Here is a 57671-nt window from a genome sequence, read left to right on the forward strand (position 1 = left end):
GAACCAAGCGCGTAACTTACGCCACATTTTTGTGATCTTTACAGCATAAGGCGCAACCAGCGGGTTCTTGGTGATCATGTGACCCTCGTCCGTGATCATCACGATGTCACGACCCGTGTACTGGTCGCGTTCGGCAATATTGTTGACCGTGTTCATCAGCGTTATGTAGCTGATCGCCATTTGTGCTTCGTATCCCTCACGTGCAAAAGTGGCTAGGTCAACAATGGTGACATCAGCTTCAGGCCAACTGGATCCTGCACGGTTGAACATTTCTCCATCAAAACCTTGAGTGAAAAGGCGCATTGCAGAGGCCATGTCTCTGTATCGGGTACGCAAATCACCTTCTTCGGCATCAGCTCTACGCTCAAACGCCGCAATCACATCCTCTGTCAGAACAGGCCTTTGTTCTTTCGTGCACCTTTGGGCCGCTTCTAAAATACATGCTCGAATCGTGCTTTCATCTGCTCGGTTCAAGCGTTCTATTTCACGTAGCTCTCCACCGGTGATCATCAGTTTAGCCGTGATGGCCAGCTCGCCTAAGATGTCGCGTTCTTCATCGGTTTCTTCCGGCTCTTCGTTTACATCAATGTTTTTCTGATGTTCAGGCTCACAGAGCAGTCGTGCATCAGCAAATGGTGCCAGCGTCACTGGAGAGCCAGGCTTGAGTGAAACTTTGTTCACTGAGAGGCCCATCAGTTTGAAAAAATCTGCTAGTAGCCCAAATGAGTTACCGGCTTCAACGACAAATAACCGGGGACGATACACAGCCATCAACTGAGCCATGAGAGAGACCAGCGACGCCGACTTACCTGAGCCTGTTGGCCCGAAAATAAGCGCATGTGCATTCATCGAACGGTCAAGTCGACTGAGCGGGTCAAATGTTACTGGCGCACCACCTCGGTTAAAAAAAGTGATGCCAGGGTTGCCGGTTCCTGTGGTGCGTCCCCAGAACGGGGCTAAATTGGTGAAGTGCTGTGCAAACATGAGCTTGCTGTACCACAGTTTTTTATCTAACTGTGGCTTGAAAACCATGGGTAACCAGCGGATGTATGAATTACAGGGTGCAATTTCATCTGCAGGCTCTACTGGTTGTAGCCCCGCCCCCAATAATTTGTTTAGCAGTAACACCGAATTGTCTTCTAGCTCTTTTTCAGAGTCAGCTCGCATATAAAATGCAATAGAGCCTTGGTACAGCCGGTGTTTGCTGCCCATCATGTCTTTAGCTGAGTTGATGTCATCCTGGACTTGCTCAGACTCTAGGTTCTCACCAATGGCTTTTTTTGCGAGTCGATTTAGTCGATCTTCCAATATGTCTTGTGGAGTTAACAGCATGGTGAGCGACATCATTGTGTGCTCAGGGAGCTGGTCAAACAGAGCGTTATAGCCATCACCGGTTGCGATTTCTCCTGCAACCTGCCCAATAATGGGTGGCTTGCGGATACGGTCTACCACCATTACACGATGGGGGAGGCCGTCGAAGTACCAGTACCCCTTTTCGTGATCACTGATAGGCTCGCTATTAAATAGTTGTTCGGCAAAATCGTGATCGAACGGCAGTTCAAGTAAGCCTGTATCAGCGCTTTCGTCAGCTGTTTGTTTGTATGGGGCAGCTTTATAAAAGTCAGCTGGGTGCTCAAAGCCTTTGGGTTTTGGGTTGAAAAATGGCATGAGCCAGTTATAAAAACCTTCACCATCCAGACGCTTGGACGGCACGCCTGCACCGGCCAATGCGCCTGTAAGCCGCTCACAAACCTGCTCTAGCTGAGCAGTAGGTTCAACAACGAAGGAAGAATTGCTCTCACGCTCTGGAATCCAGCGGTACAGGCATAGATAAACTTGTCGACTTTTTCCACGCCACGGTAGTTTTGTAACGCGTTCATCAAGGAACAGCCCACCTGGTTTTGAAATAGCTACCAGATGATGCTCCATAAGCTCCAGATAATGATCTGTGAAATGTGTGCCGTGGGCTTTATCACTGTCTTCCTTGCGGGCATCACGAGATTTAATGTATTGCTCCAAGTTGCCCATATATTCAGCTGTTGAGTCAACGTCCTGGCAGAATAGTTGAATCACCCAGGGACTGTCTTCAACCTCTTTAAATGAATCCTGCAGAGCATCTTCAATCATGTCTCGGACAGATTGAAGCCAGTCAGGCATTCGACCTTCGGTTCCTATTGGGCGTAATTCAAAAACAGCACCAACACTGCGGCCATCTTCTAGCAAAAAGCACTTATGATCAGACAGGTACTCCACCCAAGGAAGGTATTGGGGAAAGCCTGGGTGCTTGTCGTCATACAGCTTTTGCTCGTCAGCAATAGTTGCTCTAGTAGGCTCACCAGAAAGCTTAATATCGGCGGTTGTATTGCGCTTAAACAGAGTTAGCATCAATAGTCCTCCAGTCGCTCGCCAGGCATGGCGTACTGCACTTTGTTGTATAGTGGGAAAACAGTTGAATAACCGGGTACTGGAGCACCTTCAGAGCCAGCTAGGTGCGGATAGACGTACATAACGAGATCTGGGTTAGGCAGTCGTTTGAATTGGCTATAAATTTCATTAGCAGCCGTTCGAGTGTAGGCTTGTTGATTGGTGATATGAGAATCATCAATCGAGCGTCGCAAAACGCTACGTGCATCCATTAGGTCTTGCTGCATGCCACCACCACCGGCGTTACGCCAAATGTCATGCATTGTCGTTTCGCCGTGCGGAAAGGTTTTTTCTTTGTTTGTGCTGCACCCCGACACTAGGACGGCAGCGGCAATTAAACTAATCAAGCCAAATGATTTCATCGTGTTCTTCATTGTGTTTAACCTTGCGTCCAAAATTTTCGTAATCGAGAGTGATTTCACGGTCAATATGTACAGCGACCTCTTGGTGGGGAGGCACATAAACAGCAGCAAATGCCTGGCCGTACATTTTTCCTACCCAATCCTGAATATCGCCGACACCTCTTTGCAAAATCGCATTGAATGCCTGATCGTTGTCAGTGATTGTGGTGCCACCGGCAGAAACCTGTACGTTGTTACCATCACTGGAGAAGATGCGGGCGATTGCAGCACCTGCTGCTGTGATCAGGCTGTTATTGGTGATGTATTCCTTGGCATTGGACTTGCGGTCCCCTGCAATGCACGGAATACCAAAGGGGTCACTGATGTAGCCAATACCACCTGTAATGCTGTTACGGTTCTGGCTACCTGATGAACTGCGGTTACGCTGTATTTTTTCAGGCTCCGGAAGGGTGCGGATGGTGCCGTCTTCAAAAATAAAGGTGATGGTTTCTACCTGACCGCGAACACAGGAAAGAGTCCAGTCACCTTGAGCTGTGCCTGACATCACAGCACCGCTAATTTCTGGTAACTCAATACCGTTGGCAGCTAAGTTATCCTTGCCCAGCAGAACCTTGAAGGGGTAGGGGTCATTCACCGTACCGTCAACGGGTACACGGCCAATAAGTGCAGTCATGCTGATCGAGCCAAGCAAAGTTGAGTTTTCAGCAATTGTGAAGACTGGATCCACGTTATCGTTACGGTTCTTGGCCTCTTTACTGTCGTCAGGAGAGCCTAGTGAGCTCTTTGCAGCTTGCTGCTGTTTGTCCAGGACTGAACCATCGAGAGGGTTCTTGAAAGAAGATGGAAAAGCGAAAGGACTGTCCTTGACTCCACCTCGGGTATCAGTTTCAAGTCCATCACTCGGATCTATCCAAATAATCTCAGCTGCGTTCTTGCTTTCTTCCTGTTCCAGTCCTAGACCAATTGGAAAATCGGACATGCTTCCGTTGGAAACTTTGTTTTCAAGCTCAGACATCATCTGCATCATTTGGCTTGTGAGTTGCTGGGCTTCTGCTTTAACAGCATCGCTTTCACTGTTGGCACGAGCGAGAGTCTGCTCCATGCGCTTTTCCCATTCACGGCTGCGTTCTTCAAGATCACGATTGGTATCAGATAATTGATCATTTTTATCGTTAGCTGATTTGATTTGAGTACGCATGTGGCGTAACTCACCGACCAGGGTACGCAGGGTATCCGCAGGAGTGTCGCCCTCAATGCCAAGTTCACGCGCTTCTTCTTGAGTGAGCATCAACTCTGCTGCAGCGCGCTGTGAGTCTGAAGGTTGGCGGGGTTGAGCAAATATGATGATCAAAACGCCTATGATCAGGGCGGGCACCACAAACTTGAATAAAACATTACTTTTCATGGCTTAGCTCCTGGGTAGATTCAGGTGCCATCAAAGCCAGAGGTAAGAATTTTTCTAACCCCCCATGGCGGGTGATCATATAGGCAATAGTCGTGTCTTCAGGGGTGCCAAGTGAGCCTAGCCAAGCGTGCTGAAAAGCCACTGAATACAGATTGGCTTGCACGTCTCTAGGATCCAGTTCAACTTTACCTGCGCGTTGATGCTGGATACGCACCGCTGTAAGGGTGTAACTGCCCAGTTTAAAAGCCGCGACTGCTTCCGCTTTGATGGGTAGCATGGGTAAAACAGGTAAGTTTCCTGAAACTTTGACAGGCACTTGCCTGAGTCCCGCAACGGGTTCAACTGTGCGCATTGGCGCATATAGCATTTGTGCTGCATAGCGAGTAAGCGCAACAGGTGCGGGAATGCTTAATGCTTTATTTTGTACTTTAGCGAGCTGCTCCTTTGATTCAGTGCTGCGCTGATATTGAACATCCCCATCGTATAGAATCCGCATTGGCTCAAGAGGCTTATCCGTTGCCGGTACTGTGCCAATATCCAGCAGGATTAGCTCACCTGTTTCAACATCCTGAACCTGCAGTCGTGATGGTTCAATTTCGTCAGTTGCTAGTAGATACAGGGCTCCTGATGCTGACTGGACGCGTAACTGGCCAGTAAGCTGGCTAGACACACCCACTCGGACATTTTTATCAAGAAAAATAACCCGTTCTTGGTCTTTAACCAACGGTACAGGGATTGGCAGACGTTCCCATTGGATCAGCTCAATAGCAAAGGCTGGTGCGCAGCTCAGTAGCAGCCCTACAGCCATAATTCGTTTTAAACTAGACTTCATAGAGCACCTTCACCTTCAATTTCCAGTCGTTGAATTTGACCTGCAAAACAATCCAGAGCGAGGCCGTAAGGGTTCTGCTTTGGATCAACGTCATGGCGCAGAACCCGAAGCGGGTAGCGTGATGCGCTACGTTTTACGGGCTCGTTCAAAAAATACTCATCAGCGTTAAGATCCAAATTTACAATCCATGAGTTTCTTGAGTCCTGGATGACTCGGTATTCAGGGTTATCAATAAATCCACGTCCTATTAGTTCGTATATTCCACGAACTCTGTTCCGCAACTCGCCGGCTGTTCGACGCTTTTTAACGTCATCCTGTAATTCGGCGCGACAGGAATCCGTTAACAGATGCCTCATTCGCTCAATATTTTTTTCATAATCAATATTGCCGTCATTGGGCCAGCGATTAAGTTGTTGATACACATATAGTCCAAAGCCATAGACGCTTTCAGGCGGAACATCCCACCACAAGCGAGTTGAGCCCGAGCGTAAGTCGGGTGGAACATGCACTGTCAAATTGTCAGGAGCTGTTTTCCAGCCATAGAAAAAAGCACCGGCAACAATTGCAATCCCCACAATGGCTCCTCGCAATGTATTGATATGAGCTTTTTGCTGATCAATCGTATTTTTAAACCGGCTCACAGTTATCTCTCCAAACTGGAATTGTTTGATTTACGTTGAATATGTTTCTCATCTCGTCGAATTGACCAAGGTCCAGAACGTAAAATTAACTCTGCTCCTTGCCCCATCGGGAATCCTTTTTTGGCCATCTGGTACTGGACTACACGGTAGATCCATGTGTTTGGCTTGCCGCGTTTAAGTCGGCGAATCATTCCACCTCCGAACACAATCGCAATGCCGGGTCCAATGAGTAAAATTGAAGCGAGTAGCGCAGTAGTCTCACCGGTCAAAGCCATTAGAAATAATCCTAAGGGTAGGCCCATAGCTGCTCCTGTTCCCCCTACAAGAAACAGTTCATCCGAGGTCATACCTCTAAAGACAGTTGGATCTCGGTCAAGGCGGCCCGGCAGAAATAGCACAGTGCCGTCCGGGGCTTTTTCAAGTGATGACATACTTCGCTCCTTGCTTCATATTTGATCTAGTAAAGGGTTAATTATTGGGCGTTGATACCAGTCAGGGCGCTAATGCCGCCCATTTTTCCGAGCATCCAGAAAACAACAACGAGCATGATTGCACCGACCAGTGCTACCGCACCGAAATCTGTCCAAGTTTTCTTGCCTTTCTGCACTTCGCTAAATACCGCGATGGCATAGTAGGCAACACCCAGAAAGCCTAATGCTGCCACCACCAATCCTGCGAAGTTGAAACCCTGACCAGCAGTCCCTTTTGCATCCTTCAAAAATTCTTTCGCGTCAACGCCACCAAAGCTTCCTCCATTGGCAAAGACAGGCGCTGTAGCGATGCTGCAGAACAACATGAGTAATGTATTGCCTGCAGTGGCTTTAACTTTCTGTAATATTTTTAGCATTTGATTTTTCTCCAATTTATGTAAGTTTTATGTTGCAAATCTTGCAAAAAATGCAATTAGGATCATGATTAAAAGAGTCGCTCGTATATAAACCCCCCCTGCATCGCCGAAAGTAATCCTCCTCTTTACCCAGGCTTGATAAGTGTTGATTAATAGCCAGGCAGCCCATAACAACGCGAGCGCCATTAAAAATAGGGAGAACAGTTCGTAGAACATTGCTGACCCGGCTCCACCGGCGGCAGTTGTGAATGCCGCTTGTTGCTCTGCTGTGAGGCTCATTTCGAGCTCTCTGAGGCAGTAGTGTTGAGTTCACGCCTGTCACGAGTGTATGAACTCGCCAGCTCTCCGTGCAGTTCCCGAGGCTGGGCGCGGTTGGGCGTCATGTAATGTTCAATGCCAAGCTGGATTTTTTTGAGATCACGCTCCAGGCTTTCATAGTCGAACCAGAAGCGCTCAGTTTCTGTAGGTGTGATTTTTTCGTGTGCAGCAACAGTGATCCGCTGTGCATTTTTTACTTGCTTCAGAATGAGAGAAAGTTGCTCACGCTCAAAAACCTCACTGGCTATTGCTTGTGTGGACAACAGGCCGCTAAGGACCAATGTGAATGTGATTTTTTTAAATCGTGAAAAATGAAAACAAGTATCCATATCAGTCGCTCCGCACGTGTGCTGTTATGGATACCTACTTTATGCGGTTCAAAAAAAAAGAATGCAAAAACCCGATACTCGTGGCAGCGGATTAAATTGCAGTCAAAATTGGCTCTGCTTGTGTGGTTCTTAGAGATACTTCTTGAACGTGGCAATTGTTACGACGATGGCCACGCCAAGCGAAATCGCACAAGGAATTAGGATTAACTGAGGATGTATGGAAATCGGGGCGGCTAGATAAAGCACCCAAGGAGCAAAGATTAACGGAACGATCATCATTTTTGCTCGGTGATAAATGAAGCTGCTTTCACGCCCAGCTCCAAACTTACGGATATCTCTTCGCATTAGTCCATCTACTGACGCCGTCATAATGCTGAGAATAAACAGAGGAATTGAAAGCACTAGAATCGACAATCGAATCATAAAGGTCATGATGACAAACATCGTTGCTAAGATGTAGTCCTCAGCAATAAGGTAAGCAGTGGCCACGTAAGCAGCTGTACCGTTATTTGCTGCCATGGCCGGTGCGTTTCGAGACAGATCGGCTAAGCCAGTTTTGACAAACAACCAATCAAATATGGTGTCAAGAATAACGCCAATGGTTGCACCTGGGGAACTTAGAATTAGTGACTGTTTGAAACCATCATCCAGCCAGCTTAGTTCTGTATCAAGCATGTCTTTGCTATGTTTCCAGCCCTCATCTGGCCACCATAGGGCGATACCAACGTATTCAATAAGCAAAGATATCACGAGAGAAATAAGTAGCAGTCCGATCACTTTCCACATCATTCTCCAGGCTTTACCGACGAAGGTTTTCGGTTCTTGGGGCTGCTGTTGGGTTTTTTGTTCAGCCATCAGTAATCACCATCATCCATGTCAACATGGTCATCAGTGTCATCATCACTATCATAGTCGTAATGATCATCAGTACTTTCGAAATCAGTACCATCCCTAGATAGAGTGTGAAATGCATCGCCTAATGACTCGAAGCCAGTGAGGCCGTTTAGGCCAGCCAATGATGTGGCTGTGGTTGCACTGCTGCTGCTCCACCATGCTCCTGCATTTTCGTTATAATCTTTTCGCATCTGCATTGCTAATTCCTGCAGGTTGTCCGGCAGATTTTCGTCTGGATCAGGTTTTGGTAGCGGCATACGCACTTTCCAAAGCTGGCCACCCTCCTGCAGTGAGAACATCTGACCTTTAGGTAGCTTTACGATATGGGCTGGCTCTAACAGTGGCATGCTGGTGGCACTGACCCTGTCTTGTGAGCTTGAAGTGAAGTCTGTGGCACTGTCTGGGTCTGAAGAATCGGTTGCACCTGATACCAAGGTGTTGGTCAGCACGTTCACTTTCTGTAGCTGTTTAGTTAGCAGTTCGGCGGTTTTGGTCTCACGCACACGTAGCATCTGCAGCGTGTTGAAGTTACCGACTACTTGACCAGCCTTGGCCGCATTACCAATTCGTGCCTCGATGTCACTGATGGTCTGAGTGTAAGCGGTCACCTGCATACCGGCACCACCGCCTTTATTGATTAGAGGGATAAACTCATCACCCATGAGTTCGTTAAATTCATCTGCATGCAAGTTGATCGGAATCTTGTCTTGGCCAGATCCACCAGGTACACCTTCGTCAATACCGTGCTTGTAAATGTGCCCAGCAACTGACACAAGGTCAGCAAACATTGAGTTACCAACGGCTGATGCAACCGTTGAGTCCGACATTGCATCCAACCCCACATAAACCACACCCCGTTTACGGATGATTTGCATCCAGTCAAAAATTGGGCGTGGATCTGTCATATCGAGATAGTCGGGAGCCAGAAGCTCTGCTGTTTTACCTGTTGTCAGTTTTTCAAGAAGCGGTAAAAGCGAGGCTACAATTTTGTCAAAATATGTCCGGTCATACCGTACCGCTGAACGCAGTCCATCCATCACCGGATCGTAAAAGCCTGTTTGCGCAATGTACTGCTCAACTGCTACTACTCGCTTATCACGACCTTGCATATTTCTGGGGATGTTTTTGTCGTTCAGTTTGTTTTCTATTTCTACAATAATTTCCCAGGCATTTTTATGACCTGCTCGTTCAAAAGCGATATGGGCGTATTCAATGAATAGCTCATCAATGTTTACAACGTGTCGTGCAATTTGAATGTAGTCGGGCCGGTGTCCGAGTTCGTTTAGTGCTTTTGCAATAATGTTTACAAACCGCCACGCAAACTCGCGGAATGCCGCTGAGTTGCCCTCTCCAGACAGTTGACCTGAAACCCGTCCAGCGACTTCTGAAATACGCCCAAAGCGACCAATGGCGTTGTATCGAGCCGAAATTTCTGGATAGCCCAAGTGAAACACATAAAATTCTTTTTGGCGGCCTGCACGCTTGCATTCCATGTACATCCGTTTCAAAAGGTCTGCATCACCCTTGGGGTCAAACATAATTGTTACGTCACCCCGGTGGATGTCCTGTGTCACGTAAACCTCTGCAAGCCGAGTTTTTCCTACTCGTGTTGTACCAACGACAAGCGTGTGTCCAACTCGCTCAGAAAGAGGTGTGTAGGCATCTTTTTCGTTTGGTTCAACTCCGTGAATGAATGCCGAACCACCCACGGGTGGCAATGGACGGACAGGATTCCAAGGTGAATCAAGCTGCGTCAGTTTCGGGATAAATGACAGGATTGATGTCGTTCCTTCGAGTTTCTTCTCTAGAGATCGGGCTGTACGAAATAGCTTTGAAGGCTCAACAAAGTGTGCTGCCTGTGGGTCTTGGGCATCCATGAGTCGTTGGGTATGAATGCGGGTCCATTCAAATCCTTTACCCATAAATAAAAATTTATTACTGACAGGTATTTGACTGCTGGTCATTTCATAGACTGGCAGACGTTTTAAGTTGCGGCGATACCGGAGGACATCCATACCTTGCTTAAAGCGTATGGCTCCGATCAGGCCGTAACAACCCCCAGCTGCCCAACCCATACTAGGAGCAAGCGCAACGGCCCACGGCGAATGGACACACAATGCCGCCGCCCCGAAGCAGGTCCATGCAGTATAAAACTCAACGGCAGGACGTAGTTTTGACTCAAGGATATGTTTGGCCATGCTTTTGCTCCCTATTGCTCAATGCTGGTTTTAGTGATGAGCACCGGATAGTGTTTCACGCCAATATGTTTCGCTAAATCATCGCCAGGTATTGGTTGCAGCATCAGGTCTGGAGCTATCGTCTGCAGTTCGGCCATTGCTGCAGCGGTGGGTACATTCACAACAAGTCCTAGAGCATTAAGCTGTTTCAAAATGCTGGAGCGCTCTGAAAGCCATTGCGCAGAGAGCTTGTCGTAACCGATCATGAAAACAGGTTGCACTAGCCCGCTAGCACTAAGAGTTCTGGACTGGACTGCACCTGGCGTAAGTTGGCTGGTTACTGGAAATGCCGAAAACTGTCCTGGCTTTTGTAGGCGTATATCAGGAAGCGGTTTCACAGTTTTCTCACCTGAATCAACGCTTAAAGAATCGTAGTAACGCAGCGCGGAAACACCGCCTCGTTGTATCACCAGAGGTTCTAGGCGTTCTGGAGTCTCTGGCGTGTTCGCTGTCGCAATTGTCGTCGAGGTGGCTGCAATACAGCTGGCTAGCAATAAAAATAAGCGCTTCATTTCAGAGTCTCATGTGAGTGTTTTGGGTTTATGGCTGCTAGGCGGTGCTGTACTGAGTTTTGATAACGTGCAGCGATTGGACCGCCTGCTGGGTAGTGATACAGACCCGTGGCTGTCGCCCAGCTCCCTGAGTTGCTGTAATGGGTTCGCAGAAGTTTTGCAGCGACGTTGAGGTTTGCGTATGGATCTAGCCCGTCGCACGGAGTTCTAAATGCGTTTGGATTCCATCCGACATTGATCTGAGCAATACCCACGTCAATGTTTTTGGCATTGTGGGCCTTTAGTGCAATGTGCAGCGCTGTACATGCAGTCTGACGACTGTTGTAGTAATAGCTTTTCCCTGCCACATTTAATGTCCAAGGCCACGGACGATAACGACCTGATTTTTGTCGACGATTGGATTCTTGCGTAGCTACAGCATAAAGCACAGTAGGTGGAACTTGGTGTGCTGCAGCAATCAGCTGATATGCGCTGGGTATTGGTTCAGCACAGACTTGCTGTGTAACAACGCAGGCAAGACCGACAGCTAAATATCTATTTTTTGCCATGCCTGACCGACTCTTTTGAAAGCAAGTGGAAGCTGTTCAGGCTTGACGGCAGCTTGACCAGTAACCAGTTTCAGCTCATTCTTATTATGATTAAGCGTCACCAGGCGACGCTGCACTTGTTGCGGCTCAATACCGATGCTTGCAGCCCATTCTCGTATTGCATCATCACTTGGAGCGTCGATCACGTACACGTCGACTCGTTTCTGACTACCAGCAAATTTGCTGACAACGGCACTACACAGTGTACAATCTAGGCTTACAAACAGTGTAACGGGGATCTCTTGCAGCCCACCTGAAGGCAGTTGGTGCTTGAGAAAATCAGGCGATGGTTGAGCCTCACCAATCAAAACATTGCCAGGGAACTGCTCCTTAAACGCTTGGTTATAGGCTCGTTGGTATGCCAATTCACCCTCTACGCGATTAAATTCAGCAATAACTTGTAGCCTTGCATAACGCATACGTTCGACATCAGTTTTCGCTTCAACACCCAAAACAGTTAAAGGGTCTAGGCCTGGACTCCAGTATCCGCGCGGTCCCTCCATAAGGGTTTCATAACGCTTCCATTCATCTGCTTCAAGCCCCCAAGAGAGTGCCTTCTGGGCAGCGCTAAAACTCTGCTCAGTGTTAGATGTGTTACTACTTGCTGTCGTCTCCACCACATTGGTTTTATCAACTGTGGTTGATTGGGCTGAATGTAGGTTTGCTGAAAATATCACCCCGAGGGCAAGAACCAGTCGTTTCATTTTTCTGCCTCATCAACTTGGGTGTTTGAGGGACGTTTGTGAGTGATGAGTCGGGCTTGCGTGTAATCAGGGCGGACTTTAAAGCACACGCCTCGACGAGCCTCATCGACTTCAACCTGATAAGCAGGGCCAGCTAGTACTTGCAAGGCATTGCGTAGTGTTATAGGACCAATATTTTGGTGGGCTTTTGGCAACGGGAGTTTGTACAGAGTATCAATTGCGTTACCTGGTGTAGCTGTACACAGGCTATAACCTGAACCTGCTGTTATCTGATTTAGAGCTGTCTTTACGTTGGTATGCGGATTAGTGGTCTGGAACTGAATAATTTGAGCCAAAAGATCGCGCTGTTCAGCGGATGGCCGGGTGCTCACAATGCGGTAACGGCCTTCTCGGATAACGGGTTCGGGCTCACTAAATGCGCCTTTGGGGTAAATATCTGGAGTGAGTTGCTCTGGGTTTTTGGCTCCCCCTGGGATATAGGTAACAGTTGATTGCGGTTGATTACTGGCACAGCCGACAATAGTTAAGGCCACTCCGGTAAAGAAAATTATTTTGAGGTTCATGCTAAGCACTCCGAATGATGGGAGTTTGCATGATGTCGTGTGAGTTCAAATAAATCAGAAACAACCTGATATCCGAGTAAGCGGATTAAGTTTTTCGGATAAAAAGCCGCGCATTTTGTAAATGTGCGGCTTTTTTCACTGGTGGAGTGCGGTTTTTAGGTAGGCTTCCGCGAATGGCTTGTTTTCTGAGTTATCGAAATTCAGAGCAATAATGTAGCTGGGCTCTTCCCCTGGAATATGCAGTATGGACACGCTAATTAAATCGATTTTACTGAACAGCGTCATACGAACAAATATTCTATATTTATGATTCAGGCACGTAAATTAAACGCCCGTCATCCATTTTATACGTAACTCCAGCTTTGGCTCCTTGTCCCTGGCCAATTTCACCTGTCGACTCATACTGAGTAATTTCTTTACCCTCTTTAACAGTGATGCGCATATCAGCTTCTCCAGGGTTTTCAACCACCACAACATTCCCTTGCTTCAATGGATTCAGAGGGTTGGTGACGATAACGATCATTAAAATGCCAATAATAACTAAAAAAAGATCGACTAAGTTCACCACTGAGACAATCGGATCTTCGGCATCATCGAGCTCTAAAAAGCGCATGCTGACTCCTGTGACAAGCATTCAAATTGGCGTAACTCTTGCAACAACCATCGTCGGCGGATGGTTAAAATAAAGAAGCTTATACTGGCACTCAATAAGGCTAAAATTACTGCACTAAAGGCCACCACAAGGTTTTCACCCACGCCATCAATGTTGCTTTCAGTGAGCGCCAACATTGCAGGGCCCATGGGGATCATGGTCGCAATTAAACCCAGCATCGGGGTACTGCGCGTGGTAATACGCAGCCACTCCAATTGCTTTAAAATAAACAGTTCCAAGTCATCGCTACTTCCTCCATGTTCTGCCTGCCAAGAGAGTAAGACTGAAGTGTAACGTTTTCGCTGGCGTAGCCATGCTTCCCATAAAAAAGCGCCTAGTGCAAAGAGCGCGTAGGTTAAAGATAAAATAATTAACAGTAATACTGGGTATAAAAACACATGGGACAGTTGATACATGCTCTGTTCTAGGGCATTCATGATTTAGCACCTTGGCGTTGTTGGTTATTATAATGCTGGTACATGGCTCCTGCTGCGCAGACAGCGAGCAACAGCAGCCATATATAGCTCCATAAAGATGGGGTGGTAGGGTTTGATGGGGCAGGGATAGGTTCTAGTAGCTGTCCCGTAACGGTTTCGCCAGCTTGGCTGCTGCCTGGAGTGGTGGTGGGTGCAGTCAAACCAAATCCGAGCGCTAATTCATCGATAAAATCGCGAGTCAGTTGTGCGCCATTCGACTCTTCAGTGAGTTCTGTTAAGTCCTGCCAGCGCTCAACCAACTGTTGCTGAGTGAGTTCGTCGGCTGGCCAGTAGCCTTTACGAATCGCCTCAATTAAACGCTCGACGAGTTGGACTTGAGCACTGGGGTTATGCTGCTCAAACCATTCGTTAAGCTGTAAATCGCGCTTATCCATAACAAAGGTTTCATGCAGTTCTTGCCATTGATCCGCACGCACCATATTTTGATTCATAGCTTGCCAGCCCCACACATTGTTAATGGTATCGAGTATTTCTAATGTGCCTGCATAGCCTTCTGCTTGCATTGCGGCAATCCATTGCCGATTTAAAAAGTGGCTGCGTAACTCATCAGCTAAAAATCGTTCTGCCTTGGTTATTTTGGGTTGAGTTTTACGTAAGTCCGCAATATATAAATCGGGGGCTTGCCCATCTATAAATTCAATAGCGCGAGATAAGCCTCCTAGAAACTCAAAAGGATGATCGGTCGAGAGAACACCGTTGAGCTCGGATGAGCGTGACATAATTGCTAGCTCAGTACCCTTAAGCTGCTGGGAAAATAAGTTGCCTTGTGTTGCCGCTAAAGCAACGCCCCAGTGCTGAGTTCCATAGGCGTACTGCATGCGTGATAAAAACTGTTCAGCTAAAACGCTATCGTCTTCCCACTCGGTTGAGGCCATCGCTAGCTTAGAGACGCCTGTGCCGTAATCGCCGGGCTGATTGCTAAATAATCTGATCTGAGCCAGTTGTTTGGCTTGTTCCTTTTGCACACCGTTATCGAGCAATTGCTGCTCAATCAGTTTGCTGTGCTGTGCGATAGGGTTGTCATCTTCATCCAGTTGACTGAGGCGCTCAATGGCCCCAGCGAGTAGGTGCATAAAGCTATCAAATTGATCTCGATACACACTGGTGACTTGGACTACGGCATCAATGCGCGGGCGACCTAATTGCTGGCGTGGAATAATATCTAAAGCGATAAGACGGCCACCTTGATCCCAGCGTGGTTGCAGGCCTAAGGCATGTAAGATTTGGCTTTCTACCACACCTAAATGGCGTAAAGCCTCGGATGACCATAAGCTAAAGGCAATCTTCTTTGGAGTACTGCCAGAGTGCTGTTGTTGATGCTGTTTAAGCAGCTCCAGCAATGCTGTTCCCCCAGCCTTATATGCTGATTGTGTGGGGATTTTATCAGCTTCAAAAGCATAGATATTACGGCCACTGGGCACTTGTGGATTACGAACCGGATCGCCACCTGTTCCAGGCAAGACAAAACCGCCTGCTAAACCATTAAGTAAGGCTTGCAGCTCTTGTGGGTCTGAGAGATTTTCAAAGTTACTTGCACCGTCTTGCAGCAGTGTTAACAGGGCGGATGATGCATCTTGCGGTACGTTTTTATTTAAAATGTAGTCGGCTAATACTTGGTAGGGTCGCGACTCAGTGATCTGCTCAGCCTCAACTGCAAACACTTGCTGAGCATCAACCTCTAGAGTTGCATAGTAGGGCCCGCCAAGTTGTTGCATCACAGTGGTTAGGCGGTTTTGGACTGAGGCAGGCTCACCAAAGGTGTGCAATCCCAAAGGAATAGCCTCTTGCGCTAACAGCTGTAAGTGATCATGCAATTGGGCTAAGAAGGCTGCAAATTCAGTGGTTAATTGACTCGTTTGCCACTGCATGTCCTGATGTAGATTGAGCTCAGTGACTAACGCAATTATTTTATTCTGCGTTTGTTGCTGTGCTGCACCGAGCTCTAATTGTTGATATTCCTCAATCAGCTGGTTTAAGTCACGCAACTCGTCATAGAGTCCGCCGGGCGCAAAGGGCGGGGTTTGATGGCTGATAGTCACCGCACGACCGCGGCGTTTAGCTTGAATGGCCTCGCCAATATTATCCTGAATATAAGGGTAAAATACTGGGATATCGCCCACGGTTAAAAAGGGATAATCAGTCACTGAGAGCCCTCGATCTTTACCGGGCAACCATTCTTGTGTGCCATGTGTACCTAAGTGAATAATGGCATTTATAGACTGCTGATTTAGATAGCGGTATGCCGCGAGGTAGATATGATCAGGCGGGACTTTTGTATCATGATAGAACGCCTCTGGATCGCCGGCTCGCGATGGTTGCGGCAATAGAGTTAAATGCCCAAGATTAATCGCTGGAAATACAAACTGTAATTGACCATCAATCGAGTGCAGTGCCCAGTGCTTTTGTGCAGGCCCCCAGCGATTGACTAACGCACGCTGTTCGTCTTCGGGCAGCGTGGTTAAATATTGCTGGTAGTCTGCAAGTGGTAGGGTTTTCGCCAAACCTCGGTTGTACAAATCAGGCAAAGTTTCCGGGTGATAAACACCACTTAAAAGCTGTTGTGCAATGTCGATAAAATCCGTTTCACTCTGTGCTGTCACGGTATATCCGGCTTGGGTTAAAGCTTGCGTGATTTCTACTAGACTGCGGGGAACGTTTAAATGCGATGCGGCAATGTTTTTCTCACCCATGGGGTGGTTCCAAAATAGCAGTGCGATTTTTTTATCGCTGTTGGGCAACTGCTGTAACTTAATCAGCTGATTGGCCTTGTGCAGCACGCTGTCAATCTGCGCAGCCATTAAGGTCACACGCCCATCTTCCACTGCAGCAGTCACCATCGGGTCACTGAGACCCCAGCTTTCTGTCACGCTTAAAAAAGGCGCCACAGTACGAGCCGGTATACCTTGATCGGCTTGCAGCCATTGCTGCTCATTACCGTCACGGTAGGTTAGCGTTTGTAGCACAGGAATATTGAGCGCTGCGAATTCCTGCAAGCGCGCATTACCATTTTGCATATGCTGCATATTGATAAGTACGCGGGGTTTATGTTTAGCAAAAAAATCGGTTAAAACGGTCGCTTGTTCGCTATCAAACCAGAAGACAACCGGTAACAATCCCTGCGCTTCGCTGCGCTGAATCAATTCATCGATGGCAGAGGTTTGCATGTCGCTGATTTGCTGCTCGTTAATAGCAAAAGCCACCAGTGCACGGGGTGCTGTATACCGTTGCTCAGCCCAGGTAATGTAATCCTCTAACTCAGTAAAAAACTGCTCAGCTTGGGGATGATAAATGCCTTGCAGTGGTATTTTTTTTGATTCGGACAAGGTCAGTACCGGCTGATTTTTACTGTGTTTAACTAGGCTGGCAAACAGTTGCTGCATATTCTCTACACCGCCATAAGCATAGTAATCCAGCCAGAACTGAGCCAGCTCTTTAGGCAAACCATCGTATTGCGGACGCCCGCCACCCACTTGCATCCAAGGCTGCTGACGCTGCCAAGCCATATCCGCTAGATACTCGGTTACCCGCTCTGAATCATTGGGCCGTGGGGTATCTAGGATGACTAAATCACTGCTGTTAAGCTGCTGCAACACCTGATTTTTTTGTGTATGGCTGTCAGGGCGCAGCACCTCCAGCTGGACATCTTGAGCAGTTGCGATAGCCCGCAACTGCTCGAACTTATGCTCCAGCACAAAAGCACTGGCCACGATGGTGACCTTTGGCGTGGCATAGGCCAGACCGCTGAGTACAGATAATCCAATCACTAACCAATAACGCATTAGAAACCCACCTGTATGCTGAGATGATAGCTGCGTCCTGGCTCGGTATAATCGAACTGTTCATTGCTGTTGCTTAAACGCTTATTGGATAAATTACTAATACCTGCTTGTACGCTGGTATTTTTTGACAATTGATAGTTCATATCCCAATGCAGTAAATGGTAGGAAGGTAACTCATATTGTTGATCAAGACTGCCGGTGAGTTGGCTGCCGATATATTCATGACGTAACTGATTATTGAGTTGCTCGGTTAATTGCCATTGCAGGGTGTTATTCAGGAGATGCCGTGAGCGATCGCTTAAACGGTGTTTGCCTGTTCTATTCTTGGCATCCAAATAGGTATAGTTGCCATGCCATTGCCAATCAGAGTGAAAGGCCCAGTTCATCTCTAACTCCAGTCCGCGAATCCGTGCTTGATCAATATTTTCATAAGTGCGTTGCTCACGTCCGCGTTGGCCGCAATTAGCAGTACAGCGCGTGTGAATCAAATCATTGAGCTGGTTTTCAAAAAGGGTTGTGCCAAAGGTAAAAGCGTCTTGCTGGTATTCCACTCCCCACTCATAGGTAGTATTGGTCTCTGGCTGTAGATCGGGGTTCCCATAAATCGTAAAACGCCCACCTCCGCCGATACTGTTATAGGAGGCCGACAGTTGTTTTAATGACGGTGCTTTATAGCCACGGCCGGCTCCGATACGCATTTGCCAGTCAGGGTTAAATTGATACATAAGGTAAGCGCGCGGACTATGTTCCCAACCAAAAGCTTCATGCTGGTCAAGGCGGCTGCCCAACGTAAGCGACCAATCTTGTGCCAGCTGCCACTCATCTTGTAGAAATACAGCACGGTGAATGGCTTGATCCTGTCCATGGCTATTCACCGAGAGATCTTCTAATTCTTCTTTACGCCATTCGCTGCCCACGGTTAAGCGATGCTGATAAAAAGGATCAAAGGTGATTTGCCCATCAACGACGCTGCCGATGATTTTTTGCGGATCGTTGGATTTTTGTCCTGCGCTGCGATGGTTCTCGCGTTGCAATTGATTACGATAGCCGCGAACTTGAGTGTGCCCCCAGGACCAGTCTTTATCATGAGTTAAGGACATTTGTTGACGCTTTAAGACATCTGTCGATTCATATTCTGAAATGACTTTGCCTGCCGTTATTGTATTACGCCAGCGTTCTTCACGACCTTGGCTGTAGTCAAAAGTTAGGTCTTGCGTTGGGTCTAATTGCCAGCGTAGCGCCATGCCTAAATGATGATTGTCGTTGCCTTCTAAATCAGATAAACGCTTATCTTTGCTGAATGGTGTTTCTTGCTGACGCTGCACTTCTCCGGTTAAGGAGAGACTCAACCGGTCAGGAATGAGGGCGCCACTGATATATCCATTAACCTGATGCTGCTGCCCACCGTGTTGTTCTGGACTTTGCCCCGCTAAACGTACTGTGCCAGCCCAGTCTTCGCTGGGTGCTTTAGTGATGATATTGACAATCCCACCTAAAGCTTCTGAACCGTACAGAGACGACATAGGACCGCGCACCACTTCAATACGCTCAATGGTGGCTAGGGGAATCCAGTTTAAATCAAAGTCAGAGTGTGCAATTGCGCCGGCTGAAGGATTAATGCGCTTACCATTGATCAGCACAAGGGTATGTTCACTGGGCATACCGCGTAAGCTGATCCCTCGGCGCGACATTCCTATGCCGCTGAATTGAGCACTTTTGACGCCACGCAGTGCGTCTTTTAAATCCTGTATGGGACGTTTTTGCAATGCTTGTTGTGTAATGACACTGACGCTGGCAGGCGCATTACTCAAGTCTTGCTCAGTTGCTGTAGCACTAATTACAACGGTACCTAGATCGGTTGTAGTGTTCGCAAATGCCCAGCCCGCCTGACACACCAATACTCCGCACAGTCCGATTCTCTTGAAACAATTCATTATAAATATACTTATGTAATGTTATATTATTGCACTTTATACAGGTAAAACGTAACAAGGTAAAGTTATATTTAAAGCAGCATGGGTAATGCGTTGAGCGGTAGGGCGTAATATCTTTGTGTAATGTAGAGAGCAACGGCGAAAGCCTGAAAGCAACACCAAAGACGAACGAACGGGTCGCTCCAGTGGTTTATAGCCCTATTTGTAAATAAAAAACCCGCCTGACAAATGTCATAGCGGGTTCGTTTATTTTGGTTAGGCAACTGATTCTTCGATTGCTTCGGAAGAAGTCTCGGTTTCATCAGCTTGAGCTTGATATACAGTCTCACCGTCAATTTTAATGAAGCCAAGTCGTAATAAACGACCCTTTAAACTGACTCCAGTTTCACCCTTTTTTGCACCTGATTGATACATAAAGGTTTCGGGGTAAATATCCCCGATGGTGAAGCTGACGAAGATTTTTTTCTCTGCTTCATTTGCAGCTTGGCAACGACGAATCAGCTTTTCAGCTTCAGAGCCGCGCACAACGCAGTCAATATAGGTGTATTCAACATCATCGGAAGCTCCACGTAAAGCTGCAACGGTTACAGCCATGAATGGCTGGCCTTTGCGAATAGTAACTTCACGAATACGGTTGAGGTAACCAATTCCGCGAGTGTGAAGATCAAAGTATTTTGTTTCTTGAGTGTTAGTACTCATAGTGTTTCTCCAAAAAAGCAAAAGGCGGAGAAACACTTATCCTGACGGAAAGTGTTTCTCCGCCAAGGGTAGGTAGGTTAGACATGAACTCACATCGTGAGCGCCGCTTTGCATCATGTACACGGCTTTTGGCATGTGGCTAATCAACGATTAGCTAAACATGGTCAGCAATTTATCATGTGCTTTAAGTGCTTGCAACGCATCATAACCTGCGTTTTGCAGGCTATGATGGATGTGTAAATAAAGGATTTTACTGCTGCTCACGTCTGCAGAACATTCGGTGGATATCCTCAGGGGTAAGCCACTGCTCTTGCTCTTGCGGTTGGTCTAAGGCAGCATGAGAGAAATACGATAGTAGTTTTCTCAGGATTTTCATAGTGTTTCTCCAAGTTTGACAGAGAAACAGCATCCGAGCGGATGCTGTTTATCCGCTCGGGAGGGGGGGTTAGTTACGGCTTTGACGTAAAACGATCTGCAGCCGAGTTGGTTGATATGGAACAAGTTCTAACTTTTTGTCCTGACCTATACCAGCAATCAGTTTTTTTGCTTCTTCAAAAGGCCACCATCCAAAGTCTTTTGGGTGGTCGGTGTAGCCCATTTGGTCTTGTCTCCAATATTTCTGACATTCTCCAGAATAAATTGCGACATATTGAGTCATAATGTTCTCCGCATAGGATAGAGTGATTTAATTTTAGCCCTGCGCGGCATTTGGTTCCGTCCAATGAGAACAGTGTTCTGGTGCAAATCGTTGGCGGTAATCCGCAAGCACATCATCAAAGTCAGATCTCAAGGCTGAGTACGAATCTTCACTTCCGTAATATCCCCAGCATGACTCTGAATCGACTACATGCCAGCTGCCATGATTGCAACGGTTAAGCGTTGCTACAACGGTGCCGTACACATCGCCATTGACCCAGGCGTTGTAAAGAGTGAGCGCTGATTCAGCCAATTCCATAGCTGCTCTGCGCCGTGCAACAACACGGACATAACGCTGTTGTTCAGACTTAGTACCTAAAGCACTGAGTTTTAGCGTTTGACCCTGCTGCTCTAGCCAAGCAAAAGCCTCGCTCCATTGTTTGAAATAGGGTGACTTCGATTTGAGCCCTTTTTGATACTGACCCTCAATCAGAGCGAACCAAATCTTTTCCCCCACTTCATTGATTGTGAAATCAACAAACCCAAAGGTGTATACCTTTGCACGCCGGTCAATTTCTAGTCGCGCCTCAGAGTCTGGAATCCATACTCCAGCACCTGAAGACGTATCCCAGCGACATTGGTTACCACTACCGGCCAAAGACCAAGAGCAACCACCGTGCTCATAGCAATCGAGTACAACTGAATCAGGATCGCCAATTGACTTGTCACGGTCAGCTCTCAGCTCGCTCCATAGTTCGCGTAACACGCGTCCTGAGAACTCAAAATCATAAATAGCTGATTGAGAGTAGTAGGTGTACTTGTCGTGGTTTTCGCGCCAATAGCGTTGAGCTCGGCCACGATAGTAATCATCGCTGAACTCTTTACAGCCAGCTGTAGCCTGGCAATATACTTGAAACTCTTCAGCTTCTATTGCAGCTGCTACCCACCTACGCCTAAGCAATGGGTGGTCGCTAACAAGATCCGTATCAGCAGAACCGTATTGATCCAACCCAAGCACCGAGTTGAATTCTTGGGTTTGGTCACGAGCGGTATAGATGAAACCATAGCCGTCCATATCCTCAAGAGGGTTGGAGGAGTTATGGTCATCTGACAGGTAGCCAACAACAGTTGTGTTTTCATCAATCCATTTAACAAGCGGATCTTTAAAATCCATGATGCTACTTGGCTTTATGAAACCTAGAGGCTCGGACGAGCAGATTTCTTTGAAATCAAAAGATTGATTTTGCATAGTGTTTCTCCAAAAACAAAAAACGGAGAAACACAGCTCCTGACGGAGAGTGAATTCTCCGCCAAGGGTAGGTAGGTTAGACATGAACTCACAACGTGAGCGCCGATTTACATCATGTACACGGCTTGTGGCGTATTGCTGATCAACGATCGCAAAATACACAAAAATGATAGGTCAGCTAGTAATGATTGTCCAGTTATTAGGGGTTCTAAAAGTTTAAGATTATTGATTTTAGCCACTAAAAATACGTCGAAGCGAATTTTTAGTGATTATCATTATGAAATACTTAAATAGTGCGTATTTCTTGATTTAATGAATAAATCAGCATGATAACTGAATTATAAAGTCAAACGATATTGATCTGTTTATGAGACAAAAAATCCCGCTGAATGACTAGGCATTAAGACCTGTTCATTCAGCGGGATTTTTATTTTATTGACTGGTGTATGGTCTGGCTTGATTCAGATCATAGTGTATTTTTACTTGGTCGCGTGTTGGATTTAGGCTCCCCTTCAAAAGCTTTTTTTCCAGTATGAGACTTATAGCGACCTGTCTCAAAATCTTGACTGTTTCCAGCAAGTCGGCGCAGATCCCTGCACAAACGGTTGCCCTTTCACCTGGGCGAGGCAATGACTGTGATGATCAAGCAAATGTTCGCACTGTTCTGTTTGGCAAAACAGTCTGAACATTTGCTGGAGTCATACTAAAAAGTAAAAAATTAACGGCGTTAACGTGGTTAGAGAAACCCGGCATCACTACCCCTAGTGACGCGCTGATCTTCCCAGGTACTCAGCTTTTTTGGAGAAACACTCAAGCTATTAGCTAACAAGTGTTACCGCGTTGTAGCTGACAATGCGGCCAAACAGTTTACTCAGGCCATTATGCTGGATCGTGTTGCGCATTGGCAAGGCTGAAGGTTTCCACACTGTAGGCATTTTCTGCTTAAAAATAGGCGTTATTTGCGTGTTGTTTTTTTCTTTGGCTCAATATTCACAATGCCTTTGCAATCAGGGTATTTGCTGCAACCATAAAAGTCGCCGTTCTTTCCCTTTCTACGCCGTGTTGGGCTACTACATAGAGTACAAGCCGGTGTTTTTTCAGTAGTTATTTTGATGTTGAACGGTTGGTTTTGGTATTTCTCAACGATATTGCCAATCCATGTTGATTGCTTGCTGACAAAGTCATCTAGGGTGAGCTCGCCTGACTCAACCATATCTAAGGCCTGCTCCCAAATGGCTGTTGTTCCTGGGTTTGAAATCGCTGCAGGGACTGCAGCGAGTAGGTCGTGGGCCTCACTGGCTGCAATGAGGTGTCGTTTACCTTTTTGTGCAATGAGTTTTCGATCCAGCAGGCTTTTGATAATTCCCGCTCGGGTGGCATTTGTTCCGATACCGGTGGTTTCCCTTAGCTTTGCTTTCAGTCTTGGGTCTGTAACATAGCGACTGACCTGTTTCATTGCTTCAATAAGTGTGCCTTCAGTAAACAGCGCGGGAGCCTTCGTTTTTTTTGCGTCAATTCTACAATCAATCACTGGACAGGCATGGCCTTCAGTAAGTTGCGGTAATTCTTGCCCAGCATCATCGTCTTTGCTGGCCGAATCGCCATCTTGATCTTTATTTTCGTTATTCTTGAGTAAGGTGATCCGCCAGCCTGGAACCACGATTTTTTTACCCACAGCTTTCAATGTATATCGAGCAGCAGTAAATATGGCCTCGGTTTTATCGAACTCATGAGGTGGGAAAAATTGGGCTAGGTAGCGCATTTTAATAAGGTCATACACACCGCGCTCAGCTTGAGATAATTTACTCAATTCAGCGACTTCAGTAGTAGGGATAATGCCGTGGTGCGCTGTGACTTTAGCATCATTCCAAGCGGGCGATTTCAGCTCCGAATTACACTGGGTCATGAGCTGGCCAAGCTGAGAGTCTGATTGGAGCATTGCCCGAAGAATTGCAGGCGCTTCACTGTGCATATTTTCTGGCAGATATCCGGTATCAACCCGAGGGTAAGTGACGATTTTGTGTGTTTCGTACAGTGATTGAACCGTGTCTAGTGTAGCTTGTGCGCCCAAACCAAATTTGCTGGAGCATATCTTCTGCAGTTCGCCCAGTTCGTAAGGTAATGGTGGTTGCTCCTTCTTGCGCTCTGTTTTCAACTGCTGCACGGTCGCCTGCGCGGCATTTCTGATCTGTTGCTCAGCCGTTATTGCATCAGCTTGATTGATGCATCGGCCAGCCTCATCAGCCAGGTCTTCTGGGCATTGCCAGCGCGCTGCAAAAACAACACCACCAGACTCAGATTGCAGGATTACGTCTAGGTCCCAGAATGGAACAGGTACAAAATTCTTGACCTGGTTCTCCCTGTCTGCAACCAGTTTAAGCGTTGGCGTTTGTACTCTGCCGACTGATAGCACGCCTTGGTAGCCTGCACGCTGACCCAGCAATGTAAACAGTCGTGACAGATTCATTCCAATCAGCCAGTCCGCCCGTGACCGGCCCAGCGCTGAATAATATAAGGATTCAGTTTCGTGGCCTGGCTTGAGCTGGCTCAGTGCTTTTTGAATAGATGCATCGTTGAGAGCAGATAACCATAGACGTTTAATTGGACCTCGGTAATTGCATAGGTCCACCAGCTCCCGTGCGATCATTTCACCTTCGCGATCAGCGTCGGTGGCTATGATCAGTTCTGTGGCTTTTGATAAAAGACTTTTAACCACTTTGAACTGACTAGCAGTGGATTTTTTTACAATCATTTTCCATTCTTGTGGCACGATAGGCAGCGCTTGTAGAGACCATTTTTTCAATGCCTCATCGTAGGTTTCGGGTGGTGCCGTCTCAACTAAGTGGCCAATACACCAAGTAACGACGGAGCCTGCTCCTTCGTAATAGCCGTTACCACGCTTTGTTGCTCCAAGACTTTTGGCAATATCGCGGCCCTGGCTGGGCTTTTCACATAAAAATAATCTCATGAATGACTCACTGGAAAAACACTTTAAGCGAAGACTGGTCCATTGACATAGTTTTTGCATCGTCTTCATTTTTAGCAAAACGATTAAGCTCTACGGCTCGTAGGAAGCCTGCTGATCATAGACATGCCGGACTCTGCGGTTTAAACGCATGCTGATACCCTTGTTCTGGATTCTATAGCTGCAGTCAAATGCAGCGACTCTATTGCCGGCTAATTTAAGAGCGGCAATAGAAGCGGCTGTGGACTTGATATCATTCAGAACGGCATGTCATCGTCAAAACTTGGTTCGGTTTCCGTAGCGTGAGTGCCATCAGAAGAAGTGGCTTTATCCTGCGAGGTGTTTTGCATGTAGGATTCGTATTGACTTTGTGCGCGAGCATCAACACCATCACTGCCTTCACCACGAGGATCCAGCACAATTGCCTGACCGCTCAAATCAACGACGACTTCAGTTGTATAGCGTTTAATACCTTGATCGTCAGTCCACTCCCGAGTGCGGTTCTTGCCCTCGACATATATGCGACTCCCTTTTTTTGCATACTGCGCTATGATTTCAGCGATTTTTCCAAAGCATGTGACCCGATGCCACTCGGTCCGTTCTTGTCTTTTACCTGTGTTTTTATCTGTCCATGACTCACCCGTTGCTAGTGAGAAGTTTGTAATTGCTGTGCCACTTGTCGCCACATGGGTGGTTGGATCACCGCCCACATAGCCTATGAGTTGAACTTTATTAAGACTAAGAGCCATCTGAAAATCCTCTTTGCAATGTATGAGCACAAGAGCTTGCAGCAAGTAGAGATGCACTGTGAGTGTTAACCCGATACTGAATTAACCGGATTAATTATTGATAGGTTGGCTTTAGTCAATGTTGAGTTACTGCGGCGGAACGGAATATATTTTATACAAAACAGAAATTATTCCGCCGCGAACTGTAACCCGTCTTATTCACGAGCCTTGACCTAAACAAGCTGCCGAAAATGAGTCACTTTGAGAGCTCTCATGAATAAGACGGGTGTAAACCGTTTTTTATAGTGTGTGGGGTGTTACTCCCCCACATAACAGTATTTTTTGGTTTCCAGGGTGTCTCGGGGGTAGACAGTGCTTGCTGGTGTTTAGGTGTTAAGGGCCTTAACAGTTTTAAAAGACAAAGCCCGCTGTAAAGCGGACTTTGTGGATGGTTCAGGAAGTGAGCATAAGTCTTGCAGTTTCTGCCTCACTAATGTCAGTCTTGATAGCTAGTAGGCTATCAAAGGACAGTAGGTTCGGGGTCGCCGTGGGTCGGTTTGAAAGCGAGCCGAAGGCCAAGCGCTTGGGCGACTTTCACCCTGGTTGTAAGGCTCGGATTGCCATCGCCTGAAAGGGCCTTGTCCAGCCCTTGGCGACTCATCCCAACGTCGCGGGCAAGCTGGCTAAGGTTACGGGCGCGGGCTATGTCTCCGAGCGCCGCCGCGATCAGTGCGGAGTCGCCGTCCTCCATCACCGCATCGAGGTAGGCCGTAATGTCGTCCTCGGTCTTGAAATAGTCCGTTGTGTCGTAGCGGCTGAATTTGACTTCCATCGTGGTCACTCCTTCTACTGCGCTGCAATGGTCTTGGCTAGGGCAATATCCCGTTTCTGGATGCTCTTGTCGCCTCCACAAAGAAACAGCACCACTGAAGGGCCGCGCCGCATAAAATAGACACGATAGCCGGAACCGTAGTCGATCCTCAGCTTTCATTTTTAATGTAATAAGTGCGCACCTTCATTTCTACTTCATTGTGTCGTTATCCAAATAGTTCGCTGTGAGTGCCAATATCTACAAATATCACGCTGTCGCCTTTATCAGATAATCGGTACACCAATAAAAAATCACCGCCAATATGTAGTTCTCTAGTTCCCGCCCATTCGGCCCCTAAAAGGCTATGGTCGAGGTACTCTGGCGGAATTGGTTGTCCAGCATAAATGATCTGCATTACAGTGACGGCAAGGTTCATATCTCGCTGTCCAGCCCGCTTGTAACGCTCCCAAGACTTTTTAAATTCGCGAGTGTAGCCCACTTGTCGAGGCAAACTGGCTCGCTTACTGCTTGGTTTTTTGGTCACTATCCAGCTCCGACATCATGTCGTCCATGTTGCTAAACATGCCCTCTATTGCCTTTGCTTCTTGAAGCGCTATTTTCATTTTTGCGGATGGATGACGTTTGACCTCAAAAGGCAGCTTCTGCTCTTGAACGACTTGCTCCAAGAACAAGCGGATTGCACTGCTGACATTCAAACCGCAACCCTGCAAGACTTCTGCGGCTTCCTGCTTGAGATCAGCACTCACACGACTACGCACATCGGCATTCATAGTGGTTAACATAATAATACCTCCTCTTATCTGTACCCGCATTGTAGCTACATCGTAGCTACAGTCAATATTTGTACAGGCAATTGTTATCGCTTGGTATTTTCTTATTACATTTAGAAGTGGTGCTTTCACTGCGCACTTGAACACCTAAGAGCGACCGCCGAACGGTGGTGTGTTCGTTAAATAACCCTAAATAGGGTGATCATGCTGATTATAATGTAATTCTTCAAAGACGAATCTAGGGCAAGTGAGTAATGCGTGTCTTTCAGAAACTAAGAAACCCGCTGTTAAGCGGGTTTCTTCTAGGTTTAAAAGTGCTGTAACAACTTCTAAACCGGGTAGCAGTTGTCCTGAGTGTTTACAGTGTGAACAGTTACCATCCAAGCGTCTTATTTTAAAACGTGTCGTAGTGCTGATCACGTTCGCAAGTGGCGCATAGGGCTTGGCCTAGATCGACATCCTCACCACAGCGCTGACAGTTTCCTACATGCTCACCTAGATACTCGTTATCAAACTCGTTTTGATTATCATCCATTGTGCATTTCCAATTAGGTGTATTGGTGTTCTTCACCCGGTTCTAATTTATTGGGCGGAACGGAGTATATTTTCGACCCGACGGAATTTTTTCCGCCCGGAAACTTTGCCGCAGTTATAGTTTTTCAGTTTTGTCATGTTTTGCCTGAGCTAACACTTCCAAGGCTTCGTCCATTTTTTCCTGGCACTCTCGCGCCTGCTTCGCAATAAATGTTAAGCAGCTGATTTGCATATTGGTTTGTAACCGTAGTGCTTCAAACCAATAGAGTTCCTCCAATAAATCTTCTGGAGTTTGTTTATCTTGCATTGCTTTGGCCCAGACCCCGAACCCCATGCGTTGAGCCCGGCCACGGCTACGCCATCGCAAGTGATGTGCTCCAGAAGGTGATGCTTGGGTACCGGCTTGTATTGCGAGAAGAGAGAAAGGTGGTTTGGCCCACATCTCGACAATCTCATCAATCATTGCGGCAATCCCCTCACGTGCCTCGATCATTTGCTGCTCCAAAACCACATAGTCCCCTTTACCCTTAAAAGGCTTTAAAAGGCCTTTTAGGGAGGGTGCATGTTTGACCTTGTAGTAGGGGGCTTGTTCGACATAGTCGTAGGGGGATTGTTTGACTGTCATGCTTTTTCCTCGCGTTACGTTGCTTGTTGTTCTTCGCTTTTGGCCTGCTGCAGTGCTGTGTCGCTGCTAGCAACTTGCTCTTTGGGCTGTTCCTCAGGTTTTTCAGCTTCGTCATCGTATGCTGCAGCATTGTCGCGCTGAATGTTTGGAGCAAACTCACTGCGTCGGGTTCCTTGAAGGATATCGCTTGGCGGCGTACCCAGTCGCTCAATAGCTTCTCGTGCTCTTGCATTGTTGGCCGCCATGTCGTCTCGACTTACACCCGTATTTTTGTAGGTTAATGCGAGCCCGAAGAGGCTACGTAATTGGTGAGCACCTTGGTCCAAAAAGCCTTCCATATCTCGACGTGACATTAGGCCAACATGATTTGCTAATAGGATCTTACGAGCCAAGCTGTCGTATGCCTCAAGCAGGAACACAGCGCGAAAGCCCATGTGACTGTTGCAGAATACAGGTGTTATGAATGGCTCTTGGTTCAGGTTTTCTGTGATACTGATTTGTTCCGGCACGGCTGTGATAAGTTTTTCCAGCATGGCAGAGAGCTCATTCATTTCTTGCTGTGCTTGATCTAGCTTTTCTTCGATCTTGATCATCCACCAGTCCGCATATGGATTATCTCGCGCAGAGGTTAACCTGATCATGTTTGTGATAGCGAAATACTGCTGCATGCTTGGAACTGTGTAGCCGGGTTTACCGGTGGGTTGACCACCTTGCCAGACCCGAAGAGCATGATACGTGTGTAGTTTGAGTTCTATTTGGCTTCGTAGTGAACCAAGGTTCACTTTGTAGCGCTCAACGATTGCTTGCTGCTGGCTCATATATAGCTCCTATATGTAGTGTGTTTTGCATCAGCAGTGACTGATGATACGGAGCTGTTTTGTATTTTTAGGGAGTAACCCGAAACCGGCCCAAACGGATTAAGTGGGTCAAAATTAATGGCCATTAACATTGGGAGTAAACAGTGCTTTGTTAGTGTTCTAGGTGTTTTGGGGGTGAACAGTGGTTTACTGCTGTTTAGGTGTTCATGGGGTGAACAGTGGTTTACTGCTGTTTAGGTGTTCATGGGGTGAACAGTGGTTACTGCTATTTAGGTGTTCATGGGGTGAACAGTGGTTTACTGCTGTTTAGGTGTTCACGGGGTGAACAGTGGTTTACTGCTATTTAGGTGTTCACGGGTAAGCTATAAGTCGTACTTTTTATGGCCTATGAATATGATGTTTTCTGCATCATATTCTTTATTCAGCTTGAGCTCAGAGTCGCCCAAACTCTCCAGCTCAGTGACAAGGGTTATCATCCAAATTTCAAGAATCGCTTGGATTGTCTTTACAAACACTAAACTTATCGAGGGCACGGCCTACTGCCGCAAATGCTTGCGTGTAGCTTCTATAAACTTTCTTACTGGGGAAAATGCGATTCTCCAAGCTTATATAATCCAATATTCCTACGGAATAATAAGTCTCGCCGCCGTCTTTCGTTTCAAAAACGCTGAGTTTTTCCGCTGGATTATGACCTTTATATCGCCATAAGCTCCACATTTCATCAAAGTCCTGATCGCTGAAACTCATGTTTTCACGTGTTAATTTGCTCATTTTTGCTCTCCTAAGAATTGCTTGCAGTGTCTAGTGCGCGAGTGGATTTTGTACTGTCCAGCAGAGCGCGCACAGCCAAATAGCCGGCTTTGCCTTCTGGTGAAAGTTCATCAATGGGGACGCGCTTAAGATCCGCGATGCCTGTCGAAGTAGAGTGTGTTGTCTGGAGGTTGGTAGTGATATGACTGGTTTCTGAGGGTTCAGAAGCTGCTTGGTTTTGACCAGACCACAGCTTGAACTCACCTCGTTCGGCTTTGCGAACAAGACCGCGTAGGTAACCAAGTGGTTTTTTAATACCGCCTTGCTGACAGCGTGCAGCCAGTTCGTTGATCAGTTCTTGTTGCAGATCTGGCTCCTGATACTCCAGCATAGCCAAAGCTTGCCTTCGCTCGTCATCAGGAATGTGGTCATCAAGGTGTTCTGGCCACTGGATGCTTGAGTTGTGATTTTTACCTTCTGAGTCTCTGTACAGTACAGTACTAGTATATGTACTAAGTACAGTACTAGTACTGTAGTTCGGATTCCGAACTGCGTTGATTCTAGTGGCTTTGCGACCTAGTTCGGATTCCGAACTGAGGGTGGCATTATTCCGAACTAGGCTGTTTTTACTGAGTTCGGATTCCGAAATAGGCTCCGAACTAGGTTTTTTTGCTGAGTTCGGATTCCGAACTAGGGTGATTTTTCCGCGTTCGGAATCCGAACTGCGAGGCACTTTTTGTTGGATTGAGCTTGTGTTCTCAATTCTTTGTTGCAGAACATCAAGTCGTGTGGGGATAACAGTGCCTGCAGCTTCTGCAAGTTCTTCTGCTACGTTCTCAGCGACGATTCGCACTGACTTAATGTTGTGATGTAGGTTTTTAGTCACAAGCTCAGCGTAGCCAGTATCAATCATTTCTGCTTCCTGCACTGTCACTGGGTCTTCGTGTAGTATGTACATATTGCCGACTATCCGACCCGTACCGCTATCACGTCCCTGTGCTAATAAGCTGATCCAGCGTGTCATGCGTAGAATTGCAATGACTCTTGAAATCGTTTCCCGTGATGCTTGTTCTCCGTAGGGAGTTTGAGCCAAGTATGGTTGTAAGTCCTGGTACCTGGGTACTGAATACCCTTGCTTATCAAGCAACATTTTGAAAACGAGCCAGCCATTTCTTTCCAAAGGTGTGAGCCGGCTATCAAGTAGCAGGCGCTGAGGTACGATTTCTTGTTTCAGTCCGCTATAAACAAAACCTGCAGCTCCAGAGGAGGATGCTTGCCCTCCGGGAGTAGGTTGATTGAGCTGAGGAATCTCAGGCCATTTTTCGGAAACCGTCCCGTCAATAGTCTGTGAGAGTGTTAACCAGTTATCTTTGCTCATGCTAAGCATCCCCTCCTGACTGGCATTCGGCTATTTCCAGCCAGATTTGTCCCACCAAAATGTTTTGCTCTTCTGCAATGACTAACATGAGGTCCAGCTGATTCATTTCGTCCAGTTCAGCACCACTCATGATGTTTTGGATTGAAGCTGCAGGTTCACATCCATGGCTTTTTTCAAGCTGCTGTACTAACGTCACCCAGCGCTCCCAGACAGCGTGTCTCTGTTCATTGCTAAGAGCAGGCAGGCGTCCCGTTCTGGACTGAACTTGCAAGGTACGCCGTCGCTCAGCAACTTCTGTATGAGACAGGCCGAAAAAAATGTTCAGCATTGGTGTCGTAGCCCCAAGCTTGATTGCGCGATTGATTAATCGCTCCAGCTCTTCGTCACGATCAATTTTATCCAATACTAATTCAAGAGCTCTGGTGTCTACCGACGGTTTAATCCACATATACGGAGAGCTGACCACTTTATGTAACTTGGTCGGCGCAAGGCTTTGCAGTCTTAAAACAAGATCAGGCGTAAATCCTAATGATTTGCAACGCTGCATTTTCCCTTCACTGGCTTCTTGTAAGACCAGCGTGACGAGGGCTTGATTAAAAATGTAGCTTGGGACCGGAGCCACTGGTGTTATTTTGTCGTTGTTATTTGCCATCCCAACCGGTGCTCGGTTGGAAGAGGGCACAGGAGTGACCTTTGATAATGGAGTAAACTTACAGTCCCTATTCATGGTTCTGCTCCTCATCAAATTGCTCTACCAACTCTTTTTCCAAGTCAACCAGTACTCTTGCCAAGCGTATGATGCGGAAAAGCTTCACTAGCTCAGCATCTTCCAAGCGAGACAACCCAACATCTGCAGGGCCGTTCAAACCGACTGTAATGTCATAGCTGCCGATCAGGATTTGTGAGAATAGAGCGGATGAAAGCGGTATAGGTGCTTTCTCAGAAAAGCTGTCAGTTGTGCGTAGAATTGATAGCAGCATCAGCTGTACGCCTTGTGATATAGGCGTGCCATCAGTACCTAGTTTGCCAAAAATGCCAAACCCTAAACCTTCTTTTGTTGCTCCAAATCCTGTAACGCCAGTTGTCGAGCAGATATCTTTAACTAAAAGCCAGATATTGTGTCGCAGGCTCAGTGGGTCTTTTATGCGTGTCTCGATGTACCAGACATCTGAAACGCTTGAGGAGGGACCGCCTGCGGTAACAGGAATGGAGTTCAAAACCGATTCTTTAAAATCAGGCAATTGATCACCGTTGTGTATTGCTACCTGCTGTCTTGTTCTCAAAATCGTATCGCTTTCTTGAGAAGGGGTGACAATGTGTCCGTCAATAAATGCTTCAGGGTCTATGTCTTTGTCGGATTGAGACTTTGGCTCAGCTTCAGGAATAGACTGTGAAGATCTTGCAGCTTGAGTAGCTGGCTCCCGTGTGTGCGTTGCACTGCTTGCCACAGGGGTTTCCTCTTGAGTCGGACTGACTACTTGGGTTGCTGTGTCTTCTACGTCATGATGTTCGGTATCTGATTCAACAGGGCGGGGTGGGTTTTGAGCTATGCTGGCCAGTTGCTCAACTGAGAGCGGGTTTTTGTTAACAATGCCTTCTGATGCCACCGCCAAATCTAGCTCTAAGATATTGTAGCTTTGTCCCAGCATTGCGGACATTTGCCCAATAAGCTCATCTTGAATCACCTCATAGTTATAGGAGTCTACGCCAGTGTCGTGCGCTGCTAAGACCATCAGCCAGAACTCAAAGAAATCACTGCCACTGTCGTCGTATTTGTCCCAGACTTTAGTAAGGTTGTTTTTAAGCACAATTAGCTTGGCTACTTGAGCTCTACCAAGCCCCTGCATCAATGTATTGGGCAGTGCAGGTAAAATGCTATTGACGCACTCAAGCATATTGCTAAGCAAGCTGATAGCAACAGGGTACCCGTCTTGCCTCAGCCGATCAGACAGTTTGCGCAGGGAAAGCTGCTCACTACCATGCTCTTCGTACATGGTTTTGATTTGAGCGATACCCTGAGCTTTGTCGATAAAGCTTAGCTGTCCATGCAACTCATTTTCAGCGAGGTGTCCGGCCAGTGCGTTAATCTCTGACTGCCAAGGCTTAAACAAGCAGTGGATACGGAAGAACTGCTCATCTTTAGTTTCACGCCACAGTTCGTTTAAGATCTCCAGTCGGGTGTTACCACCGTTTCTTATGATGTAATGATCTTCACCAGGGCGACGTGTAATGAGCGGTGGCTGATCTAGTCCACGGGCTTTAATTGATGCCTTGATCTCGTCATATAGAGGGTTGCGTGTTTTACGCGGGTTATGTTCATACGAGCTTAGCTGATCTAGGGTGACCACCATGGGTGTGTCTTGTAGAGGATCAGTGAGGCGTTTGAGCGGAGCTGCATTCGATGAAAAACCTTTGGCTCCCATCTGCCTTTCAATCAACTCCCTAGTGACCTTGGTATTCATGAGTGCTGCTCCTGGTTAATAACTGAGAATGCTTTTAAAAAAACAGGTGAGCTGTGGATTGTGTTAACTGCTTTGAGCTGTCTTGCGATACAGTCCATCACAGTAAAGCTATCCGTTACTCCGAAAAGACAGACAACACAGCGACTACGCACCAGATTGCCTTGATGTTTGGTTGCGCGAATAATTTTTCGATCGTACAGATTGCTTTTGTTTTGCTGGCTTTCCAGCATGTCAATAAAGCTTGAGAAACTGCTTAAACTACACTCGACTGTGAATGTAATGATGTCTTTGCTGTTCATATCCGAACACCCTCCATGTTGGCGTAATTAAGGTCGTCAAACCGGATCTGATCTGGAATGAATGCCGTTCTGACAACGCCTGTTGGGCCGTTCCGATTTTTACCTAAAATTATTTCTGCAATGCCTTTCTCGTCCGAGTCCTCGTTGTAGTACTCATCTCGATAAATGAACATGATGAGGTCGGCATCTTGCTCAAGGGAGCCAGAGTCCCGGAGATCGCTGTTGTTTGGCCGCTTGTTGGGCCGGTTTTCAACGCTGCGGTTAAGCTGTGACAAAGCGATCACGGGGCAGTCCATTTCTTTGGATAAGGCTTTGAGACCGCCTGAAATCTCAGCAACTTCAAGATTACGATTTTCACGTTTCTGGGATGAGTGCATGAGCTGAAGATAATCAACCACAATGAGCCCCGGCTTCCCAAACTGCCTTGCTGCTCGGCGTGCTTTTGAGCGAAGTTTTGATGGGTTCATGTGGCTGTCATCGTCGATGACTAGGCGATCGCGCAATTCGTTAATTTTAGCAACGGCGGCGGCTAATTTTGCCCAACCTTCATCGTCAAGTTTCCCGCTCCGAAGCTTCTGCATGTTGAGCTTGCCGATTAAGGCTGCAAGCCTGTATGCAATTTGTTTTGAGGGCATTTCCAAACTGTAGAATTGGACGGTTTGTTCTTTAGGTAATGTGTCTAAAGCTGCTTGGATGAACCTGAGACACAGACCTGTTTTTCCCATTGAAGGCCGTGCTGCAAGTATGTTGAGACCTGTAAACCAACCGCCAGTAAGGTTGTTTAGGTCGATCAGTCCAGTGTCTAGACCTAGTAAGCTGATGTTGTTTTGAACGGCGAAATCCACTTCATCAATCACCTCCAGCATGACCGCCCGGAGGTCGGTAAAATTGCTGGCTGATTCGGACGAAAGAGTGAAGAGTTCCCGCTCAATTTCCTCACGTACATCTTCACTGACAGCCTCTTTAGAGCTGGCCAGGCGGGTGCAATCATGGCCAATTTTAATCAGTTGACGCAGTTGTGAGCGCTCTCGGACAATATCGCGGTAGGCTTCAATGTTTGCAGTAGAAGGAGTGTTGAGACAGATTTCACCGACATAAGCCAGAAATTCTTGACTGCCCATCTCACGCTGCATAGCAAGCTCAGAAATGGTAATAATATCAAAAGGCTCACTGCGCTCAGAAAGTTCGCGAATCAGTTTGAATAGCTGCCTATTGTTAAACTGAAAGAAATCCGACTCGGTAAGCACACCGGAAATAAGGTCCCAGGTCTGGTTGTCAAGAATCAGGCCGCCTAGTACGGCGTGCTCAGCTTCGATTGAGTAGGGCGTAGATGTCGATAAGGTAGTCATTTGCTACCTCCAGCAACCCCGTTATTTTGTAGCGATGATAGGTGTTTGCATGTTGCATCTGCGTCTCTAACATCATTACGAGTGATGATATGACGGCCTAGGGCGACAGCCCCATGTTTATGGCTTAATAAGCGCTCAGTAACACACTCGGGCTGGCTAGTATGTTTCACAAGTTCAAGTAGCTCAGCATCGCTCAGCTCATTTTTGCTAACGGTGACCAACAACAAGTAGGCAAAACCGAAGGAGAGGCCGATGGCTATAAATAAACCCAACCAGCCGTCGAGCTTGTTGAGTGAGGTTTCTAGTGTTGATAGACGTTGATTAATCATTGCTACCTTCCTCAGTTTCAAACTGAGTAAACGTAGAGGTATCGAATATGCTGCTTACTTTTTCGGGTGTTAGCTGTTGAAAGTCGTCTGCCCATTCGGGAAAAACTTCAATTGCAAGCGCGGTCATTGTTTCCAATGCTGACGGAGCTTTTCTGCCAGAGGGTTTGCGAGTTTCAATACGGTGGGCGGGCATTGAAAGACTTGCTGCGCGTCGGTACGAGGCTAGGTTGGGAACAGATGTGTCGAGTACGCGAATGCCTGAATCACCATCAAATGTGCTGTGAAGGTTTTCAGTAATCAATCGTGCATCGGTTGTGACTGCATCAGCTCGGTTGATAAAAACCTGCAGTTCTGGGAGCTGAATCCCCATGTACTGGTAGCTGCTCAGTTCATCAAATAGAGCAATGGTTCCACGACGAAATTCACGGGCAGCGAGTAGTTCAGGGATAATTGGAGAAATTGCGGTGTCAGCTGCCAGCAGTGCCATTTCGAGCGTGACGGAGCGTGCGCCTTGGGTATCCATGACAACCAAGTCGTAATCGTCTTTAAATGCTTCCAGTAAACGGAGAAGTCGTAGGCGACCGTCAGCAGCGTTAAGTAGCAGACTGTTCAGCTGGCCCTGATCATCATTTGACTTGATGACATGAAGATTCGGTATGGAGGTGCCGGAGATGATTTCGCTGTGGCGAGTCTCGTTGAAGCCAACGAGCTGAAATATGCCACCATCAGCTTCGGCTTCTAGGTGGAAATAACTGGACAGAGTTGGTTGAATATCAAGATCAAGGAGCAGGACACGCTTTCCTGCATCGGCAGCAATACCCGCTAAGTTGACTGCTGTTGTGGTTTTACCTACGCCACCTTTAGTGGAAATAACAGCTACTTTTTTCATGACTACCTCACAGAAAGAAATCTGAGAGGTGCTTTTAAACCTGAGTATGTGAGGAGTTTTCAACCCTTAAAAAGGGGTGCTTGGCATTTTGACTTGTAATCAGTAGGTCCCGAGTTCGACTCTTGGTGCCGGCACCATACAAATAAAGCCTCGCAGAAATGCGGGGCTTTTTTGTATCTAAATTTTGAAAGTGTAAGCATTACATTGACATGCCCCTCAATCTAAATGGGGCGCCCTTTTGCTAGACAGCCTAGCCCTCCCAGTACTTTTCAAGCATTAAGTCTGATTGACCTGTCTAAAACCTCATCAAAAATTTGAGACTGTTGACTCTGTGTGCAAATTTGCACGCATTGTGTGCGGGTTCGAGCGGTTGTAAGTGGGCTGTTCGATTTTTAGACTCGAGTTAACCCTTGCGTAAAGGATAAGGGCCTATTCCAAAAATAAATTTAATAATAGGAACTCATTATGCTTGCTTTAAGTTATATCGGTCTACTGATCGGTTTGGTTTTATTGGTGATGATGACCATGCGCGGTATTGGCATTATTGTATCGGCTATTGTGTGTGCAATTATTGTTGCACTTAGTAGTGGGATGCATCTAGGTGATGCCATGCTCATGCACTATATGAACGGTTTTACTGGTTTTTTTACCACATGGTTTCCAGCCATTTTATTGGGTGCGATTTTTGGTCGTTTAATGGATGATAGTGGTGCTGCCTTATCTATTGCAAACAAGTCTAAAGAAGTACTTGGTGCTAAGCGAGCGATTATGGCTGTGGTAGGTGCTGGTGCAATTTTGACCTATGGTGGTGTGAGTGTATTTGTTGTTGGTTTTACCCTCTATCCTATTGCTTTTGAGTTGTTTCGTAGCGCCAACATTGCGCATCGCTTTATTCCCGCGGCGATTATTTTTGGATCTATTTCTTTTACCATGGTTTCTCCTGGCTCTCCAGAAATTCAAAATCTTATACCTACCACTTACTTTGGTACAACCGCGACTGCCGGCGGCATGATTGGCGTCTTAATGAGTTTGTTGATTATGGTGTCAGGTGGTTATGCGCTCAAATATATGGCTCATCGCGCTGCTATTAATGGTGAACAATTTGATTTGCCAGCTGATTATGGTCAGCAAGCTGTAAGTAAAATATCACAAGTGAAATTTTACAGTGCTATTTTGCCGCTGATTATTTTGGTCGGTGGTTTTAATGTGTTGAGTCATTACATTAGTGTGATTGAAGCGCTATTAGTCGCTATGGTAGCCAGTCTACTACTGGGTTATGCATTGTTTCATAAAACAATTGATGCGCCTGGAAAAATGATCAGTGTAGGCAGTGAAAATGCGCTCATTGCTATTTCTAACACCTGTGCGGTGGTTGGCTTTGGTGCGGTCGCTGCGCAGTCGCCAGCGTTCTCTGATGTAGTAGCATTTTTAACAGATATGCCGGGCCTTGAGTATGCAGGTTTGGCTGTGGCAGTTACTGTTATTGCTGGTATTACCGGATCAGCTTCAGGTGGTTTAGGTATTGCATTGCCGATTCTTGCTCCTATTTACCAAGGGATGGGGTTAGATAATGGTGCTATGCATCGTATTTCTTCAATTGCTTCGGGGGGGTTAGATTCGTTGCCGCATAACGGCTATGTGGTTACGACAATTCGTGCGATTTGTAAGGAAACGCATCAGCGAGCTTATCCTGCTGTCTTTTTGGTAAGTGTTTTAATCCCTCTGCCTGTCCTGGCTCTTGCAGTATTGTTATATAGTTACTTTTCTTGAGCCAATAGTTGGGAGCGCGACATTAAATTTAGGTTTAAACAATTCTAGGATATAGAACCGTATAGATAGACGCGCATTAGCTGTTTTGAATGCGCGGCAGCGTTTTGTTTTAAAGCATACCCCCCGTAGACTACTCCATAATTTCTTTATGGTGGGTTGAGGGGGAATCGATGAAAAACTTTCAATACTTTGCGGTTTTGACGCTGTTTACAATGCTTTCTTGCGCTCAAGCAGCTGATGGCTTGATCAGTATAAAAAGTCCTTATTCTGCGCAAACAACACTGGATAAGTTTGAAGCGATTGTGCAGGACAAGGGGTTAGAGGTCTTTTCACGTATCGACCATGCAGCAGGTGCTGCTCAGGTTGGGAAACAGCTGCGGCCTACTGAAGTGCTGATTTTTGGTAACCCGCAGGGTGGCACACCGCTGATGGAGTGCGCTCAGACCATGGGCATTGATTTACCATTAAAGGCCTTGGTTTGGGAAGATGCTACTGGGCAAGTGTGGTTGGCATATAACGATCCAGTGTACTTAGCCAATCGTCATCAAGTGGGAGATTGCTCAGCAGCTCGGAATATTCAGAAAGCATTGACTGAGTTTGTGGCTGCTACTGTAGGTTTTGATTTTTAGATTGCCTTTGTAAAGCAGACTGACTGTAGAGTGGGGCTTGCTGCGTGCTTTGGATGCTTGACTGAGAAGTGATATATGCGACGAATATTATTTTGGTGTATCAGTATTTTTATGCTGATGCCCAATGTTATGAGTTGGGCGCAATCTGCGGCCGTGGTTGAAACTGAGCGTGAGCGAGTCGGGTTGGTTTTATCAGGTGGTGCTGCCCGAGGTTTGGCTCACATTGGTGTGTTGAAAGCCTTAGAAGAGCAGGGTGTAGTAATTGATGCTATTGCTGGTACCAGTATGGGAGCAGTGGTGGGAGGGTTGTATGCGGCAGGTTATAGCACGGCAGAGTTAGTGCAACTGGCGACAGAACTGGATTGGCAGCAGGCTTTATCAGATGCACCCTCACGCCAAGATATTCCGTTTCGCCGAAAGCAAGATGACCGGGATTTTCTGGTTAAGCAGCAGTTAAGTTTTCGTGATGATGGTAGTTTAGGTTTGCCGTTAGGTGTGCTGCAAGGACAGAACTTGGCACTGTTACTGGAAAAGCTCTTTGCTCGAGCCGGTGCGGTAGAAGATTTTGATCAGCTCCCTATTCCATTTCGAGCGGTGGCGGCAGATATTGCCACCGGTGAAACGGTTGTATTTTCACGGGGGCATTTGGCCTTAGCAGTGCGAGCTAGTATGTCGATTCCTGCTTTGTTAACACCCGTTGAATTGGATGGTCGATTATTAGTAGACGGTGGTATCTCGAATAATATCCCTGTAGACATCGCTCGGCAGATGGGAGTTGATCGAGTGGTGGTGGTAGATATTGGTTCGCCGTTAGCCGCAACAGAGTCGTTACAGACTGTATTTAATATTTTAAATCAGTCTGTTGCGTTACTCACAAGGCGCAATTCAGATGCACAACTAGCTACTTTGCACCTGCAGGATATTTTAGTGCAGCCAGAGTTGACTGGATTTGGTGTGACGGATTTTTCTCATGCTCAGGATATGATGGACGCCGGTTATCGAGCTGCCTATGCTTTGCAGCCTCGCTTGATTGAAATAGCGCAATCGTTGCCGTCGCAGAGTCGTTTAGCAAGTAATCGGAAGCAGCGTAAAAAGCCTCCAACCATCACAGAAGTTAGAGTTGAAAACACTTCTAAAGTGGGTGATGAGGTAGTGCGTTATTACATTCGTCAATCTGTCGGTGAGCCTCTGGACGTTGAGAAGCTGCAAAAAGACATGGGAACATTGTATGGGCTCGAGTATTTTGACCGTGTTGAATACCGTTTGCAGCCAGAGGCAGACGGGGCAGCATTGATCGTGATGGCCACGGATAAGAGTTCCGGCACAGACTATTTGCGGCTAGGATTGAATTTATCAGATGATTTACGGGGTGACAGCGTTTTTAATATTGGCGCTAGTTTTCGTATGAACGGCTTGAATCGTTTAGGTGGTGAATGGTTGAGTCGTATTCAGTTAGGCGAGCATCAGGAATTGTATTCTGAGTTTTATCAGCCGTTGGATATTGGTTCGCGTTATTTTGTCTCACCTTGGCTGCATGGTGAGGTGCGTAATATTAAGTTTAATAAAAACAGTGACCCCATTGCAGAATATCGTTTACAACGTTTTCGTTATGGTTTTAATGTAGGGCGGCAGATCAGTAATAATGGAGAAATACGTTTTGGTGTAGGTTCTGGCTGGGGAGATGCTGATGTGCGTATCGGTGATCCACGCTTGCCAGACTTTAGCTTTAAAGAGGGTTATTACCAATTACAGTATGCGTTTGATAGCTTAGATAATGTGCATTTTCCCACTCGCGGTGAAGAGTTACGCATTTCTGCATGGCAACATGCAACTGAACTGGGTTCTGATGAGCGCTACCAACAGTGGTTGCTAGAGTTAAGCAAACCGTTGAGCTGGGGGGCTAATACATTTATTTTAGGTGGGCGTTATGCAAGGACTTTAGATGCTAAAGAAGTAGTGACTTCCAGTTATCAAATTGGAGGTGCGCAACAGCTCTCGGGTTATCGTGAAAATGCGCTATCTGGACAAAATATCAGTGTAGGACGCGTGATTTATTATCGGCGGGTGACACCGTTGCGAGACTTTTCTTTAGGTTTGCCCGTTTATGCTGGAATGTCATTAGAACGTGGCAGGGTATGGAACCATAGTGATCATTTAGACAGCGGTTATATTAATGCGATGAGTGTATTTATGGCCGTTGATACTCCTATCGGTCCGCTCAATTTCAGTTATGGCATTAATGACGACTCTAAAAGTGCATTTTACTTAAATTTGGGGCGTAGTTTTTAATTGGAGTCATTAGGGAACGTACTCTAGGCGCTGCTAGGGACAGTAGCGTAGCGCCTAAAGCTAGGGCTATTCAGAATCTGGGATATCGTTAGCAGTAGTGGATGAGGGGATAAGGAGTTGTAACCAATTGGCTAAAACTTGATGAGCCTCAGTAATACCTGTGCGTTTTGTTGATGAGAATAATTGAATAGTGGCGGTTGATCCCCAGCGATTTTCAATATCTCTTTGGGTTTTAAGTAATGCTGCTTTACTTGCACCGAAGGTCAATTTGTCGGCTTTTGTTAATAGGATGTGCATTGGCATTTGACTACTTGCTGCCCAATCGAGCATAAGGCAGTCGAAGGGAGTGAGAGGGTGGCGAATGTCCATCATTAAAATGAGCCCAGTTAAGCTAGTGCGACTGCCTAAGTAAGCTTCAAGGTGCTGTTGCCAATGTAGTTTTAAAGGAATAGGAACCTTAGCGTAGCCATAGCCCGGCAGGTCCACTAAACGACGCTCTTCGTCGAGACTGAAAAAATTGAGTAGTTGTGTGCGTCCGGGGGTTTTGGACGTTCGCGCTAAATTAGCACGCGTTAGAGCATTAATAGCGCTAGACTTGCCTGCGTTAGAACGTCCGGCAAAGGCTACTTCATAGCCTTCATCTGCAGGGCACTGCTCTACACGAGCCGCACTGGTTAAAAAACTAGCTTGCTGGCATAGACCAATAATGGGATTTTTAGGCTGCATAACTCGATCCAAATAAAAAGTACGGCAAGAGGTTCGTTTCCGTTTCACTCTGAGCAGTATATAATGCTTGGGATTGTATGTATGTATTGCTATGAAGCAATCGTTAAAGGTTGTCTCTGTAACAAATTGTGGTAATGTTTGCATAATTTATAAACGCCGAACTGGGTCGGGTCAACGTTGAGACTGGCCTGTTTGGGTAAACTTATTCTTTTTAGCCGTAGTTGGATGGACTGATGAACAAACTATTAGTAAGTCTGCTGTTGACCTTGGGCATCAGTGGTTTAGCTCACGCTGCTGGAGATGCAGCTGCAGGGCAAGGGAAAGTTGCCATGTGCTCTGCTTGTCATGGGCCTGATGGCAATAGCATGATGCCTAATTTTCCTAAGCTTGCTGGCCAAGGTCAGCGCTATTTGTATAAGCAAATGCAGGATATTAAATCAGGTGAGCGCACTGTTGTTGAAATGACAGGCATGCTGAATGCAATGAGCGACCAAGATTTACAGGATATTGCTGCATGGTATAACAGCCAAAAAGGTACTATTGGTGCTGCAGATCCAGAACTGGTTGAGCATGGCCAGAAAATCTTCCGCGGTGGAAAAATGGAAGATGGCGTACCATCTTGCACTGGTTGTCACTCACCGAATGGTGCAGGTATCGATCTTGCCGTATTCCCTAAATTAAGTGGACAGCACGCAGCATATACTGCAAAGCAATTAACCGATTTCCGTGAGGGGGATCGCACCAATGATGGTGATGCTATGATCATGCGTTCTGTTGCAGCTAAATTGAGTAATAAAGATATTAAAGCTCTTTCAAGCTATATTGAAGGTCTGAATTAATAATTGAGTTTATTCAAAAAACCGCCCTGTAGATACTACACGGCGGTTTTTTTATGCCTTGGTTTTACGCCAGAGCTTAAATCACATTCTCTTGATTATAGTCTAGTAACAAAGTTTCTTGATAGGCCTATGCTGTAGGGTATTCAGTAACCAAATGCTTAACCGTAGTTAAAAGAGCGGTGACTAGGGAGAATCACAATGCACGTTTTAGATCGACGCAAGGCATTATCCATAGTGCCTTTTTTTCGCTTGGGATTTCGGCCTTTTTTCTTGCTAGGTAGTGTCTTAGCAATGCTAGCAGTACCGTTATGGGTCATAGCCTTAAATGGCTGGATTGCGGATTGGCAGCCTGCAGTAGGTTGGCTAGCATGGCATCGGCACGAATTATTGTTTGGGTTTGCGGCGGCGATTATTGCAGGGTTTTTATTGACTGCGGTGCAAGCTTGGACGGGGGGGCCAGGTCTCTCGGGTCGGCCTTTAATGTTGTTAACTGTTCTGTGGGTGGCTGCGCGGCTGGCTTGGCTACTCGGTGTGCCAATGTGGTTAGCTGTTTTGCTTGATTTTATGTTTTTACCTTTGGTTGCAGCACAAATGGTACGCAGTGTTTGGCCTGTACGGCAAGTCAGAAATTATCCGTTGGTGCTAATTTTACTACTGATGGCAGTTGCTAACGCTGTCACTTTATATGGTGTTATTACAGCTAATGAACAGTTGCAAAGACAAGCCATTATTGGTGGTGTTTGGTTTGTTGCTGCAATCATGAGCATGATTGGTGGTCGAGTCATTCCATTTTTTACTCAGCGAGGCTTGTTACGCAAAGAAGGAGTATCACCTTGGTCTAAGTTGGATTTGTTCTTATTGATTGTGACTGTGCTGGTCTCTATAACATTCATGCTGGGCTGGGGGCTGCAGCCATCTATTTGGCTTGGCTTAGCTTTTGCTGGGCTTGGCTTAGCACACTTGGTTCGTACAGTGCGTTGGTATGACTCAGGTATTTGGCGTGTGCCTTTGCTTTGGTCTTTACACCTAGCCTATTTATGGCTTGGTGTGGCGTGTTGTGCTATGGCACTTTGGAACTTTACAGTATTCTCTAATATGAGCTTGGCGGTGCATGCGCTCACTGTGGGGGCTATGGGTGGCTTGATTTTGGCAATGATTGCACGAGTGACTTTGGGTCATACAGGGCGGCCATTACAACCACCTCAGTCCATGGTTTGGGCATTCATACTCTTTAATCTGGGTGTGCTGGCGCGAGTGCTTTTGGTGAACTGGGCCTACCTTCCTAGTTTGTGGATTGCCGCTGCATGTTGGACCTTAAGCTTTGCTTTGTATCTGTGGAGTTATGGACCAATGCTGTGCCGAGCTCGGGTCGATGGTAATCCAGGCTGATGATTGATGAGGTTTAAATTGCTTAAAATCGGTCATATCAAAGCTAGAACTGGCAGCAAGGTCGGTATTTTTTTAGAAAGAACAGACTTTATTGTTTTTATCGGATAAAACTCACACTGTTAATCTTCAGTATTTAGCCAAGTACGAAAAGCAGCTAGCGCGTGAGCAAAAGATTTTGGCTCGGCGCAGGAGGCGGCTAAAACTGCTAATCGCAAATTGTTTGAAAACCGTAACTACTAAAGGCTGCGATTATAAGGTTGCTAAATTATCTGAGGAAATAGCCAGTTTTCGCAAAGACCTCCTGCTTAAGATTACATTCAATATCATTGAGGGTTTGAATGTCGAAGGCATGGTTAAAAATAGGTGTTCAGCTAAAGACAGGTAAAATCGACCTTAGTATAGCTGTTAAAAAATCTGATCGGCCTAGAATACTAGGCACTAGTGATAGAGTTTAGAGTGTATGAACTTCAGAATAAATTCTGATAAGCACCCTAATAAGCCGAGCGAAGAACTATCGAATAAGGCTGCTATCCAAAAATGTAGACAACGACAACTCTTTGAAGGTGGTTGCATGAACACTGATTTAAGCAAGTTTATCCGTAATGAAGCACTTTTAGACAAAGTAGTGACAGCAGAAGAAGCAGCCACGTGGATTGAAGATGGCATGACTTTAGGCATGAGTGGCTTTACTTTGTTTGGTGAGCCAAAACTCTTCCCGCAGGCGTTAGCAGAGCGTGGCCATAAAGAGAAGTTTAAGGTTAACTTGTTCACTGGTGCATCTATGGGGCCATCAGCTGACCAGTCTATGGCAGAAGCAGACATCATTAACTTGCGAGTGCCTTATCAGGGTAACCCTGTGCAGCGTAAAAAAATTAACGCAGGTGAAATTTTTTACATCGATCAACATTTGTCCCATACTGCTGAGTCAATTCGTCAAGGTACTTATCCAACCGTTGACTATGCAATCATTGAAGCTGCAGCAATTACAGAAGACGGTGACATTATTCCAACAGGATCTGTGGGTAACTCACCGATTTTCTTGCAAACCGCAAAAAACGTTATCATTGAATTGAATATCGCAGCACCTCGTGAATATGAAGGTATGCACGATATTTATATACCTGAAGCTGCGGGTGAGAATACCCGTGAAGCAATTCCTGTGTTTGAGGTTAGCAAGCGTATTGGTACGCCAGGTATGAAAGTTGATCCTGCGAAAATTCGCGGTATTATCATTTCTAGCGAGCCGGATATTCCATCACCATTGTTTGAGCCAAACGAAGAAACCCAGCAAATTGCTAATAACTTGTTAGATTTCTTAGGTGGTGAGGTTAAAGCAGGTCGCTTAACTGAAAGTCTTGCGCCACTACAGTCAGGTGTTGGATCAGTAGCTAATGCCGTGCTTAATGGTATGAAAACCTCTGGTTTTAAAGATATCGTGGTTGCTTCTGAAGTACTACAAGACGGTGTATTTGACTTGATTGATGCAGGCGTGGTGAAGTTTGCTGCTGGTACTGCATTGTCCTTGTCGAAAAAGCGTGTTGACAGTTTAGGTAAAGACTTAGCTAAGTATAAAGATAAGGTTGTATTCCGCCCCCAAGAAATTTCTAACCACCCTGAAGTGATTCGTCGTCTAGGTATTATCTCTTTTAATACTGCATTAGAAGCAGATATCTACGGCAACGTGAACTCAACGCATGTTGGCGGTACCCATATGATGAACGGTATCGGTGGTTCAGGTGACTTTGCACGTAACGCACGTATCACTATCTTTGTAACTCAGTCTACAGCAAAAGATGGCAAGATTTCTGCAATCGTGCCTTTTGTGACGCATGCTGATCACACTAACCATGATGTTGATGTGATTATCACTGAACAAGGTTATGCAGATATTCGAGGTTTAGCGCCAGTTCAGGCGGCTGAACGCATTATTGAAAACTGCATGCATCCAGATTACAAGCAGCAGGCATGTGACTACTTAGCAGAAGCGAAGACACGTGGTGGTCAAACTCCACATAATTTAGAAAAAGCCTTTTCATGGCATATCAACTTTGCGAAGAAAGGCACTATGTTACTAGACTAAGTATCAACTAAAGGAAGGCGTCATCAAGATGCTTTCCAGATGTTCGAATATAAAAAGGCAGGTACTTTGAGTACCTGCCTTTTTTGTATGCTTAATAAGCCTATGTGGGAGGTGTGCAGCTAAAGTGCTTCAACCAAAGGAATGCTCAGCTTTTCTAAAAGTAGCGCTTGCGCATTGATCGTGTCTGTCGCACCGTTGGGGTGTAGTTGGTGATAACTACCGTCGCTTTGTAATAGCCATGCGTGGGTGTTGTCGCTGAGGTAGATTTGCAACTCTTTCTTGACCCGCTTAATCATTTTTTTGTTTTCTAAAGGGAAACAGGCTTCGATACGTTTATCGAGATTGCGCTCCATCCAGTCGGCGCTAGAGAGAAGCAGTTGTTCTTGTCCTTCATTGTTTAAGAAATAAAAGACACGACTATGCTCTAACATCTGACCAATAATTGAGCGTACCTGGATGTTGTGTGATACGCCAGGAATGCCAGGGCGTAAGCAGCACATACCGCGCACAATGAGATCAATTTTGACACCAGCCTGACTGGCTTTATAGAGTGCTTTAATCATGCGTGCATCGGTTAGCGCGTTGACTTTTATAATAATATGGGCCGCTTTTCCAGCGCTGGCATTATCGGCTTCACGAGCAATGAGTTCTAATAGCGTTTTACGTAGAGTAAAGGGTGCATGGAAAAGTTTTTTCATTGGTAAGGTTTTTCCCATGCCGATTAACTGGTTAAAAAGTTGTGAGACGTCTTCACAAAGCTCGGGATCAGCAGTCAATAAGCTGTAATCAGTGTAGAGGCGTGCATTCCCAGCATGGTAGTTGCCTGTGCCTAAATGTGCATAACGCACAAAATTACCGTTCTCACGACGTAGGATTGAGACCAACTTCGCATGTGTTTTAAAGCCAACCACGCCATAGATAACAACGGCTCCCGCAGCTTGTAAGCGGCTAGCTAAGGCAAGGTTTGATTCTTCATCAAAGCGTGCGCGGAGCTCAATCACTACTGTAACTTCTTTACCGTTACGTGCTGCATCGACTAAGGCATCAACAATTTCGGAGTTGGCACCAGCACGATACAGTGTTTGTTTAATGGCTAGTACATTAGGGTCTTTGGCTGCATAACGTAATAAATCAATTACAGGTGTGAAAGATTCAAACGGGTGATAAAGCAAAATATCATTTTTACTGATGGCGTGAAAAATATGTTCGCTGTTTTTTAAGGCCTTAGGAATCGATGGTGTAAAGGGTGGGAATTGTAAATGAGGGTGGCTTTCTAGCCTTGTTACGCTAAATAAACGGGTTAAATTCACTGGGCCGTTGACTTGGTAGAGTTCTGAGGTTGAGAGACTAAACTGTTTGAGCAAAAAATCAACTAGGTGTGCAGGGCAGGTGTCGGCTACCTCTAAGCGCACTGCATCACCGAAGCGACGTGAGTAGAGTTCACCACGTAGTGCGCGAGCTAAATCTTCTACGTCTTCTGCATCAACTGATAAGTCAGCGTTGCGGGTCAGTCTAAATTGATAACAACCAGTCACGCTCATGCCGTTAAATAAATCATCGGCGTGAGCGTGGATCATTGAAGATAAAAAGACGTAATTGATTCCTGGGCCTGCAATGTCTTCAGGGAGCTGGATCAAGCGTGGCAAGAGGCGTGGTGCCGGTAAAATAGCTAAGCCAGAGTCCCGTCCAAAGGCATCTACACCTTCAAGCTCAACAATAAAGTTGAGACTTTTATTCACTAAGAGTGGGAACGGATGGGTAGGGTCTAAGCCAATGGGAGTAATGATGGGGGCAATTTCAGCATCAAAATAATCTTTAACCCAGGCTTTAATTTCATGAGTCCAGTGCCGTCGGCGTATAAAGCGGATATCTTGTTTGGCCAGTTCTGGCAGTAAGATATCGTTTAAAATCTTGTATTGACGATCAACTTGTTCGTGGACAACTTCAGCAATGCGTGCCAACGCTTGGTGAGGCTGTAAACCATCAGCATCTGCTTGTTCACGTGCAAAAGTAATCTGCTTTTTTAGACCCGCAACACGGATTTCAAAAAATTCGTCGAGGTTGCTAGAAAAAATGAGCAGAAACTTAAGCCGCTCTAATAAAGGAGTCGATTCATCGAGCGCCTGTTCTAAAACGCGGATATTAAATTGTAGTTGTGACAGTTCGCGATGTAGGTATAGGCTGCTCTCGTCGAGATTTAGAACCGGCTCTATGGCAACGCAGGTTTGAATTTGGTGAGGTGCAGTGTTGGTAGTCACTTCACTGATTTGTGCAGAATGGTCTGCAATTGGGTTTGTTTCTGCGTTGCTCATAGACTTTCCTATAAATTAAGCGCCTTGTTTTAGTAGACGGGCAGCGTGGGCAGCAAAGTAAGTTAGGATGCCGTCTGCGCCTGCACGTTTAAATGCCACTAAAGACTCCATAATCACTGCCTCACTGAGCCAGCCATTTTGGATCGCGGCCATATGCATTGCATACTCCCCGCTGACTTGGTAAGCAAAGGTGGGTGCTTTAAATTCTTCTTTGACTCGGCGCACAATATCTAGGTACGGCATACCTGGCTTTACCATGACCATGTCTGCACCCTCGCTGAGGTCAGTTGCCACTTCATGCAGAGCTTCATGGCTATTGGCAGGGTCCATCTGGTAGGTGGATTTATTTGCAGTACCTAGATTAGCAGCAGAGCCGACAGCGTCACGGAATGGGCCGTAGTAGGCGCTGGCGTATTTTGCTGAGTAAGCCATGATGCGCACGTTGGTATGGCCGGCCAGCTCTAGAGCTTCACGAATAGCTTGGATACGACCGTCCATCATGTCTGATGGGGCGACAACTTGTGCACCGGCTTCTGCATGAGAAAGCGCTTGACGAACTAAGGCATCAACAGTTTCTTCATTCATGACATAGTTGTTTTCGTCTAAAATGCCATCCTGACCATGAGTGGTAAAAGGGTCAAGTGCTACATCAGTAATGACGCCAAGATCCGGAAAACGCTCGCGTAAAGCGCGCGTAGCACGTTGGGCAATGCCTTCAGGGTCCCAGGCAGCTGCTGCATCTAATGATTTGATTTCAGCGGGAGTGACTGGGAATAGTGCTAAAGCTGGAATGCCTAGCTCAACCCACTCCTCAGCCGCTTTCAGCAAGAGATCAATAGATAGGCGTTCAACACCTGGCATTGATGGCACTTCTTCACGGCGATTTGTGCCGTCTAGAACGAATACTGGTAGGATTAAGTCGTCGACACTCAATTGATTTTCACGCACCAAGCGGCGGGAAAAATCGTCACGACGGTTGCGACGTAAACGAGTGGCTGGGAAAATGCGGTTAGCAGTATTGATACTCACTATAGCTCCTCATCCCACAAAAGTGGGGTTGTATAATGGTTTATAGACTCATAGTATGAGCAAAAGATAACAGAAGTGCGAAAGCTGCGTTACTTAAAATAATGCAGGTAAGACTCGTTGTAGAACACTCTGTAGTATACCATTAGGCAAATTTTGCTAAATAAGACTGTTGCAACAGGTGTTTGCTCTGGTATTATTCACGCCCTGTTTTCGTGCGGTACTCGACAATGGTGTTGGGTGGCGGCACGGCTATATTGAGGACACACCATGAAAGCCGATACTCATCCAAATTATACTGAAATCAACGCTACTTGCAGCTGCGGTAACGTGATTACTACTCGTTCTACTGTATGTAAAGACATCAATATTGATGTGTGCTCTGAATGCCATCCATTCTACACTGGTAAGCAAAAAGTACTTGATGTTGGTGGTCGTATCGATCGCTTTAAACAGCGTTTTGGTGCTTTCGGTGCAACTAAGTAATGAGCATTTACATGATCTAGGTGAGCCAGGTTATGATAATGTTGAAAAGCGCCCTTTAAGGGCGCTTTTTTTTGCTGTTATTTCTGTGTTTGGGGGGTGAAACGTATTCTGGTTGCAGTGAGTAGGTTTTAGAATGAGAATCTGAGGCGTTATGTGGTTGATTGCGATACTTTAACAACTACCTAGAAGAATTCCTCCAGTTCTTAGGTTGTGGGATGAATGCGTTCTTGATCTTGCCTTTAGGTGTTTGCATGATGAAATAAGACTCAGTCTTAAGTATGGGTATGCTTGAAAGTAAGTGCTTTTAGACATAAATACTCATTTGGTCTTTTTGTTCAATTATCACTTGATACTTGTCACCAAGTACCGCAGAAAGGTATTTGATGCTGCTGGATATCAATGACAGAAACCCTCGATGCTAGAGAGTTAGCCGAGTCAATTTGCATAACCTCTGCGGTGGGTGCAACGCACCCCACTAAGTCTGTGCATGACCTAGGAAACCCCCACTTCTAAAGTGGCGGGTAGTTCATAGAGTGTTGACTTCAGTCATGGCAAGGATGTTAGGTATAAACTCAAGGGCAGATAGCTGAGCGTAGGGTGCGACATTATGGTCATGCAAAGTAGTATATAAGTGCCAACTATCCGCGTATGTTGTGCATGTAAAAAGCAATACTCTCAAAGCCCTACAAAAAATAGGTTAAACATATTTTTTGTTTAAAGACTACTCCAGATGGACTTGTGGGCTTTGTTTTTCTTGAGTATGCTGCGATATCGTCAAATTCATTATTACAATTATAGTCAAGCGGAAAATACTAATTATGTCTGATCTAAAAACAGCCGCTCTCGAATATCATTCTTCCCCACGTCCGGGAAAATTAAGTGTTGAGCTCACTAAACCCACTGCAACAGCGCGCGATTTAGCGCTGGCTTATAGCCCCGGTGTGGCAGAACCTGTGCGTGAAATTGCGCGCGATGCAGATCTTGCTTATAAGTACACTGGTAAGGGTAACCTCGTAGCAGTTGTTTCAGACGGTACGGCAATTTTAGGCTTAGGTAATTTGGGGCCACTGGCTTCTAAGCCTGTGATGGAAGGTAAAGGCGTATTATTCAAGTGCTTTGCTGGGGTCGATGTATTTGACATCGAAATTGATGCAGAAAGCCCCCAAGCTTTCATTGATACAGTTAAACGTATCTCCGTTACCTTCGGTGGTATTAACTTAGAAGATATTAAAGCACCTGAGTGTTTTGAAATAGAACGCGCATTGATTGAGCAGTGTGACATTCCCGTTTTTCATGATGACCAACATGGCACAGCGATTGTAACTGCGGCGGGTATGCTCAATGCTTTAGAGATTGCAGGTAAGAAATTAGAAGATGCACGCATTGTATGTTTAGGTGCGGGTGCTGCTGCAACGGCTTGCATGAAGTTGTTGATTAGCATGGGTGCTAAAGTTGAAAATATCTTCATGATTGATCGCAAAGGTGTGATTCACTCAGGTCGTGATGACTTGAATCAGTATAAAGCTGTTTTTGCTCATGAAACTGATCGCCGCACTTTGGCTGATGCAATGGAAGGTGCTGATGTATTTGTTGGTTTGTCAGGTCCGAATCTGCTCAGTGCAGAAAATTTGAAGCGTATGGCTGAAAATCCTATCGTTTTTGCCTGCTCGAATCCTGATCCTGAGATTGATCCTAAGCTAGCCCATGAAACACGTCCAGATGTGATTATGGCAACAGGCCGTTCAGATTATCCGAATCAAGTGAATAATGTTTTAGGTTTTCCATTTATCTTCCGTGGTGCACTAGATGTCCGTGCTACACGTATTAATGAAGAAATGAAAATTGCTGCGGTACATGCGTTATGTGATCTGGCTAAGTTGCCAGTATCAAATGCGGTATGTGATGCTTATGGCTTAGATTGTTTAGAGTTTGGTCGTGAGTATATTATTCCAAAGCCGATGGATCCTCGTTTGATTACTTTGGTATCAGATGCTGTTGCTAAAGCGGCTATTGAGTCGGGGGTTGCAACCTTGCCATACCCGAAGCATTATCCGTTAACTTCGGTGGATGATGTATTTAACGGTTAAAATTTTAATAGCAATAAAAAACCCGCATTAAGCGGGTTTTTTATTGCTTGTTATCAAAATCGCGTAAGACCTTGTGCTTTTAGTGTGAGGATGGATAGCGAGGGCCGTGTAAGTAGCCCCTTAACCCCTTAACAGACTGCTAAAGTCTTTGCAGTACAGGTTGGTACTAGCATTATATACAGCATGATAAAGCACACCAAAACATTAAAAGTCCGAGTTCGAGTCCGAGACAGGCATGTGTCCTTGCTAAACCGCATGGCTCGCAGCGTCAATTTCGTTTGGAACTTTGTTAATGAATTAAGTCAACGCTCGATTAAATCTACCACAACGGCCACTATTTTAAAGTGTGGGATAGCTACGGTTTGAGCCAATATAGATTCCGCTCTAGTAGCTTCAACGAAGATGCCCGTGGCCGCTGGTACTTCAATGTTGTGGTTGATATGGAGGTCGAACCAAGCAAAGGCCAAGACCGTATCGGTATTGACCTGGGTTTGACCGACATTGCCACCTGCTCGGACGGCACCAAGCTGGAAGCGGGCCGCTTCTATCGTGGCCTTGAGGAAAAATTAGCCATAGCGCAACGAGCCAGAAATAAAACCCAAGTCAAAACCATTCATGCGAAAATCGCTAACCGTAAAAAAGATGCCCTGCACAAGTTCAGCCGCACGCTGGTCAACCGCTGCGGTGAAATCTATGTGGGCAATGTCAGTAGTTTAAAACTCGTTAAAACCACGATGGCCAAGTCAGTGCTGGACGCTGGCTAGGGTCAATTAAAAATAATGCTGGACTATAAATGCGCTCACGCAGGCATTGTTTTTAAGGAAATTGACGAGGCATACACCACCCAAACCTGTTCGAGTTGCGGCAGTTTGCCCGAATCGAGGTCGAAAGGTATCGCAGGACTTGGAATAAGAGAATGGACGTGCAGTGGGTGTGGTGTCACCCACGATCGCGATATCAACGCGGCACGTAACATTCTCGCGGCCGGGCATGGTCGTCTAGCAGTAGGAATCTCCGTCCTTTAGGCCGGGGAGGATACCAACAATGGGTGGTTATCTCAAATAAAGAGCGCTGTAGATTTAGAAAAGGTCTATGGGTGGCGACTCAGGTTGTCCATATGAGTTGCTTGGAGTGCCCCAGTTATCTAAGTATGGTGCTTCGGTTGGTAAGTCATCTTCACTTTTGAAGATTTCAAAATACGCATTGGGTGTGCCAGGGCGAGCGATGTAACCTGTCTTGGGGTCAATACGTAATGACATTATACCGGCAGGCTCTTTGAGTGACCTTTGTGGCTTGTCTTGCAAAGCGTAATCCATATAGTCAATCCAGATTGGTAAAGCTAGGGTGCTTCCATACTCTCTACGGCCAAGGCTAGCAGGTTGATCAAAACCTGCCCAGACGCTGGTGACGAAATCATTGTTGTAGCCCACAAACCAACTGTCTTTCGATTCGTTTGTGGTGCCTGTTTTGCCTGCGAGATCATTACGTTTTAGGCTGAGTGCGCGGCGCCCTGTGCCTCGTGTAATTACATCTTTCAGCATGCTGGTCATAATGTAGGCTGTTCGCTCATCAATAATACGTTCGGCTGCAATAAGCTCTGTGCTTTCGGCGAGCATTGTGCTTTCCTCAGCATCTTGAGTGTTACTCAGAGCTGCTTGTCCAATAGGTGTGAGGGCGGGGTTTGCGCGGAAAATAGTTTTGCCTTCACGGTCGTTGATACGTTCAATGAGGTGAGGCTCAATTTTATAACCGCCGTTGGCAAAAGCGGTCCAGCCGACAGTAACTTCTAGTGGAGTTAAGGTTGCTGTGCCTAGTGCTAAAGAGAGATTGTTAGGTAAATCGCTCTTAGTAAAGCCAAATTGACTGATATAGTCGCGTGCGTATTCCATACCAATAGCTTGTAGGATTCGAATGGAAACTAAGTTCCGTGAACGGTATAAGCCTTCGCGGACGCGTAAAGGACCTAAGAATGTATTATTGGAATTCTTAGGGCGCCAGACTTTTTTCATACCTGGCTCGAAAATCTCTAAAGGGCTGTCATTGACAATGCTAGCAGCAGTATAACCCGCATCTAAAGCCGCACTGTAAATAAAGGGCTTGAAGCTGGAGCCCGGTTGTCGCTTAGCTTGTATAGCACGGTTGTAGTGGCTTTGTTCGAAGGATAAACCACCTACTAGAGCGCGAATCGCACCGCTATTGGGATCAAGAGAGACTAAAGCTGCTTGAACATCGGGTATTTGGGTAAAACTTAAGCTGTTGTCAGCTAGTCGGCTCACACGCACGAGGTCACCTACTTGGACTACATCCGCTGGCTTGCTCGGTGCACGGCCCATGCTGCGGCTATTAATATAAGGGCGAGCCCAGCGCATGGTCTGCCAAGACACAGTTTCTTGTGTACCATCTTTGAGCAGCACAGTGATTCCATCTCGAGTCACTTGTGTGACGATTGCTGGTAAAAACTGGGTAATTGTGGGTGTTTTCGATAGAACAGCAGACCATTGTTCTTGAGGTAATGCAGATTGCTCCGGATTACGATAGCCGTGACGTCTATCGTAATCAATAAGGCCATTGAGCACGGCTTGTTGAGCTTGAACTTGTAACTCTGAGGGGATAGTCGTAGTGACAGTATAGCCCCCAGTATAAGCTTCACCGCCAAAGCGTCCCACCATTTCTGCTCGTGCCATTTCTGCAATATAAGGGGCATATAGCTCTGGCGCAGTGATATGCAGTTTCGCTGTTAAAGGCTCAGCGACAGCGGTTCGATGCTCTTCTTCAGTGATGCGGCCTAATAACAACATGCGCCCTAAGATCCAATTACGGCGCTCTAAGCTGCGCGCTGGGTTAGCTATGGGGTTAAAGCGTGAGGGCGCCTTAGGTAAACCTGCAATCATAGCCATCTCGGCAAGACTGATTTCACTAATAGATTTGCCATAATAAATTTGTGAAGCAGCCTCAATACCGTAAGCACGGTTACCTAGATAAATCTTATTAATATATAGCTCTAGGATTTCATCCTTACTCAACTCTCGCTCAATTTGTAAAGCTAACAGAATCTCATTGGCCTTACGTAGAAAGCTGCGTTCGCTAGAAAGGAAATAGTTTTTTGCTACCTGCATGGTAATGGTGCTACCGCCCGTTTGAATGCGGCCTGTTTTTACAATTTGTCCTGCAGCCCGTAATAAACTGCCAAGATCAACACCGTAGTGATGGGCAAAATTGTCGTCTTCAGCTGCGAGCAGTGCGTGAATAAAAGGTTTTGGAATTTCTTCGAAAGCAATAGGTGAGCGCCGCATTTCACCAAATTCTGCTATGAGCTTGGAATCGTGGCTGTAAACTCTGAGTGGAATTTGCAGCTCGATATCACGCAAAGACTCGACAGATGGCAAATTTGGGCTTAAATACAAGAAAGCACCGCTAAGGCCAAGGGCGATTGCGCAGATAATGGCGATTAAGGTTGCAAAAAGGAATTTCAGCAAATGCATCAAGGCTATTTATTTCCGCAAAGTAATAAAAGAAGGTAAAGCAGTAGCTTACAGCGCTCGGGAATCAAACCGGTCACATTATAAGCGTTTTCCTTGTCTATAAGCTATTTGCACAGCCTGACAAAAGTGTTTTCACGCGGGAATAAGATGAAAGGTTGTTTTGGCTCTGATTACTGAAAGGAACTCAGTAGTGCTCAATATATTTAAAAAGAAAGCTCAAACATTACTCGGTGTGGATCTTAATCCTGCAGCAATTCGGCTGGTTGAGTTAAGTCGTGAAGAAGGATGCTATACGGTTGAAAACTACGCAATTATGGCACTGCCATATGGCGCAATTGTTGAGCGACAAGTTGTGCAAGCAGAGATTGTTGCGCAAATACTCAAACAGTTGATCAATCAAACTAGACCGCGAGTAAAGCAAGCTGCGATGGCTTTAGCTGGAGCTGCGGTTATTACTAAAACAATTGAGATGGATGCAGGGCTTAACGAAGATGAGTTAGCAAGTGTGTTGAGGCTAGAAGCGCAGCAACACATTCCTTACTCTATGGAGGATGTGGCTATTGATTTTATTGTGCAGCCTAAAGAGGAGCAAGCTGCAGATAAGGTGAGCGTGTTATTGGCTGCTTCTCGGGAAGAAAACATTAATGTTCGTGAAAATATTCTGTCTTTAGCGGGGCTACGGGCTAAGGTTATAGAAATTGAAGGGCATGCGTTAGCTCGGGCTTGTCGTTTTGTAGAGCAACATTCTGGCATAGCTACAGATGGCTCTGTGTTAGCAGTGATAGATGTCGGTGTGGACAGTCTGACTTTAAATATATTGCAGCACGGGTTTTTGGTGTACAGCCGTGAGCAAACTTTTGCTACGGAGTTGATTGCACAACTTCAGCAGCATTGTTTTCGATCCACTTCCGCTGAAGCAGTGCCTGCAAAGATTGCGCAAGGTATTATTTTTACAGACTTGATGGGTGTGAAAACACATATTTTGGAACATATAACCCGTGCTTTTCAATTTTTTTATGGGACCAGCCATTACAGCAGTGTTGATTGCATTATCGTGTCAGGTGTCACCTTATTGCTGGCAGGGTTAGAGAGTGCCGTGCAAAGTCAGTTTAATACACCCACGGTGCTGGCTAATCCTTTTGTCAATATGAAGCTAAGTAAGAAACTTGATGAGAGCAGACTCGCTATTGATGCTCCTGCTCTATTAGTTGCTTGCGGCTTAGCAATGCGAGAGGAGGGTTGAAATGCCAGGTATTAATTTACTTCCGTGGCGGGAGCAACAGCGCGCTGAACGACAGCGTAGGTTTTTCACGGTATTAATTCTAGTGTTGATTCTAGCGACTGTAGTGGTTTTCTTACTTGAGTATTGCTTGCATGTGAGGGTACAGCAGCAGCTGGCTCGTAATGCTTTAATCAGGGATGAGATCAGTGGTTTAAATGTACAAGTCGCTCAGGTGCGTGAGTTGCAAGCACGGCGAGAGCAGTTATTGGATCGCTTAACAAGGTTACATAAGTTACAAAGTGATCGCGCCTCTATTGTGCGACTTTTGGAGCAATTGGCACGTACTGTGCCAGAAGGTATGGGGTTAACAGCTTTAAAGGTTCAGGGAGAGAGACTATTGATTAGCGGTAAAGCTCGATCGAATGCTTTAGTGTCTCGATTTATGCTCAATCAAAGAGGAAGCGACTGGCTGAGCGAGCCTACTTTAGAAGAAGTTAAGGTAATA

General features: G+C 46.2%; 54 protein-coding genes and 2 pseudogenes (2 of these 56 cut by a window edge). 13 read left to right on the forward strand and 43 right to left on the reverse strand.

Features of this window, described 5'->3' with window-relative positions; translation table 11 throughout:
* From TOI97_RS02920 to TOI97_RS03110, 39 genes and pseudogenes are all read right to left on the reverse strand, one after another.
* On the reverse strand, window positions 1–2385 hold the 5' portion of the coding sequence (locus TOI97_RS02920) for a conjugative transfer ATPase (protein WP_321552627.1). The gene continues 474 nt to the left of window position 1, outside the view; the window shows 2385 of its 2859 coding nt (coding positions 1–2385); it begins with the start codon at window positions 2383–2385; the stop codon falls past the left edge of the window.
* Window positions 2385–2798 carry a TIGR03751 family conjugal transfer lipoprotein gene (locus TOI97_RS02925; RefSeq protein WP_321552628.1) on the reverse strand — a complete coding sequence of 138 codons (414 nt, stop codon included), beginning with the start codon at window positions 2796–2798 and terminating at the stop codon, window positions 2385–2387. The genes TOI97_RS02920 and TOI97_RS02925 overlap by 1 nt, the downstream gene beginning before the upstream one ends.
* Complete coding sequence (locus TOI97_RS02930; RefSeq protein ID WP_321552629.1) at window positions 2764–4191, reverse strand: TIGR03752 family integrating conjugative element protein; 1428 nt, start codon at window positions 4189–4191, stop codon at window positions 2764–2766. The genes TOI97_RS02925 and TOI97_RS02930 overlap by 35 nt, the downstream gene beginning before the upstream one ends.
* Entirely contained in the window at window positions 4181–5023 is an 843-nt protein-coding gene (locus tag TOI97_RS02935) for a TIGR03749 family integrating conjugative element protein (protein ID WP_321552630.1), read from the reverse strand. The genes TOI97_RS02930 and TOI97_RS02935 overlap by 11 nt, the downstream gene beginning before the upstream one ends.
* Window positions 5020–5664 (reverse strand): PFL_4703 family integrating conjugative element protein, encoded by a 645-nt coding sequence (locus TOI97_RS02940; RefSeq protein ID WP_321552631.1) that lies wholly within the window; start codon window positions 5662–5664, stop codon window positions 5020–5022. The genes TOI97_RS02935 and TOI97_RS02940 overlap by 4 nt, the downstream gene beginning before the upstream one ends.
* A 2-nt stretch (window positions 5665–5666) precedes the next feature.
* Window positions 5667–6095 carry a TIGR03750 family conjugal transfer protein gene (locus tag TOI97_RS02945; RefSeq protein WP_321552632.1) on the reverse strand — a complete coding sequence of 143 codons (429 nt, stop codon included), beginning with the start codon at window positions 6093–6095 and terminating at the stop codon, window positions 5667–5669.
* Between the two features lie 41 nt (window positions 6096–6136).
* Complete coding sequence (locus TOI97_RS02950) at window positions 6137–6511, reverse strand: TIGR03745 family integrating conjugative element membrane protein (RefSeq protein WP_321552633.1); 375 nt, start codon at window positions 6509–6511, stop codon at window positions 6137–6139.
* 27 nt (window positions 6512–6538) lie between these two features.
* Window positions 6539–6790 carry a TIGR03758 family integrating conjugative element protein gene (locus tag TOI97_RS02955; protein ID WP_321552634.1) on the reverse strand — a complete coding sequence of 84 codons (252 nt, stop codon included), beginning with the start codon at window positions 6788–6790 and terminating at the stop codon, window positions 6539–6541.
* Entirely contained in the window at window positions 6787–7158 is a 372-nt protein-coding gene (locus TOI97_RS02960; RefSeq protein ID WP_321552635.1) for an integrative conjugative element protein, RAQPRD family, read from the reverse strand. The genes TOI97_RS02955 and TOI97_RS02960 overlap by 4 nt, the downstream gene beginning before the upstream one ends.
* A gap of 129 nt (window positions 7159–7287) precedes the next feature.
* Window positions 7288–8013 carry a TIGR03747 family integrating conjugative element membrane protein gene (locus tag TOI97_RS02965; RefSeq protein WP_321552636.1) on the reverse strand — a complete coding sequence of 242 codons (726 nt, stop codon included), beginning with the start codon at window positions 8011–8013 and terminating at the stop codon, window positions 7288–7290.
* A 161-nt stretch (window positions 8014–8174) separates the two neighbouring features.
* Window positions 8175–10250, reverse strand: a pseudogene (traD, locus tag TOI97_RS02970) (type IV conjugative transfer system coupling protein TraD); the annotation flags it as partial.
* 11 nt (window positions 10251–10261) lie between these two features.
* A complete protein-coding gene (locus tag TOI97_RS02975) occupies window positions 10262–10801 on the reverse strand; it encodes an integrating conjugative element protein (protein WP_321552637.1) in 540 nt (179 codons plus the stop codon).
* Window positions 10798–11349, reverse strand: coding sequence for a transglycosylase SLT domain-containing protein (locus TOI97_RS02980; RefSeq protein WP_321552638.1), 552 nt, complete (start codon window positions 11347–11349; stop codon window positions 10798–10800). The genes TOI97_RS02975 and TOI97_RS02980 overlap by 4 nt, the downstream gene beginning before the upstream one ends.
* Window positions 11328–12092 (reverse strand): TIGR03759 family integrating conjugative element protein, encoded by a 765-nt coding sequence (locus tag TOI97_RS02985; protein ID WP_321552639.1) that lies wholly within the window; start codon window positions 12090–12092, stop codon window positions 11328–11330. The genes TOI97_RS02980 and TOI97_RS02985 overlap by 22 nt, the downstream gene beginning before the upstream one ends.
* Window positions 12089–12655, reverse strand: coding sequence for a PFGI-1 class ICE element type IV pilus protein PilL2 (gene pilL2, locus TOI97_RS02990; protein WP_321552640.1), 567 nt, complete (start codon window positions 12653–12655; stop codon window positions 12089–12091). Before pilL2 ends, TOI97_RS02985 begins: the two co-directional genes overlap by 4 nt.
* Before the next feature lie 304 nt (window positions 12656–12959).
* On the reverse strand, window positions 12960–13268 hold the full coding sequence (locus TOI97_RS02995) for a DUF2149 domain-containing protein (RefSeq protein ID WP_205341689.1): 309 nt from the start codon (window positions 13266–13268) through the stop codon (window positions 12960–12962).
* Window positions 13256–13744, reverse strand: a complete 489-nt coding sequence (locus TOI97_RS03000) for a MotA/TolQ/ExbB proton channel family protein (protein ID WP_205341688.1) — start codon at window positions 13742–13744, stop codon at window positions 13256–13258. Before TOI97_RS03000 ends, TOI97_RS02995 begins: the two co-directional genes overlap by 13 nt.
* Window positions 13741–17583: a cobaltochelatase subunit CobN gene (gene cobN / locus TOI97_RS03005; RefSeq protein ID WP_321552641.1), complete on the reverse strand. Its 3843-nt coding sequence runs from the start codon at window positions 17581–17583 to the stop codon at window positions 13741–13743. The genes TOI97_RS03000 and cobN overlap by 4 nt, the downstream gene beginning before the upstream one ends.
* Window positions 17583–19517: a TonB-dependent receptor domain-containing protein gene (locus TOI97_RS03010; RefSeq protein WP_321552642.1), complete on the reverse strand. Its 1935-nt coding sequence runs from the start codon at window positions 19515–19517 to the stop codon at window positions 17583–17585. Before TOI97_RS03010 ends, cobN begins: the two co-directional genes overlap by 1 nt.
* A 255-nt stretch (window positions 19518–19772) precedes the next feature.
* Window positions 19773–20216 (reverse strand): STY4534 family ICE replication protein, encoded by a 444-nt coding sequence (locus tag TOI97_RS03015; protein ID WP_321552643.1) that lies wholly within the window; start codon window positions 20214–20216, stop codon window positions 19773–19775.
* A 445-nt stretch (window positions 20217–20661) separates the two neighbouring features.
* Window positions 20662–20874 (reverse strand): hypothetical protein, encoded by a 213-nt coding sequence (locus TOI97_RS03020; protein WP_321552644.1) that lies wholly within the window; start codon window positions 20872–20874, stop codon window positions 20662–20664.
* Between the two features lie 33 nt (window positions 20875–20907).
* Window positions 20908–22101: a hypothetical protein gene (locus TOI97_RS03025; RefSeq protein WP_321552645.1), complete on the reverse strand. Its 1194-nt coding sequence runs from the start codon at window positions 22099–22101 to the stop codon at window positions 20908–20910.
* A 955-nt stretch (window positions 22102–23056) separates the two neighbouring features.
* Complete coding sequence (locus TOI97_RS03030; RefSeq protein ID WP_321552646.1) at window positions 23057–25069, reverse strand: DNA topoisomerase III; 2013 nt, start codon at window positions 25067–25069, stop codon at window positions 23057–23059.
* A 254-nt stretch (window positions 25070–25323) separates the two neighbouring features.
* On the reverse strand, window positions 25324–25815 hold the full coding sequence (ssb, locus tag TOI97_RS03035; protein ID WP_321552647.1) for a single-stranded DNA-binding protein: 492 nt from the start codon (window positions 25813–25815) through the stop codon (window positions 25324–25326).
* Between the two features lie 499 nt (window positions 25816–26314).
* A complete protein-coding gene (locus TOI97_RS03040) occupies window positions 26315–26626 on the reverse strand; it encodes an addiction module antidote protein (RefSeq protein WP_321552648.1) in 312 nt (103 codons plus the stop codon).
* Window positions 26627–26640: 14 nt separating this feature from the next.
* Complete coding sequence (locus tag TOI97_RS03045; RefSeq protein ID WP_407651308.1) at window positions 26641–26778, reverse strand: type II toxin-antitoxin system RelE/ParE family toxin; 138 nt, start codon at window positions 26776–26778, stop codon at window positions 26641–26643.
* A 53-nt stretch (window positions 26779–26831) separates the two neighbouring features.
* On the reverse strand, window positions 26832–27149 hold the full coding sequence (locus tag TOI97_RS03050; RefSeq protein WP_321552649.1) for a type II toxin-antitoxin system YafQ family toxin: 318 nt from the start codon (window positions 27147–27149) through the stop codon (window positions 26832–26834).
* Window positions 27127–27408, reverse strand: a complete 282-nt coding sequence (locus TOI97_RS03055) for a type II toxin-antitoxin system RelB/DinJ family antitoxin (protein WP_321552650.1) — start codon at window positions 27406–27408, stop codon at window positions 27127–27129. The genes TOI97_RS03050 and TOI97_RS03055 overlap by 23 nt, the downstream gene beginning before the upstream one ends.
* Window positions 27409–27790: 382 nt before the next feature.
* Window positions 27791–27931 (reverse strand): hypothetical protein, encoded by a 141-nt coding sequence (locus TOI97_RS03060; protein WP_321552651.1) that lies wholly within the window; start codon window positions 27929–27931, stop codon window positions 27791–27793.
* Between the two features lie 114 nt (window positions 27932–28045).
* Window positions 28046–28555: a DUF3158 family protein gene (locus tag TOI97_RS03065; protein ID WP_321552652.1), complete on the reverse strand. Its 510-nt coding sequence runs from the start codon at window positions 28553–28555 to the stop codon at window positions 28046–28048.
* A gap of 14 nt (window positions 28556–28569) precedes the next feature.
* The gene (locus tag TOI97_RS03070) at window positions 28570–29373 is read right to left on the reverse strand and encodes a PFL_4669 family integrating conjugative element protein (RefSeq protein ID WP_321552653.1); all 804 of its coding nucleotides are present in this window, start codon (window positions 29371–29373) and stop codon (window positions 28570–28572) included.
* A 483-nt stretch (window positions 29374–29856) separates the two neighbouring features.
* Entirely contained in the window at window positions 29857–30144 is a 288-nt protein-coding gene (locus TOI97_RS03075) for a hypothetical protein (RefSeq protein WP_321552654.1), read from the reverse strand.
* Window positions 30145–30154: 10 nt separating this feature from the next.
* Window positions 30155–31501: an STY4528 family pathogenicity island replication protein gene (locus tag TOI97_RS03080; RefSeq protein WP_321552655.1), complete on the reverse strand. Its 1347-nt coding sequence runs from the start codon at window positions 31499–31501 to the stop codon at window positions 30155–30157.
* Between the two features lies 1 nt (window position 31502).
* A complete protein-coding gene (locus tag TOI97_RS03085; RefSeq protein WP_321552656.1) occupies window positions 31503–32228 on the reverse strand; it encodes a DUF2857 domain-containing protein in 726 nt (241 codons plus the stop codon).
* The gene (locus TOI97_RS03090) at window positions 32221–33963 is read right to left on the reverse strand and encodes a ParB family protein (RefSeq protein ID WP_321552657.1); all 1743 of its coding nucleotides are present in this window, start codon (window positions 33961–33963) and stop codon (window positions 32221–32223) included. The genes TOI97_RS03085 and TOI97_RS03090 overlap by 8 nt, the downstream gene beginning before the upstream one ends.
* Window positions 33960–34262, reverse strand: a complete 303-nt coding sequence (locus tag TOI97_RS03095) for a hypothetical protein (protein ID WP_321552658.1) — start codon at window positions 34260–34262, stop codon at window positions 33960–33962. Before TOI97_RS03095 ends, TOI97_RS03090 begins: the two co-directional genes overlap by 4 nt.
* Window positions 34259–35611: a replicative DNA helicase gene (gene dnaB / locus TOI97_RS03100; RefSeq protein WP_321552659.1), complete on the reverse strand. Its 1353-nt coding sequence runs from the start codon at window positions 35609–35611 to the stop codon at window positions 34259–34261. Before dnaB ends, TOI97_RS03095 begins: the two co-directional genes overlap by 4 nt.
* Window positions 35608–35940, reverse strand: coding sequence for a hypothetical protein (locus TOI97_RS03105; protein WP_321552660.1), 333 nt, complete (start codon window positions 35938–35940; stop codon window positions 35608–35610). The genes dnaB and TOI97_RS03105 overlap by 4 nt, the downstream gene beginning before the upstream one ends.
* A complete protein-coding gene (locus TOI97_RS03110; protein ID WP_321552661.1) occupies window positions 35933–36829 on the reverse strand; it encodes a ParA family protein in 897 nt (298 codons plus the stop codon). The genes TOI97_RS03105 and TOI97_RS03110 overlap by 8 nt, the downstream gene beginning before the upstream one ends.
* 465 nt (window positions 36830–37294) lie before the next feature.
* Here TOI97_RS03110 and TOI97_RS03115 point away from each other — a divergent pair, with 465 nt between their 5' ends.
* The 3 genes from TOI97_RS03115 (at window position 37295) to TOI97_RS03125 (ending at window position 41517) form a co-directional block, all read left to right on the forward strand.
* Window positions 37295–38599 carry a GntP family permease gene (locus tag TOI97_RS03115; RefSeq protein ID WP_321552662.1) on the forward strand — a complete coding sequence of 435 codons (1305 nt, stop codon included), beginning with the start codon at window positions 37295–37297 and terminating at the stop codon, window positions 38597–38599.
* Between the two features lie 170 nt (window positions 38600–38769).
* Entirely contained in the window at window positions 38770–39228 is a 459-nt protein-coding gene (locus TOI97_RS03120) for a DUF302 domain-containing protein (protein ID WP_321552663.1), read from the forward strand.
* A 75-nt stretch (window positions 39229–39303) separates the two neighbouring features.
* Window positions 39304–41517, forward strand: a complete 2214-nt coding sequence (locus tag TOI97_RS03125) for a patatin-like phospholipase family protein (protein WP_407651301.1) — start codon at window positions 39304–39306, stop codon at window positions 41515–41517.
* A 66-nt stretch (window positions 41518–41583) separates the two neighbouring features.
* Here TOI97_RS03125 and yihA read toward each other — a convergent pair whose 3' ends face one another.
* Window positions 41584–42243, reverse strand: coding sequence for a ribosome biogenesis GTP-binding protein YihA/YsxC (gene yihA / locus TOI97_RS03130; protein ID WP_321552664.1), 660 nt, complete (start codon window positions 42241–42243; stop codon window positions 41584–41586).
* Window positions 42244–42476: 233 nt separating this feature from the next.
* Here yihA and TOI97_RS03135 point away from each other — a divergent pair, with 233 nt between their 5' ends.
* From TOI97_RS03135 to TOI97_RS03145, 3 genes are all read left to right on the forward strand, one after another.
* Window positions 42477–43082 (forward strand): c-type cytochrome, encoded by a 606-nt coding sequence (locus tag TOI97_RS03135; protein ID WP_321552665.1) that lies wholly within the window; start codon window positions 42477–42479, stop codon window positions 43080–43082.
* 198 nt (window positions 43083–43280) lie between these two features.
* Window positions 43281–44471, forward strand: a complete 1191-nt coding sequence (locus tag TOI97_RS03140) for an NnrS family protein (protein ID WP_321552666.1) — start codon at window positions 43281–43283, stop codon at window positions 44469–44471.
* Between the two features lie 571 nt (window positions 44472–45042).
* Window positions 45043–46551 (forward strand): succinate CoA transferase, encoded by a 1509-nt coding sequence (locus TOI97_RS03145; protein ID WP_321552667.1) that lies wholly within the window; start codon window positions 45043–45045, stop codon window positions 46549–46551.
* A gap of 119 nt (window positions 46552–46670) precedes the next feature.
* Here TOI97_RS03145 and ppk1 read toward each other — a convergent pair whose 3' ends face one another.
* Entirely contained in the window at window positions 46671–48863 is a 2193-nt protein-coding gene (gene ppk1 / locus TOI97_RS03150) for a polyphosphate kinase 1 (protein WP_407651302.1), read from the reverse strand.
* Window positions 48864–48878: 15 nt separating this feature from the next.
* Entirely contained in the window at window positions 48879–49892 is a 1014-nt protein-coding gene (gene hemB, locus TOI97_RS03155) for a porphobilinogen synthase (protein ID WP_321552668.1), read from the reverse strand.
* A 267-nt stretch (window positions 49893–50159) separates the two neighbouring features.
* Here hemB and rpmE point away from each other — a divergent pair, with 267 nt between their 5' ends.
* The 5 genes and pseudogenes from rpmE to TOI97_RS03180 all read left to right on the forward strand — a co-directional run bounded on the left by rpmE (window position 50160) and on the right by TOI97_RS03180 (window position 53487).
* Window positions 50160–50375 carry a 50S ribosomal protein L31 gene (gene rpmE, locus TOI97_RS03160; protein ID WP_321552669.1) on the forward strand — a complete coding sequence of 72 codons (216 nt, stop codon included), beginning with the start codon at window positions 50160–50162 and terminating at the stop codon, window positions 50373–50375.
* A gap of 298 nt (window positions 50376–50673) precedes the next feature.
* A pseudogene (locus tag TOI97_RS03165) lies at window positions 50674–50760 on the forward strand (IS200/IS605 family transposase); the annotation flags it as partial.
* 433 nt (window positions 50761–51193) lie between these two features.
* On the forward strand, window positions 51194–52462 hold the full coding sequence (locus TOI97_RS03170) for a malic enzyme-like NAD(P)-binding protein (protein WP_321552670.1): 1269 nt from the start codon (window positions 51194–51196) through the stop codon (window positions 52460–52462).
* A 362-nt stretch (window positions 52463–52824) separates the two neighbouring features.
* Complete coding sequence (locus TOI97_RS03175; protein WP_321552671.1) at window positions 52825–53226, forward strand: transposase; 402 nt, start codon at window positions 52825–52827, stop codon at window positions 53224–53226.
* Window positions 53227–53241: 15 nt separating this feature from the next.
* Window positions 53242–53487 (forward strand): transposase, encoded by a 246-nt coding sequence (locus TOI97_RS03180; RefSeq protein ID WP_321552672.1) that lies wholly within the window; start codon window positions 53242–53244, stop codon window positions 53485–53487.
* A 54-nt stretch (window positions 53488–53541) separates the two neighbouring features.
* On the opposite strand, the gene TOI97_RS03185 is transcribed toward TOI97_RS03180, so the two are convergent.
* Window positions 53542–55947 (reverse strand): penicillin-binding protein 1A, encoded by a 2406-nt coding sequence (locus tag TOI97_RS03185; RefSeq protein WP_321552673.1) that lies wholly within the window; start codon window positions 55945–55947, stop codon window positions 53542–53544.
* A 187-nt stretch (window positions 55948–56134) separates the two neighbouring features.
* Here TOI97_RS03185 and pilM point away from each other — a divergent pair, with 187 nt between their 5' ends.
* Complete coding sequence (gene pilM / locus TOI97_RS03190; RefSeq protein ID WP_321552674.1) at window positions 56135–57187, forward strand: type IV pilus assembly protein PilM; 1053 nt, start codon at window positions 56135–56137, stop codon at window positions 57185–57187.
* A 1-nt stretch (window position 57188) separates the two neighbouring features.
* On the forward strand, window positions 57189–57671 hold the 5' portion of the coding sequence (locus tag TOI97_RS03195; protein WP_321552675.1) for a PilN domain-containing protein. The gene runs 78 nt beyond the window's last position; 483 of the gene's 561 nt are visible here — the first part of the coding sequence; it begins with the start codon at window positions 57189–57191; its stop codon lies off the right edge, out of view.

The sequence above is a fragment of the Denitrificimonas halotolerans genome (assembly GCF_034259425.1).
Taxonomy (GTDB): Bacteria; Pseudomonadota; Gammaproteobacteria; order Pseudomonadales; family Pseudomonadaceae; genus Denitrificimonas; species Denitrificimonas halotolerans.

Coding starts and splice junctions, on each gene's coding strand:
- ppk1 (WP_407651302.1), bottom strand. CDS start 48,863: ATGAGCAACGCAGAAACAAACCCAATTGCAGACCATTCTGCACAAATC.
- TOI97_RS03180 (WP_321552672.1), top strand. CDS start 53,242: ATGCTGGACTATAAATGCGCTCACGCAGGCATTGTTTTTAAGGAAATT.
- TOI97_RS02960 (WP_321552635.1), bottom strand. CDS start 7,158: ATGGATACTTGTTTTCATTTTTCACGATTTAAAAAAATCACATTCACA.
- TOI97_RS03135 (WP_321552665.1), top strand. CDS start 42,477: ATGAACAAACTATTAGTAAGTCTGCTGTTGACCTTGGGCATCAGTGGT.
- TOI97_RS03090 (WP_321552657.1), bottom strand. CDS start 33,963: ATGAATACCAAGGTCACTAGGGAGTTGATTGAAAGGCAGATGGGAGCC.
- TOI97_RS03070 (WP_321552653.1), bottom strand. CDS start 29,373: ATGAGCCAGCAGCAAGCAATCGTTGAGCGCTACAAAGTGAACCTTGGT.
- ssb (WP_321552647.1), bottom strand. CDS start 25,815: ATGGCTCTTAGTCTTAATAAAGTTCAACTCATAGGCTATGTGGGCGGT.
- TOI97_RS03085 (WP_321552656.1), bottom strand. CDS start 32,228: ATGAATAGGGACTGTAAGTTTACTCCATTATCAAAGGTCACTCCTGTG.
- pilL2 (WP_321552640.1), bottom strand. CDS start 12,655: ATGAACCTCAAAATAATTTTCTTTACCGGAGTGGCCTTAACTATTGTC.
- TOI97_RS02965 (WP_321552636.1), bottom strand. CDS start 8,013: ATGGCTGAACAAAAAACCCAACAGCAGCCCCAAGAACCGAAAACCTTC.
- TOI97_RS02995 (WP_205341689.1), bottom strand. CDS start 13,268: ATGCGCTTTTTAGAGCTCGATGATGCCGAAGATCCGATTGTCTCAGTG.
- TOI97_RS02930 (WP_321552629.1), bottom strand. CDS start 4,191: ATGAAAAGTAATGTTTTATTCAAGTTTGTGGTGCCCGCCCTGATCATA.
- TOI97_RS03055 (WP_321552650.1), bottom strand. CDS start 27,408: ATGTTAACCACTATGAATGCCGATGTGCGTAGTCGTGTGAGTGCTGAT.
- TOI97_RS03060 (WP_321552651.1), bottom strand. CDS start 27,931: ATGGATGATAATCAAAACGAGTTTGATAACGAGTATCTAGGTGAGCAT.
- cobN (WP_321552641.1), bottom strand. CDS start 17,583: ATGCGTTATTGGTTAGTGATTGGATTATCTGTACTCAGCGGTCTGGCC.
- TOI97_RS02925 (WP_321552628.1), bottom strand. CDS start 2,798: ATGAAGAACACGATGAAATCATTTGGCTTGATTAGTTTAATTGCCGCT.
- yihA (WP_321552664.1), bottom strand. CDS start 42,243: ATGCAGCCTAAAAATCCCATTATTGGTCTATGCCAGCAAGCTAGTTTT.
- TOI97_RS03095 (WP_321552658.1), bottom strand. CDS start 34,262: ATGAACAGCAAAGACATCATTACATTCACAGTCGAGTGTAGTTTAAGC.
- TOI97_RS02975 (WP_321552637.1), bottom strand. CDS start 10,801: ATGAAGCGCTTATTTTTATTGCTAGCCAGCTGTATTGCAGCCACCTCG.
- TOI97_RS03025 (WP_321552645.1), bottom strand. CDS start 22,101: ATGCAAAATCAATCTTTTGATTTCAAAGAAATCTGCTCGTCCGAGCCT.
- TOI97_RS03080 (WP_321552655.1), bottom strand. CDS start 31,501: ATGAGCAAAGATAACTGGTTAACACTCTCACAGACTATTGACGGGACG.
- dnaB (WP_321552659.1), bottom strand. CDS start 35,611: ATGACTACCTTATCGACATCTACGCCCTACTCAATCGAAGCTGAGCAC.
- TOI97_RS03000 (WP_205341688.1), bottom strand. CDS start 13,744: ATGAATGCCCTAGAACAGAGCATGTATCAACTGTCCCATGTGTTTTTA.
- TOI97_RS02955 (WP_321552634.1), bottom strand. CDS start 6,790: ATGAGCCTCACAGCAGAGCAACAAGCGGCATTCACAACTGCCGCCGGT.
- TOI97_RS02945 (WP_321552632.1), bottom strand. CDS start 6,095: ATGTCATCACTTGAAAAAGCCCCGGACGGCACTGTGCTATTTCTGCCG.
- TOI97_RS03015 (WP_321552643.1), bottom strand. CDS start 20,216: ATGAGTACTAACACTCAAGAAACAAAATACTTTGATCTTCACACTCGC.
- TOI97_RS02935 (WP_321552630.1), bottom strand. CDS start 5,023: ATGAAGTCTAGTTTAAAACGAATTATGGCTGTAGGGCTGCTACTGAGC.
- TOI97_RS03040 (WP_321552648.1), bottom strand. CDS start 26,626: ATGGAAGTCAAATTCAGCCGCTACGACACAACGGACTATTTCAAGACC.
- TOI97_RS03010 (WP_321552642.1), bottom strand. CDS start 19,517: ATGAATTGTTTCAAGAGAATCGGACTGTGCGGAGTATTGGTGTGTCAG.
- TOI97_RS03170 (WP_321552670.1), top strand. CDS start 51,194: ATGTCTGATCTAAAAACAGCCGCTCTCGAATATCATTCTTCCCCACGT.
- TOI97_RS02950 (WP_321552633.1), bottom strand. CDS start 6,511: ATGCTAAAAATATTACAGAAAGTTAAAGCCACTGCAGGCAATACATTA.
- TOI97_RS03125 (WP_407651301.1), top strand. CDS start 39,304: ATGCGACGAATATTATTTTGGTGTATCAGTATTTTTATGCTGATGCCC.
- TOI97_RS03145 (WP_321552667.1), top strand. CDS start 45,043: ATGAACACTGATTTAAGCAAGTTTATCCGTAATGAAGCACTTTTAGAC.
- TOI97_RS03020 (WP_321552644.1), bottom strand. CDS start 20,874: ATGACTCAATATGTCGCAATTTATTCTGGAGAATGTCAGAAATATTGG.
- TOI97_RS03140 (WP_321552666.1), top strand. CDS start 43,281: ATGCACGTTTTAGATCGACGCAAGGCATTATCCATAGTGCCTTTTTTT.
- TOI97_RS03030 (WP_321552646.1), bottom strand. CDS start 25,069: ATGAGATTATTTTTATGTGAAAAGCCCAGCCAGGGCCGCGATATTGCC.
- TOI97_RS03065 (WP_321552652.1), bottom strand. CDS start 28,555: ATGACAGTCAAACAATCCCCCTACGACTATGTCGAACAAGCCCCCTAC.
- TOI97_RS03110 (WP_321552661.1), bottom strand. CDS start 36,829: ATGAAAAAAGTAGCTGTTATTTCCACTAAAGGTGGCGTAGGTAAAACC.
- TOI97_RS03115 (WP_321552662.1), top strand. CDS start 37,295: ATGCTTGCTTTAAGTTATATCGGTCTACTGATCGGTTTGGTTTTATTG.
- TOI97_RS03120 (WP_321552663.1), top strand. CDS start 38,770: ATGAAAAACTTTCAATACTTTGCGGTTTTGACGCTGTTTACAATGCTT.
- rpmE (WP_321552669.1), top strand. CDS start 50,160: ATGAAAGCCGATACTCATCCAAATTATACTGAAATCAACGCTACTTGC.
- TOI97_RS02985 (WP_321552639.1), bottom strand. CDS start 12,092: ATGAAACGACTGGTTCTTGCCCTCGGGGTGATATTTTCAGCAAACCTA.
- TOI97_RS03105 (WP_321552660.1), bottom strand. CDS start 35,940: ATGATTAATCAACGTCTATCAACACTAGAAACCTCACTCAACAAGCTC.
- TOI97_RS03075 (WP_321552654.1), bottom strand. CDS start 30,144: ATGAGCAAATTAACACGTGAAAACATGAGTTTCAGCGATCAGGACTTT.
- TOI97_RS02980 (WP_321552638.1), bottom strand. CDS start 11,349: ATGGCAAAAAATAGATATTTAGCTGTCGGTCTTGCCTGCGTTGTTACA.